We start from the raw sequence: 56,743 nt of genomic DNA, 5'->3' as shown, positions 1-56,743 counted from the left end.
GCCAGCTGGTCACCCTCGGTGTCCTGACCGCTCTAGGGGGATGTGAACCGCAGCTTAAGGTCCACATCGGCGCGGCCCTGAACGTTGGCATCAGCCGCGAGGAAATCACCGAAGCGCTCCTGCACGCCGCCGTGTTCTGCGGCTTCCCCCGGGCCCTGAACGCGACCTTCATCGCCCGCGAGGTCTTTGCCGAGCGGGACGACCCGCTCGCCAGCTGATCCTCTCCGTCGCGAGGGTGTCCTGTCGGACAACGGTTCCGCGTATCGGTCCCGCTTGCCGTACACGTTTTGAATAATGTTGTAAGGCTCTCGTAAGCGCCGATCCGGTGGATCACGCCAACAATGAAGCCGTGAGTACTTCAGTGGACGAAGCGCCGGCCGCGACGCCGTCGAGGCTGCCCGCCGGGCCGGCCGCGCTGATCGGGGTGCTGGCGTTGGCGGCGGCGCTGGCCGTGGGGCACCTGGCGGCCGCGTTCCTCGGCTTCGGCGCCTCGCCGTACCTCGCCGTGGGCAATGCCGCGGTCGACCTGGCGCCGTCCTGGCTCAAGGACTTCGCGATCAGCGCGTTCGGCACCATGGACAAGCCGGTCCTGCTGGCCGGCATGGCCGTGGTGATGGTGCTACTGGCGGCCGTCGCCGGGCTGATCTCGCGGAGGCGGCCGCTGCCCGGCCAGTGGTTCATCGCGGTGTTCGGGGTGCTCGGGATCGTCGCCGTGTACACCCGGCCGAATCTCGGGCAGCTCTCGGTGATCGCGCCGGTGCTGAGCCTGCTTACCGGGGTCATCGTGTTCCGTGTGCTGCACAACGCGGCGTTGAACGCGCTGCTCGACGCGCCGTTCGAGGAAGGCCCGCGGTCGGTCGGCCGTCGCCGGATCCTGTTCACCGGTGTCGCGGTCGGTGCGTTCGTGACCGGCGGGCTCGGCCAGTGGCTCGGTTCGCGGCGGGACGCCGAGGGCTCGCGGGCCGCCGTCGGTCGGCTCGTCCCCGCGGAGCCCGCGCCGCCGAGCCCCGCCGACGCGGACTTCGCCAAGCTCGGCACCCCGACGTTTCTCACCGCGAACGCCGATTTCTACCGCATCGACACCGCGCTGGTCGTGCCACAGGTCCGGGCCGAGGACTGGAACCTGCGCATCCACGGGATGGTCGAGAAGGAGATCACCTATACCTACGCCGATATCCGCAACCGCCCCCTCGTCGAACGCGTCGTGACGCTGTGCTGCGTCTCGAACCCGGTCGGCGGCCCGTACATCTCGACCGCGAAGTTCCTCGGCGTCGACCTGGCCGGCCTACTCGACGAAGCCGGCGTGCGGCCCGGGGCGCAGCAGCTGTATTCGACGAGCGTGGACGGATTCACCGCGGGGACCCCGATTTCCACCGTGCTGGACCCGGGCCGCGGCGCGATGCTGGCCATCGGCATGAACGGCGAGCCGTTGCCGGTCGAACACGGTTTCCCGGCGCGCCTGGTGGTGCCCGGCCTGTACGGCTACGTGTCGGCCACGAAGTGGGTGACCGATCTCGAAGTCACCACGTGGGACGCGAGGCAGGCGTACTGGATACAGCGTGGCTGGGCCCAGCAGGCACCGATCAAGACCGAGTCGCGGATCGACGCGCCGCAAGGCGCCGTGCCGGCGGGCAAGGTACGCCTGGCCGGGATCGCGTGGGCGCAGCACACCGGCATCGCCAAGGTCGAAGTGCAGCTGGACAACGGGCCGTGGCAGCAGGCCATGCTCTCGGCCGATGTCACCGAGGACGCGTGGCGGATGTGGTGGGCAGAATTCGACGCGGCTCCCGGCGGCCACAAGGCGAGCGTGCGCGCCACCGATCGCTCCGGCTACACCCAGACCGATCAGGTCGCCGACGTCGTTCCCGACGGTGCCACCGGCTGGCACACCATCACATTCACGGCACGCTGAATGGGCATTTCGTTCACTGCCAGGCGTTGCGGGTTACGGGCCGGTGCTCGCCGAGGCCGGGCGTCGAGCCCCCCGGATCATCGTGGAGACCAGGACCGTGTGGTTTCCGTCATCGTGCTGACCAGCCACTTTGTGCCTGCGTTCACAAGTGGCTACCGTAGTGCGTACCCCCGTTGCGCGGCCCGGGCATCGAACCGGAGTTGGCCGGCGCAGTCAAGTGGGTATTCACTGATTGACGGTGTCGAACGAGGAGGCCAGCGTGGTCGGACAGCGTGGCCGGCGAAACGGCTCCGCCGTTGGCCGCAAGCTTGCCACTCCCGACGCCGACAACGCGCCCACCGCCGAGATGCCCGCCGTCACCGAAGGCGACGAACAGCAGCGTGCCCGGGCGATCCCGGAGGCCGCGGTGGCCCGGCTCGCCGTCTACCTGCGGGTGCTCTCCGCCATGGCCGAGCAGGGCGGGACCACGGTGGCCAGCGAGGAACTCGCCGCCGCCGCCGGGGTCAATTCCGCGAAGCTGCGCAAGGACCTGTCCTACCTTGGTTCCTACGGGACGCGCGGGGTGGGCTACGAGGTCACGGTGCTCGTCGGCCACATCGAGCGCACCCTCGGCCTGACCCGCCAGCACAAGGTCGCGGTGGCCGGAATCGGGAACCTGGGTCATGCGTTGGCTAATTATGGCGGGTTTCCCGGGCGAGGGTTTCCCGTCGAAGCACTGTTCGACGTCGATCCCGACCTGGTCGGGGTTCCGGTCGGTGGGATCCCCGTCTCGCATGTCGACGACATACCGCAGGTGTGCCGGGAGCGGGGGATCTCGATAGGCGTGATCGCCACGCCGCCACCCGCGGCCCAGTCGGTGTGCGATCGGCTGGTGGCCGGCGGCGTGCAGTGCATCCTGAACTTCGCCCCCGTGGTCCTCCAGGTCCCGGACCACGTCGAGGCGCGCAAGGTGGACCTCGCGGTGGAACTACAGATCCTGTCGTTCTACGTGGCACGGCGTAACGGAATGGTGGTGCAGTGACCAGGATGCCAGAGCGGCTCGTCGACCCGGTCGCGGTCGCGGTCGCACGGAAACTCGCGGAGGAACTGCTGTGAGTGTCTTGGCCATCGGGCTTTCGCACCGTACCGCCGACTTCCACACGCTCGAGCGGGCCGCGGTGCCGGCGGCGGAGCTGGAGAAGGTGCTGCACGAGCTGCAACAGGCCGAGCACGTGCAGGAAGTCATGTTGCTTTCCTCGTGCAACCGCGTCGAGGTCTACGCCGTCGTCGAGACGTTCCACGGCGGCCTTGCCGACGTGTCGGAGGTGCTCGCCCGCCAGTCCGGCTGTCCGGCCACCGCGCTCTACGACAACCTGTACGTGCACTACGCGGGCGCCGCGGTCGAGCACATCTTCAACGTCGCCTCGGGGCTCGACTCGATGGTCGCCGGTGAGACGCAGATCCTCGGTCAGGTCCGTAACGCCTACGCCGCCGCACGCGACGCGGGCACGGTCGGCCGCACCCTGCACGAGTTGATCCAGACCACGCTGCGGGTCGGCAAGCGCGTGCACACCGAGACCGGGCTGGGCCAGCTCGGCGCGTCCGTGGTCGCCGAGGCCCTGGCCGCCGCCGGGGACGTGGCCGGACAGCACGCGCTGATCGTCGGCGCCGGGTCGATGGGGGCGCTGGCCGCGAGCCGGCTGCGCAAGGCCGGCGTCGGGCGGATCACCGTGGCCAACCGGACGCTGGCTCGCGCGGAACGGCTGGCCCGCAACATCGCCGAGCAGGGCGTGCCCGCCGCGGCGATGCCGATGGCCGGGCTGGCCGCCGCGGTGGCCGAGGCCGACCTGGTGATCTGCTGCACCGGCGCCAAGGGCGCCGTGCTGACCGCCGACCACGTGCTGCCGCGCGAGGACCGGCCGCTGGTGATCTGCGACCTCGGGCTCCCCCGCGACGTGGACCCCACGGTGACCGCCGTGCCGAAGGTCGGGCTGGTGGACCTGGAGACCGTGCAGCACCGCATAGAGACCTACGGGACCGGCGGCAGTAGCCGCCAGATCGCGCGGGCCACCGGCATCGTGCTCGACGAGGTGCGCGAGTACCTGGCCGGCCAGCGCAGTGCCGCGGTCACGCCGACCGTCACCGCGTTGCGCAAGCGGGCCGCCGAAGTCGTCGACGCCGAGCTGCTGCGGCTGGACAAGCGGCTTCCCGACATGGACACCGACGTGCGCGACGAGGTCGCGCGCACCGTGCGCCGGGTGGTCGACAAGTTGCTGCATGCGCCGACGGTGCGCGTGAAGCAGCTCGCCGCGGAAACCCAGGGGACCGACTACGCGAGCGCGCTGCGCGAGCTGTTCGAGCTCGACCCGGCTTCGCCGGTGGTGGTCTCCAGCCTCACCCCGAATCCCCAGACAGACGGTGAAACCCAGTGACGAGAACCATCAGGATCGGGACGAGGGCCAGCGCCCTTGCCCTGACACAGACCGGCACGGTCGCGGATGCCCTCCGCCGGGCCGGACAGCAGGTCGAGATCGTCAAGGTCACCACGCCCGGTGACCGGTCGAGTGCGCCGATCGCCGAGATCGGCGTCGGCGTGTTCACCTCGGCCCTGCGCGAGGCGTTGAAGGACGGCCGGGTCGACGTCGCCGTGCACTCCTACAAGGACCTGCCGACCGCCGCGGAACCGGGCATCGTGCTCGCCGCGGTGCCGCCGCGCGAGGACCCGCGGGACGCACTGATCGCCCGGGACGGGCTGACCCTTGCCGAGTTGCCGCCCGGATCGACCGTCGGCACCGGTTCGAACCGCCGGTCCGCGCAGCTGCGCGCGCTCGGCTTGGGCCTGCAGGTCGTGCCGATTCGCGGCAACGTCGACAGCCGCCTGCGCAAGGTGCACGAAGGCGAGCTGGACGCGATCGTGCTCGCCCGCGCCGGCCTGTCCCGGCTGGGGCTGGCGGATCAGATCACCGAGACGCTCGATCCGATCCAGATGCTGCCGTCGCCCGCGCAGGGTGCGCTGGCCGTGGAGTGCCGCGCCGACGACGTGGACATCGAGCACCTGCTCCAGTCCACTGTGAACGACGCGGGGACGCGCTCCGCGGTGACCGCGGAGCGGGCCATGCTCGCCGCGCTGGAAGCCGGCTGCAGCGCCCCCGTCGGCGCGCTGGCCGAAGTGGTGGAAGACCTCGAAGCCGATGGTTCGATCGTCGAACGCATCTCGTTGCGCGGTGTCGCCGCCGCGGGGGACGACGAGGCCTCGGACGTGCCGGTCCTGATCCGTGCCTCGGCGGTGGCGAACTCCGGGGACGCGGAACGGCTCGGCCGCGAACTGGCCGCGGAACTGCTCGACCTGGGCGCCGGTGCACTGTCCGGGCCCGGCGGCAAGCCACGCTGACGGCGCGGCTGCGACAACTGAAATCGGTAACCCGAGGCGCGCCCGAAAACCACGGGCGTGGTTCAGCTGCCCGCACCCGCGGGCACGAAATGAACACGCCAAGTGAACAAAAGAACACAACGGAACGCTGTTCCTACGGTAAGGATGCTGTTCAAACGCAAGATCGGTATCCATCGTGACGGACAACGACGCTGCACGTGGTCGGGGAGGCAGGCCGCCGCCGTGATCGACTGGCAGTCGACAACGGATGTCACGGTCTGGCTACCCGAACACGTCCGAACAACACTGTGAGATGGCCGTTCTGAACAACACCGACAAAGAGAAAGACGTAACTGCAATGACCCCCGCGCGGAAGACCGCTGGGCGCGTCGCGTTCGTGGGCTCCGGCCCCGGCGACGCCGGACTGCTGACCGTTCGTGCCCAGGAACTGCTGGCCAAGGCCGAGGTCGTGGTGACCGACCCGGACGTGCCCGCCGCGGTGCTCGCGCAAGCCAGCGCGGACGCCGAGGCCCGGCCGGCCGTCGGCGAGCCGGGCGAGGTGGCCAAGGATCTGGCCGGTGAGGCCAAGGCGGGCCGCCTGGTGCTCCGGCTGGTCAGCGGCGACCCCCTGACCAGCGCCGCGGCCGTGGCCGAGGTGCACGCCGTGGCCAAGACGAACGCCGTGTTCGAGATCGTGCCCGGCGTGACGCCCGGCACCGCGGTGCCCACCTACGCCGGGATCGCGCTCGGCGGTACCCATGTCGAGGCGGACGTCCGCGGCGAAGTGAACTGGGCCGGTCTCGCCGCGACACCGGGGCCGATCGTGCTGCACGCGACTTCGAGCCATCTGGCGGAGGCCGCCGGCGCGCTGGTCGAGCACGGGTTGTCCCCGCAGACCCCGGCCGCGGTCACCTCGAACGGCACCATCAACACCCAGCGCACGCTGGACAGCACCCTGGCCACCCTGGCGCAGGACGCCGGTGAGCTGGTCGGCCCGCTCGTGGTCACGGTCGGCGAAGCGGCCGGGCACCGGTCGAAGCTGTCGTGGTGGGAGTCGCGGGCGCTCTACGGCTGGAAGGTGCTCGTGCCGCGCACCAAGGAGCAGGCCGGCGAGATGGCCGAGCGGCTGCGCCAGCACGGCGCGACCTCGCACGAGGTGCCGACGATCTCGGTCGAGCCGCCGCGCAGCCCGGCGCAGATGGAGCGCTCGGTCAAGGGCCTGGTGGACGGCCGGTACCAGTGGATCGTGTTCACCTCGGCGAACGCGGTGCGCGCGGTGTGGGAGAAGTTCGAGGAGTTCGGCCTGGACGCGCGGGCCTTCTCGGGCGTGAAGATCGCGTGTGTCGGTGAGGCGACCGCGCAGCGGGTGCGCGCGTTCGGCATCAACCCCGAGATGGTGCCGAAGGGCGAGCAGTCGAGCGAGGGCCTGCTGGCCGAGTTCCCGCCGTACGACGACGTGCTCGACCCGGTCAACCGGGTCCTGCTGCCGCGCGCCGACATCGCCACCGAGACGCTGTCGGCCGGGTTGGTGGACCGCGGCTGGGAGGTCGACGACGTGACGGCCTACCGGACCGTCCGGGCGGCGCCGCCGCCCGCCGAGACCCGCGAGATGATCAAGACCGGCGGGTTCGACGCGGTGTGCTTCACCTCCTCCTCGACCGTCCGGAACCTGGTCGGCATCGCGGGCAAGCCGCATACCCGCACACTGGTCGCGTGCATCGGCCCGAAGACCGCGGAGACCGCGGTGGAGTTCGGCCTGCGCGTGGACGTCCAGCCGGAAAAGGCGGACATCCCGCACCTGGTCGACGCCCTGGCCGCGCACGCCGCCAAGCTGCGTGCCGAAGGCGCCCTGCCGCCGCCTCGCAAGGCCAAGCGCACCCGCCGCTCCTGACCCTTCCGCGAGTGGCGCTGCTGGTGCCACCGAGTTCGCATGAGTGACCCGTTCCTGCCGATTTTCGTCAGTAACGGGTCACTCATCGAAGTTCGGGCTTGACTGTTGGTGACATATGTGGGAGAAGGCTCGTGCTCGGGGAGCGCGAGGCGCACGGGAGTAGCCTCGATGGCGTGTTTCCCGAGCATCGTCCCCGCCGGTTGCGTACCACGACGGCGCTGCGGCGCCTGGTCAGTGAAACCACGCTGCGGCCGCGCCAGTTGATTTTGCCCATGTTCGTCGCGGAGGGCGCCGACGCGCCCCGGCCGATCTCGAGCATGCCGGGCGTCGTTCAGCACACTCGCGACAGTCTGCGCAAGGCCGCCGTGGATGCCGTGCGCGCCGGTGTCGGCGGCCTGATGATCTTCGGGGTGCCGCAGCGGCGCGACGCCGTCGGTTCCGGGGCCGTTGACGAGAACGGCATCCTGAACGTGGCGCTGCGCGACCTCAGGGCCGAACTGGGCGACGAGACCGTGCTGATGGCCGACACGTGTCTCGACGAGTTCACCGACCACGGGCACTGCGGCGTGCTGGACGCCAGCGGTGGTGTGGACAACGACGCGACGCTGAAGGTGTACGCCGACATGGCGGTCGCGCAGGCCGAAGCGGGCGCCCACCTGCTCGGCCCGAGCGGCATGATGGACGGTCAGGTCGGCGTGATCCGCCACGCGCTGGACGAGTCGGGCCACACCGACACCGGAATTCTGGCCTACTCGGTCAAATACGCGAGCGCGTTCTACGGACCCTTCCGGGAGGCGGTGGACTCGCAGCTCACCGGCGACCGCAAGACCTACCAGCAGGATCCGGGCAACGCCCGGGAAGCGCTGCGCGAGATCGAGCTGGACGTCGCCGAGGGCGCGGACGCGATCATGGTCAAGCCCGCACTCTCCTATTTGGACATACTGCGAGCGGCCGCGGAGGCGTCGCCGGTGCCGGTCGCGGCCTACAACATCTCGGGGGAGTACGCGATGGTCGAGGCGGCCGCGGCGAATGGCTGGCTGGATCGTCAGCGCACCATCCTGGAGGTGCTCACCTCGATGCGCCGCGCCGGTGCCGACATGATTCTCACCTACTGGGCGGTAGAAGCGTCATCGTGGCTGGATTAGGCGCCCCCGCCGACGGTCTCGACCGGGCTCTGCGAAGTATTCTCTGCTGATGACCGAATCAGACGGATCGGATGGCGAGCGTCGCGCCAAGGGCCTGCCCAAGGCGCCCGGCCTGCCGGAGGCGACGGCCACCGGAGTGACCCCGCCCATGCCGGTGCGGGTCTCGTTCTGGCTGTGGGTCGCCTCGGCGGTGGTCCTGGTGGTCTGTTACGTCGTGCCGGTCGTGTACCGCCAGCAGATCATCGACCAGAACATCAAGGCGACCCCGCAGTACTCGCCGGAACAGGTCGCCTCCGGCACCACGACCTTCCTCGTGCTGCTCCTGGTCGGTGCGGTCTCTTTCGCGGCCATGTACGTGCTGTTCGCCTACAAGGCCCGCCAGGGCACCCGATCGGCGCGCACCGTGCTGACCGTGTTCTTCGCGGTCGCCCTGGTGTTCCAGTACCTGTTCGGGCTCTTCCAGCTCGTCCTCGCCCTGCTGGCCATGCTCATCGCGCTCATCGCGCTCTTCCTGATGTACCTGCCCGCGGTCCGGCCCTACTTCCCCAAACCCGACGCCGCAACCGGCGGCGGGCGCCCCGGTCTGGGGTCCGGTTCGTTCCTGCCGGGCGGACGCAAGCGTTCGTGAGCGACGAGACCCGTTACCTGGAGCGCGGCGCGGCCTGGACCCCGCTGTGGTACGGGCCGGGCTTCGCGGTGCTGGGTGCGCTCGCCGAACTGGCCACGGGCGGGCCGGTGCACGTCGTGGCCTGGGTGCTGGTCGGCCTCGGCCTCGCCGCGATCACCGTGCCCTGGATCAATGCCCGCCGGCGCTTCCACACGGTCCGGGTCACCTCGACCGCGCTGTGGCAGGGGCGGGAGGAACTTCGGCTGGACCGCATCGCCGAGGTGACCGAGGTCGGCACGCCCGCCGGGGCGCGGGTGCTCGGTGGCGGCTGGAGCGTGCCGCGCAACTACGACGAGCTGCCCGTCCGGCTGGACGATGGCACCGTCGTGCTCGCGTGGGCGCGGGACGGCGAAGCGCTGCGCGCCGCCATCCGGAGTGTGAAAGGCTGGCCGGCGTGAACGACAAGGTCGGGCAGGAGGGTGCCCGGGTGTCCGGCGAGGTGCAGCCGCCGACGCGGCCGGCCGCGCTGCACCGGCCGTGGCGACTGGTGACCGCGGGCTGCGAGCTGGCCGTCGCCGCGGCCGCCGTGTGGTGCGCGGTGTGGATCTGGGGTTTTGGGGTGAGAACGCTCACTCTCACCCTGTCCGACGGCACCTCGCTGACCTCGACGCGGTTGGTCGGCAGTTGGGCGGCCGGCGCGATCGCACTCGGCATGGTCGCCGGGATCCTGCTGGTCGACGCGGTGCGCGAGGTGCTGCTGGGGACCGGCGTCCGGCGCAGGCGGCGCCGGAGGCGGCGGGGTGCCACGGGCGCCATCGAGGTTCAGCTGCCCCACCTCAGCGGGAGCTGACGACTGCTTCTGCGAGACTGGCAGTCGTGACGCACGGAGTCAATCAGTCCAGGGCATGGTTCGAACGGGCGGCGGCGGCGACTCCCGGCGGGGTGAACTCGCCGGTGCGGGCCTTCCAGTCGGTCGGCGGCACCCCGCGTTTCATGGTGCGCGGTGAAGGGCCATACCTGTGGGACGCGGACGGGAACTCCTACGTCGACCTCGTCTCCTCCTGGGGGCCGATGATCCTGGGCCACGCGCACCCGGAGGTGGTGGCGGCGGCGCGCGCGGCGGCGGGCGCGGGCCTGTCCTTCGGCACCCCCACCACCGGTGAGGTGGAACTCGCCGAGGAGATCATCGCCCGGGTCGAGCCGGTGCAGCAGGTCCGCCTGGTCAACTCCGGGACCGAGGCGACGATGAGCGCGATCCGGCTGGCCCGTGGCTTCACCGGGCGCAGCAAGGTCATCAAGTTCGCCGGGTGCTATCACGGTCACGTCGACGCGCTGCTGGCCCACGCCGGCTCCGGGGTCGCCACGCTCGGCCTCCCCACCTCGCCCGGCGTCACCGGCGCGCAGGCCGCCGACACCCTGGTGTTGCCCTACAACGACCTCGACGCGGTGCGGAAGGCCTTCGCGGAGAACCCGGATTCCATCGCCGCGATCATCACCGAGGCGGCGGCCGGGAACATGGGTGCCGTCGCCCCGCTCGACGGCTTCAACGCGGGCCTGCGTGAGCTGGCGCACGAGCACGGTGCCCTGTTGATCATGGACGAGGTGATGACCGGGTTCCGGGTGTCGCGTGCGGGCTGGTTCGGCCTCGAATCGGTGCCCGGAGACCTCTACACCTTCGGCAAGGTGATGTCCGGCGGCTTGCCGGCCGCGGCGTTCGGCGGCCGTGCCGACGTGATGGCCCGGCTGGCGCCGACCGGTCCGGTGTACCAGGCGGGGACGCTGTCCGGGAACCCGGTCGCGGTCGCGACCGGTCTCGCCACGCTTCGAGCGGCGGACGACGAGGTGTACCGCGCGCTCGACGCGAATTCTCAGCGCCTGGGCGCGTTGTTCACCGATGCGCTGAGCGCCGCGGGAGTCGCGCATCACATCGCCTACGCCGGAAATCTGCTGAGCGTGTTCTTCAGCGAAGGTCCCGTGCGCAATTACGACGACGCGAAAAACTCGGAGACCTGGCGTTTTCCGTCGTTCTTCCATGCGTTGCTCGATCGCGGCGTGTACGGGCCACCGAGCGCGTACGAGGCGTGGTTCGTCAACTCGGCGATGGACGAGGCCGCCTTCGAGATCATCGAGGCCGCGTTGCCCGCCGCGGCGCAAGCGGCGGCGGAGGCCGTCAAGTGAGCACCCCGGTGTCACACACGAAAACCCGCGGAGGAGCAGAGTGACGACGATTGTCCATCTGCTGCGCCACGGCGAGGTACACAACCCGGACGGCATCCTGTACGGGCGCTTGTCCGGGTTCCGGTTGTCCGAGCGCGGGCAACGGCAGGCGCTTGTCGTGGCCGAGGCGCTGGCCGGGCACGACATCGCGTCGATCGTGTCGTCGCCGCTTGAGCGGGCGCTTCAGACCGCGGCGCCGATCGCCGCCGCGCACCGCCTCGACGTGCGGACCGACGAACGGCTCATCGAGGCCGACAACGTTTTCCAGGGAAAGCGGGTCGCGGTTGGCGACGGCGCGCTTCGGCGGCCGGAGCACTGGCACCACCTGCGCAACCCGTTCCTGCCGTCGTGGGGCGAGCCGTACCTGCACATCGCCCGCCGGATGCTGGGTGCGGTGTACCGGGCGCGGGCCGCGGCCCAGGGGCGTGAGGCAGTATGCGTTTCCCACCAGCTGCCGATCTGGACGGTGCGGCGGTTTCTGGAGGGCCGGCGGATGTGGCACGACCCGCGTAAGCGGCAGTGCTCGCTGGCGTCGCTCACCAGCCTGGTGTTCGACGAGGAGCGGCTGGTCGACATCGTCTACTCCGAGCCGGCCGGCGTCACCGATCCGAAGGTGACCGGCGCATGAAGCGATTGATCTTGCTGGTCATGGCCGTGCTCGCGCTGGCCGGGTGCTCGACCGGCAAGGACGCGGTGTCGCAGGGCAGCAGCTTCCAGTTCGTCGCCCCGGGCGGGCAGACGGACATCTTCTACGACGGCGACCGCCAGCCGGTCCCGAACCTGTCCGGCGAAGACCTGATGGACGAGGGCAAGCGGATCTCGGTCTCCGACTACGCGGGCAAGGTCGTGGTGGTCAACCTGTGGGGCCAGTGGTGCGCGCCCTGCCGGACCGAGGCGCCGGAGCTGGAAAAGCTCTACCAGCAGGAGCAGGCGTCCGGCGTGCAGGTACTCGGCTATGACGTGCGGGACGACAACCGCTCGGCGCCGCAGGACTTCGTCCGCGACCGCGGCGTGACCTATCCGTCGATCTACGATCCGGCGGGGCGGGAATTGCTGAAACTGCGCGGCTATCCGCTCAATGCGGTTCCCTCGACCATCGTGCTCGACAAGCAACAGCGGGTCGCCGCGGTCTATCTGCGCTCGATTCTCGCGTCCGATTTGCTCCCATTGGTCGACCGGCTCGTCAAGGAGTAACTCGCGCCGCGCCCCCGGCGAAGCTCACACAAAGTCCACTGCTTACTCTCAATACCGTGAATTCCGTGACCGAGCTGGCGACCTCCGGGCCGTTGCTGCTCGCTGCCGGAGTCGCGCTCGCGGCCGGTGCGATTTCGTTCGCCTCGCCGTGCGTGGTCCCGCTCGTTCCGGGCTATCTCGCCTATCTCGCCGCGCTGGTGGGCGCCGACGCGCCCGCGGTGAGCGTAGACGAGAAACGCAAGAAGGGCCGCTTCGCCGTCGTCGGCGCGGCCGCGCTGTTCGTGCTCGGGTTCACCGTGGTGTTCGTGGCGACGCTGGGCAGCCTGGTCTGGCTTGCCGACGCCGTCCTCGGCAACCACGAACTGCTGCAGCGGATCGGCGGTGTGGTCACCATCGCGATGGGCCTGGTGTTCCTCGGCCTGATTCCCTGGCTCCAGCGCGACATCCGCACCCACCACGTGCCGCGAGCCGGGCTGCTCGGCGCGCCGCTGCTGGGCGCGGTGTTCGGGCTCGGCTGGACCCCCTGCATCGGCCCGACGCTGTCCGGCGTGCTCGCGCTGGCCACCGCCACCGGTAGCGCCGGTGCTCGCGGCTTCCTGCTGGTCCTCGTCTACTGTCTCGGTCTCGGCCTGCCGTTCCTGCTCATCGCCTTCGGCGCGCGGTGGGCGGTGCGTGCCACGGAATGGTTGCGGCGCAACGGCCGGCGGGTGCAGATCGTCGGCGGCGGCCTCCTGCTCGTGGTGGGTGTGTTGTTGGTCACCGGCCTCTGGGGTGACCTGGTCAGCTGGATTCGCAACTCCTTTGTCACGGACACGGTGCTGCCGCTGTGACTTCGACCAAGACGCCACCGAAGCCGGCCTACCGCGACTCGACTCCCCGTCGGGTCGTCGCGTTCGGGCGCAATACCTGGCGCGGGCTGACCTCGATGCGCACCGCGCTGATGCTGCTGTTCCTGCTCGCGCTCGCCGCGATGCCCGGAGCGCTGCTGCCGCAACGTTCGCTCAACGCGCCGAAGACCGCCGACTACATCGCCGCCCACGGTTGGTGGGGCACGCTGCTCGACCGGCTCCAGTTCTTCGACGTCTACTCCAGCATCTGGTTCTCGGCGATCTACCTGCTGCTGATGGTGTCGCTGGTCGGCTGCCTCACTCCGCGCACGCGGGATTACGTCCGCTCGATGCGGGCCAAGCCGGTGCTCACCCCGCGCAACCTTTCCCGGATGCCGCATTTCCTTCAGGCCCCTCGTACGGCGAGCGTCGACGAAGTGATCGAGGCCGCGCGCGCCCGGCTCAAGGGCTGGCGGATCGCCGAGCGCGAGGAGGACGGCGGCGCGCGCACGATCAGCGCGGAGCGCGGCTATCTCCGCGAGACCGGCAACCTCCTGTTCCACTTCGGCATGCTGGGTCTGATCGTCGCCTTCGCACTGGGCAAGATGTACAGCTACGAGGGCCAGGTCATCGTGCAGGCCAACGGTTCGGAGTTCTGCAACGGCGGGATCTACGCCTACGACTCGTTCAATCCGGGGCTGCGCGTCGACGGCACCGAGCTGGAGCCGTTCTGCGTCAAGGTCAACGACTTCTCGGCGCAGTACACTCCGGAAAACCAGCCGGTGGCGTACCTGGCCCCCATCGAATACCAGTCCGGCGCGGATTTGCAGAACAATGTGTGGAAGCCGTATCTGCTCGAGGTGAATTCACCACTGCGCACCGCGGGAGACCGCGTTTACCTCCTCGGCAACGGCTACTCACCGACTTTCACGGTCACCTATCCGAACGGCGAGGAGCGCACCCAGACCATCCAGTGGGCCACGACCGACCCGGCGACCCACCTGGCCGAGGGCGCCACGAAGTTCGACCCGCCGGGTGTCACCGATGCGGTTGAACGCCGCACCAAGCAGCTTGCGATCACCGGGCTGCTCGCACCGACCCCGCTCGTGCAGGGCGGCGTGCTCACCTCCGTCGCGCCGCAACTCGACAATCCCATGGTCGCGGTGGACGTGTTGCGCGGTGACCTGGGGTTGGACGCCGGCCGGAGCCAGTCGATCTTCAGCGTGGACCAGTCCATGGTCGACGACGGCAGGCTCAAGCGGGTCGCTCGGCAGAACCTGGCCGTGGACGAGTCGATCACCCTCGACGACGGCACCAAGATCCGTTTCGACGGCGTCGGCAAGTGGGTTTCCCTGCAGGTCTCGCACGATCCGACCCAGGTCTACGTGCTCGGCTTCGCGATCGCCATGTTCGTCGGGCTCGGTGCGTCGTTGCTGATCAAGCGGCGTCGTATGTGGATTCGGGTGAGCCCTGCGGATTCCGGTGAAGGCGGTACGGTGGTGCAGGTCGGCGGGCTGGCACGCACCGACCAGGCGGGTTACGGCGAGGAATTCAACCGCATAGCGGATGAGCTCATTTCGGGCGAGAAGAGGAAGAAGTAGCCAATGCCGGTGAACGAGACGTTGTCCCAGTACAGCGACTGGTCCTTCACAACCGCTACGGCGATCTATCTGCTGGCGCTGGTGTTCTTCCTGATCGAGCAGTCCTTCGGGGTGAAGGGCCGGCGGGCCGCCGAACGGTCCGCGACGCGCGTACGTGAGCTGGTCGGAGCCGGTGGGCCGTCGACGGCGAGCGAGCCGGTGGAGCCGCCGCCGGCGGCGCCGTCCCGGGAGGCCGGCCGCGCCGAGCGCATCGGCCGGATGGGTGTCGCGCTCACCGTGCTGGGCTTGCTGTTGCACGTCTGCGCGCTGGTGCTGCGTGGGCTGGCCGTGGACCGCTGGCCCTGGGGCAACATGTACGAGTACATCATGGCGGTGACCCTCATCGCCGTGGCGAGCTGGCTGTTTGTGCTGCGCAAGTTCCCGGTGCGCCACCTGTCCGGCTTCATGCTGTTGCCGGTCGTGATCCTGATGTTCGTCAACGGCACGTTGCTCTACACCGTGGCCGCTCCGGTGCAGCCCGCCCTGCAGTCGTACTGGCTGGTGATCCACGTTTCGGCGGCGATCATCGCCTCCGGCGTGTTCATGGTGCCGGGCGTGGCCAGCATCTGCTACCTGTTCCGGTCCGCGCACGAGCGTGACCCGCGCAAGTTCGCCAAGTTCGCGCCGAAGCTCCCCGCGGCCGACGTGCTGGACCGGGTCGCCTACCGGGCGACCGTGCTGGCGTTCCCGCTGTTCACCTTCGGTGTGCTGTGCGGCGCCGTCTGGGCCGAGTCCGCATGGGGCCGGTTCTGGGGCTGGGACCCGAAGGAGACGACCGCGTTCGTCGCATGGGTGGTCTACGCCGCGTACCTGCATTCGCGGGCCACGGCGGGCTGGCGCGGGACTCGCGCGGCGCTGATCAACATCATCGGGTTCGCCGTGATGGTGTTCAACCTGTTCTTCGTCAACCTGGTCACCACGGGCTTCCATTCCTACGCCGGGCTCGGCTGATGACGGATCCCCAAAGACCCGACCCCTACTTTTCCGAGGAAAACACCGACTCCACTCCCCATCCGGCGCCATCGCAGCGCCCCCAGCCCGGCGCCCACTACGACCCTGGCGCGCTGCCGCCGCTGCGGCCGGACTCGCCGTACCCGCCGCTGCCCCAGCCGTCCCGTGCCCGTCACGTCACCAGCCCCGTCCAGCAGCCCAAGCGCGCGCCCGGCTCCGGCTGGCGCCGCGTGGTCTATCTGGGTACCGGGAAACTGATCAACCCGGGGGAGAGCCCGGTCGAGCGGTACCAGCGCGAACTGACTCTTCGGGTCAACCAGCCGCTGCGAGGCTGCTTCAAGATCGGGATGCTGAGCCTCAAGGGCGGTGTGGGCAAGACCACCGTGACCACCATGCTCGGCTCGACCTTCGCTTCGCTGCGCGGGGACCGGGTGATCGCGGTCGACGCGAACCCCGACCGCGGCACGCTGTCGCAGAAGATCCCGATCGAGACCACCGCGACGGTCCGGCATCTGCTGCGTGACGCCGACAAGATGACCAGGTACAGCGACGTGCGCGCGTACACCTCCCAGGGGGCGAGCCGGCTGGAAATCCTGGCGAGCGAGCAGGACCCGGCGGTGTCCGAGGCGTTCTCCGAGAACGACTACCTGCGCACCCTGAACCTGCTCGAGCACCACTACAACATCGTGCTCACCGACTGCGGTACCGGCCTGATGCACTCGGCGATGAAGGGGGTGCTCGACTCGGCCGATGCGCTGGTCATCGTGTCGTCCTCGTCGGTGGACGGTGCACGGAGCGCCTCCGCGACGATCGACTGGCTGGAGGCCCACGGCTACGGTGAGCTGGTCAAACGGTCGGTCGCGGTGATCAACTCGGTGCGGCCGCAGGCGGGTACGGTGGATCTGGACAAGCTGGCCGCGCACTTCGCGGCGCGCACCAGGGCGGTGTGCCGCCTCCCGTTCGATCCGCACCTGGAGGAAGGCGCCGAGATCGAACTCGAACGCCTCACCGACGACACGCGGTTGGCTCTGCTCGAACTGAGCGCCACCATGGCCGACGCGTTCCCACTGAAGACCCGCTAGGCCGTGTTTTCAAGTGCGCGCGATCGGATTTGTGCAGCCAGGCCATGGCCAGGCATGACCCTTGCCTTCCCCGGTCGGCGGCCTACCTCCCCAAATCCGAGGCCTCCGGCGCGCGCCCGTGGTTACCTTGGGCGGAAACGCAGACTTTGCGACGCGCTGTAGCCCAGAGCTAACCGGCCGAGGCGGGCGGACTTACTTGGTGCCCTCGTCGTCCTCGCGGCGCTGCTGCTCGCCGAGCCGGCGCAGGAAGTCTGGGTCGTCGTCGGGGGCGACGGGTGAGCGGTGCGAAGAAACACCGACCCGCTCCGGTCCGAAGGCTCGCCACAACAGGACAGCGATGGTGAGCGCTCCGATCGCTGCGAGCAGGTAGATCATGCTCGCTCCTTCCGCGTGCCGCGAACTGACTCCCCCCGAGGGTAGCCTGTTCAGGCAAATTAGGGGGCAGCCACCTCGACTCCGTGAGGTCGGCGAGCAATTGCGGTCAGGGCCACCCGCTGGCGAAGCGTTATGAGTGACCCGTTCGTGCCGATTTCCGGCAGTAACGGGTCACTCATGACAGACTCGACCAGCGAGGTGGCCCGACCTGGTGTAGGTGTTTCAGGCGGTGGGCGTGCTCGCGTCCGTGGTCAGTTCGGCGAGCAGCTGGTTGACTTCGGACTCGCGGAACCGCCGGTGCCCGCCCGGGGTCCGGATCGAGCCGATCCGGCCGGCGGTCGCCCAGCGTGTCACGGTCTTCGGGTCCACCCGGAACAGCGCGGCGACTTCACCGGGGGTGAGCAACCGTCCCCCTGCCACGGTAGAGGTCATTTTCCGCCTCCTTAACGACTTCCCTGCTAAGCGGAATGCTTCCAGTTGGCCAACAGCGCAATCGTTGCATCTCACCCGCTGGGTACTCGAACGGTTGTGGAAGAGTAAAGGGGTAGTAAGGGACAAAACACCCAAACGACGGGGCTTGGTGGCCCGAACTCCCGCCTGGCCGACCCGGCTGCGTCGTCTGTGGGTGCGCCCCGCGCACCCGCCTGAGGACTTCTCCCAGACCCCCAGGGTGAGGCGGGGGCCGCCGTGGCTGGGAGCGTAACCTCATGTGATGTGAGTACCCCGCATCTGGCCCGTGACCTCAGTCTTTACCTGCTCGCGCGGCTCGGGCTCATCGTCGTGATCGCGGCCGTGCTCGTGCTGGTCAAGGTGCCGCTGCTGGTCGCGGTCGCGGTTGCCGTCGTGGTCGGCCTGCCGATCGGACTGCTCACGTTGCGCAAGCTCAACGCCCGAGTCACGGCCGGACTGGCCGCCCGTAACGAGCGCCGCGCCCGCGAGCGCGCGAAACTGCGGGCCCAGTTGCGGGGCGATGAATGAGGGCCTGGGTACGGGAGGCCATCCGGCTCATCGAGGCCGACGCCAACCGGAGCGCGGACACCCATCTGCATGTCTTCCCGTTGCCCCCGGAGTGGGGCGTGGATCTTTACCTCAAGGACGAGTCGGTGCATCCGACCGGCTCGCTCAAGCATCGCCTGGCTCGCTCGTTGCTGCTGTACGGCCTGGTCAACGGGCAGATCGGGCCGGACACCGTGCTCGTCGAGGCGTCCAGTGGCTCGACCGCGGTGTCCGAGGCGTACTTCGCGCGCATGCTCGGCCTGGAGTTCGTCGCGGTCATGCCGCGCAAGACCAGCCGCGAGAAGGTCGCGCTGATCGAGTTCTACGGCGGTAAATGTCACTTTGTCGACAGGCCGCCCGACATGTACAGCGAGGCCGAGCGGCTGGCGGCCGAAGTGGGTGGGCACTACCTCGACCAGTTCACCTATGCCGAGCGGGCCACCGACTGGCGCGGCAACAACAACATCGCGGACTCGGTGTTCACGCAGATGCGGGAGGAGCGGCACCCGCTGCCGGCGTGGATCGTGGTGGGCGCGGGCACCGGTGGGACGAGCGCGACATTCGGCCGGTACGTCCGGTACCGGCGGTACCCCACCAAGATCGCCGTCGTCGACCCGGAGAACTCCGCGTTCTACGGCGCCTGGCAAACCGGCGCCATGGATTACACGACCGGAATGCCTTCGCGCATCGAGGGCATCGGCCGGCCCCGGGTCGAGCCGTCGTTCGTGCCTACCGTGATCGACGACATGCTCCAGATCCCCGACGCGGGGTCGATGGCGGCGATCCGGCTGTTGCGGACACGCACCGGGCACTGGGCCGGCGGCTCCACCGGCACCAGCCTCTACGGCGTCTTCCAGCTGATCGCCCGGATGATCGCCGCGGGAGAGACGGGCAGCGTGGTCACGCTGCTCTGCGACGGCGGCGAGCGGTACGCCAACACCTACTACAACGACGAGTGGCTCGCCCAGCACGGGATGGACCCCGCGCCGCACCTGGCCGTGATGGAGCACTTCCTGCTGACCGGCGAGTGGGTTTCCCCCACGCCGTGATGGTCACGACAACGCGAGGGCGAGTGCGGTCAGCACCGAATAGGCCAGCATGACCATCCCGGTGTCACGCAACACCGGGATGAGACGCCCTCCGGTGCCGCCCCCGGTGATCACGCGCACCGGCGTGACCAGCATGGCCGCGCTGACCAGCGCGATCAGCACCAGCGGATGGGCGGGGGCGAGCAGGATCGTGATCACGTAGGGCACCGTCACCAGTGCCAGGTACATCCGTCGGGTGCCGGCGTCGCCGAGCCGGACGGCGAGCGTGTTCTTGCCCGCCTCGCGGTCGGTCGGGATGTCACGCAGGTTGTTGGCGGTCAGCACGCCCGAGGAGAAGCAGCCGACCCCGACGGCGGCGCCGAGCGCCGGCCAGCTGACCGTGCCGGCCTGGACGTAGACGGTGCCGAGCACCGCGGTGAGCCCGAAGAAAACGAAGACCGCGATCTCGCCGAATCCCGCGTAGCCATAAGGTTTCTTACCGCCGGTGTAGAACCACGCGCCGAGGACGCACACCGCGCCGATCGTCAGCAGCCACCATCGCCCGGTGGCCGCGACCAGAACCAGGCCGAGCACCCCGGCAAGGCCAAGACAGCCGAGCGCGGCCAGCAGCACGACCTTCGGCGCGGCCGCCCCGGAACCAACCAGCCGCAGCGGGCCGACCCGCTCGGCGTCCGTGCCGCGGATGCCGTCGGAGTAGTCGTTGGCGAAGTTCACGCCGATGATCAGCGACAACGCCACCAACAGGGCGAGCAGCGACGCCCACCACGAAAACGCCCCAAGTTGGATGGTGGCGCCGACGCCCGCCAGCACCGGGGCGATCGCGTTCGGCAGCGTGCGCGGGCGGGCACCTTCGATCCATTCCGTCACCGTGGCCATGCGGCCAATTCTGCGTGAACGCCGCCGTCAGCGGTGCCCCGGGTGGAACCAGGTGAGCGTGCCGCTGTCGGGATGCCGTGGGCCCGGGTGGGGGTTGGCCAGTGCGGGCGGGGCGAGCGCGAAGATCCCGGTGAGAACACCGGTCAGGACCGCCAGCAGGGCACGTTTCCGGAACCTCATGCGGCAGAAGAAACACTGTCGGCCGTCTTGTGTCAATGCGTCATTAAAAGTCCGTGACACCTCGGCCGGGCTCGGGGCCATGGTGGTCGGGGGCGCAAGCGGCATGTGTGGTCCCCTTCACAGCAGGGTCGCCGCCCTGAACAGATCTTCACGGTCGAACTCCGTGCGATCCTGGGAGGGGATCATGGCACGCTGGCGCTGTGGGACGTGACCAGCGGTCAGCAGATCGGCTCTGGCTGGGACGAACGTCACGGGAAAATCCGCGACACCACGGCGGACCGGTTGATCTTTCCGGGGCCGCGCAGCGGCAGCGCCTCGACGAACTCCAGCCGTTTCGGCACGGCCGCCGCGCCCAACCGGGCCCCGACCGCCGCGCGGAGCCCGCTGGGGTCGGCCGCGCCGGCCGGTTCGACCACGACCGCGGCGGCCACGATCTGGCCCCACTCCGCGTCCGGCAGGGCGACCACGCATGCTTCCCGGACCCCGGTGCAGCCGGTGAGAACGCCTTCGACCGCGGCGGCCGACACCTTGACGCCACCGGTGTTGATCACATGGTCGAGCCGGCCGAGTACGGCCAACTTGCCGTCGGAGAGCACCCCTTCGTCGCTGGTGCGGAACCAGCCGTCCACGAACGATTCGGCGGTGAGTTCGGGCCGCAATCGGTAGCCGTGCGCCAGCACTGGCCCAGACAAGAGGATCCGCCCGTCCGGCTCGACTTCGGCCCGTACGCCATCGAGCGGCACGCCGTCGTAGACGCAGCCGCTCGCGGTTTCGCTCATGCCGTAGGCGGGCACGATCCGCACTCCGGCGTCGGCGGCCCGCTCGCGCAGGGCGGCCGAGGTGGCGGCGGCCCCGAGGATGATCGCGTCGAACGTCCGGGCCGCCTCGAGTCCCGCGCCGCCCGCGTCGAGCAGCCGGACGAGCTGGGTGGGCACCATGGCCGTGTAGCGGGGACCTCCGCCCCGCGGCATCCCCGACACGGCCTCGGCGAACTGGTCGGCGCGGAAGGGCCCCGGGGGCAGAACGGTGCAGGAGGTCCCGGCGAGCAGCGACCGGACGACGACCTGGAGACCGCCGATGTACTGCGCGGGCGTGGCGAGCAGCCAGTGGCCTGGACCGCCGAGCCGGTCGTGTGTCGCGGTCGCCGAGGAGGTGAGCGCGCCCGCCGAAAGCAACACCCCCTTCGGCTCGCCGGTGGAGCCCGACGTCGCGATGATCACGGCGGTGCCGGGCTCGACGGGCTCGCCGGGGGCCATCGCGTCCCGCAGCCTGCCGGCCGACGGGTCGCGGGCATCGAGTGGGAGCACCGGTGGCCCGCCCGCGAGTGCTTCGGCGAGTGTCCCCTTCAACTCCTCTATGGTCTCCGGGCCGTCGAGCCATACTTCACGCACGATCGCTCCGACGCAGCTAGTAGTAGTACGGGAAGGACGACCAGTCCGGGGGCCGCTTCTCGAGGAAGGAGTCCCGGCCCTCGACGGCCTCGTCCTGCATGTAGGCCAACCGGGTGGTTTCGCCGGCGAACAGCTGCTGGCCGACCAGGCCGTCGTCGATCAGGTTGAACGCGTATTTGAGCATCCGCTGCGCGGTGGGCGACTTGCCGACGATCTCCCAGCCCCACTGCAGTGCCTCGGTTTCGAGTGAGGCGTGCGGCACGACGGCGTTCACCGCGCCCATCTGGTGCATCTGCTCGGCGGTGTAGGCGCGGCCCAGGAAGAAGATCTCCCTGGCGAACTTCTGGCCCACCTGCCTGGCCAGATACGCCGAACCGAAGCCGCCGTCGAACGAGCCGACGTCGGCGTCCGTCTGTTTGAACCTGGCGTGCTCGGCCGAAGCGAGGGTGAGATCGCACACGGCGTGCAGCGAGTGCCCGCCGCCGGCCGCCCAGCCGGACACGACCGCGATCACCACCTTCGGCATGAACCGGATCAGCCGCTGCACCTCCAGGATGTGCAGGCGGCCGGCCCGCGCGGGGTCCACCGTGTCGGAGGTCTCGCCGCTGGCGTACTGATAGCCGGAGCGTCCGCGAATACGCTGGTCACCACCGGAGCAGAAGGCCCAGCCGCCGTCCTTCGGTGACGGGCCGTTCCCGGTGAGCAGGACGCAGCCCACGTCCGCGCTCATCCGGGCATGATCGAGCGCGCGATACAGCTCGTCGACCGTGTGCGGCCGGAAGGCGTTGCGGACGTCCGGCCGGTCGAACGCGACACGCACGACTCGCTTGCCCCCACGGGCTTCGGCAGAGCGGTGATAGGTGATGTCGGTGAACCCGAAACCCTCGACCTCGGTCCACACGGCGGGGTCGAACAACTCGGAAACGCGGCTGTCATGCACCTTTGCGAGAATAGGTGGTGAAGCGACGCTGCGGCGCGCAGCGCGTCGATTGACGGTGGCGGTGGGTGGGCTGGAGATGGCCCAGGCGCGGCTGAGTACGGCGAAACCGGTGGGGGTCAGGCGTTCAGGAGGGATTCGCGTGACGAGGGACATGGGCTCGGCTCCGACCACGCGACCCGGCGGGACGCTCCCTCCCGGAGGTGTGTGGTGAACCCGTCCACCGCGCAGGCGCGGGTCATCGTCGACGAGTTGGTCCGCAACACCGTTTCCCACGTCGTTCTGTGCCCAGGCTCACGTAATGCTCCGTTGTCGCTTGCCTTGCACGACGCGGCGGCCGCCGGACGGCTGCAGCTCTACGTTCGCATCGACGAGCGGGGCGCGGCCTTCCTGGCGCTCGGGATCGCCGCGCGCACCGGCCGCCCGGTCGCGGTGGCGTGCACCTCGGGCACGGCGGCGGCGAACTTCCATCCGGCGGTGCTCGAAGCCGACCGGGCCGGAGTGCCGCTGATCGTGCTCACCGCGGACCGTCCGCCCGAACTGCGCGCGGCCGGCGCGAACCAGGTCGTCGACCAGCAGCGGTTGTACGGCAACGCGGTGCGGTACTTCGACGAGTTGGCCGTCGCCGAGGCCCGGGCCGGGCAGAACGCCTACTGGCGCAGCCAGATCTGCCGTGCCTGGAACGCGGCGTACGGCGAGTGGCGGTGTGGACCGGTCCACCTCAACATCCCGTTCCGGGAGCCGCTCGTTCCCGACGGCGACCACGACTGGTACGAGTCGCTGGACGGCCGGGCGGGTGGCGCGCGGTGGACCGAGCTGCCCGACTTCGGCGCGCTGCCCTCGTTCGTGGTGCCGTCGGCCCGGTGTGGTCTGGTCATCGCCTGCGACAGCGGAGTCCGCGCGGCCGGCGAGTGGGCCGAGCAGCACGGGTGGCCGGTGGTGTCCGAAACGGGCGGGCTCGGGTTGTCCGGCTCTGCCGCGATCGCGAGCGGCGCCTGGCTGCTGGGCGCGGAGAAGTTCATCGCCGAGCACAAACCCGAGCAGGTGCTGTGCATCGGCCGGCCGACGGTGTTCCGCCAGGTGCAGGCGTTGCTTTCGGATGCCGACGTCGAGGTGCTGCTGGTACGCCCGGACTCGGACTGGCCCGCGCCCGCGCACAACGTCCGGCAGGTCGGGCAGTGGTTCGACGAGCCGTCGAAGCCCGCCGACCCGGACTGGCTGGCGAGCTGGCAGCGCGCCGACCGGGCGGCGCTGACCGCGGTGAACACGGCGCTGGAGGACGAGCCGTGGCCGAGCGGACTGCGGCTGGCCGCGGAACTGGTCGACGCGTTGCCTCTGGATTCGCTGCTCGTGGTGGGCTCGTCCAATCCGACGCGGGACGTCGCGCTGGGTGGGGGAGTGCGGCCCGACGTGCTGGTACACCGGAATCGCGGCGTCGCCGGCATCGACGGCACGCTGTCCACCGCGATCGGCGCGGCCAGCGTGCACCGTGGTCATTCCTACGCGCTGGTGGGCGATCTGACGTTCCTGCACGACGTGAACGGCCTGTTCGCCGGCCCCGCCGACGCTCGTCCCGATCTCACCATCGTGGTGCTCAACGACGACGGTGGCGGCATTTTCTCGTTGCTGGAACAGGGAGCGCCCGAACACAGCGATGCGTTCGAGCGCGTCTTCGGGACGCCGCACGGCGCGGATCTCGGCGCGTTGTGCCGTGGTTTCCGGGTTCCGCACGAGCTCGTCGGAACCCGCGAGGAGTTCCGGGCGGCGCTGCGTCCGGCGCCCGGGCTGCGAGTGGTGGAGGTGCGCGTGGACCGGTCACGTCACCGCGCTCTGCATGCCCGGGTCCGTGCGGCCGTTTCAACCGCACTCACCTGAGCCTTACGGGCGGCGCCCAGACGAGTGAAAGTCCCGCTCTGGCAACGAAACCTTCTTTCGACCGTACTCGGAGAAGATTCCGCCACATACGGTCTGGTCCTATGCGCCTGCGAATTCGAGCCGCCCTCGGGGTTGTCTCCGTGGGCCTGTTGATCACACTGTCCGCGTCCACGCTCACGTCCACGCCCGCGGCCAGCGCCGCCCCGGTTGCGGGGGCTCCGGGTGTCGGTGATCCGTACTACCCGTTCGCGGGTAACGGGGGTTACGAAGTATCGCACTACGACATCCGCCTGACCTACCAGCCGGCCACGGACCAGCTGTCCGGGACCACCACGATCCTGGCCACCACGACCGAGGAACTGTCCAGCTTCGACCTCGACTTCGGGCTGCACACCAACTCGGTTCTGGTGAACAACGTCCCGGCTGCCTTCCACGTCGATCCCGCCGAGAACGGCGAGCTGGTCGTCACGCCCGACGCTCCGCTCGCGGCGCACCAGCCGATCACGGTGGTGGTGAACTACGCCGACACGCCGTCGAAGGTCGTCATCGACGGCGTCACCGCATGGATCAAGACCCCGGACGGCGCGCTGGCCGTGAACGAGCCACAGATCTCGCAGTGGTGGTTCCCGTCCAACGACCACCCGACCGACAAGGCCACCTACGACATCGCGGTCCAGGTGCCGGACAACGTCGCCGCCCTGTCCACCGGCACCCTGGTCCGGACCACCAAGACCCGGGCGGGCTGGACGTGGTGGAACTGGCGCAGCACCCAGCCGGCGAACACCTACGCCATGACGCTGGAAGTGGGCGCCTTCCAGGTGAACCGGGCTACCACGCCGGATGGCAAGCCCTTCGTCACGGCTTATGACCCCGCCGCCGGGGACTCGCTGGACGCCGCGAAGGCGAGCGTCGAGCGGACGCCGGAGATCGACGCGTTCCTGGCTTCGCAGTTCGGACCCTACCCGTTCGAGGCCGAAGGTGGCGTCGTCACCCGCCCCGTCCTCGGCTTTGCGCTGGAGGCCCAGACCAGGCCGGTCTACGACAGCAGGTTCTTCGCGGCGGGCAGCAACACCACCGTGATCGCGCACGAGAACGCGCACCAGTGGTTCGGCGACGCGGTGTCGCTGGGCAGGTGGAGCGACATCTGGCTCAACGAGGCCTTCGCCACCTACGGCGAGTACCTGTGGTCGGAGCACGAAGGCGAGGGCACCGCGGCTGAGCTCGCCCAGTTCGGGTACGACTCGCACCCGGCCGAAGACCCGTTCTGGCAGGTGCTGCCGGGCGACCCCGGCGTGGCCGAGCAGTTCGACTCCGCCGTGTACGACCGGGGAGTGCTGGGCCTCCAGGCGCTTCGCACCACCGTCGGCGACGATGCGTTCTTCACGATCCTCAGGACCTGGGTGGCCGAGCACAAAGGCGGTTCCGCCCGGATCAACGACTTCATCGCGCTGTCCGAGCGGATCTCCGGCAAGCCGCTGCAGGAGCTGTTCACCACCTGGCTGTTCACCCTCGGCAAGCCCGCGGCGGGACCGAACGGGCCGGGTGCGGCGGCCATCCGGCCGGCCAACGCCGGCGTGGCGCCCAAGTCGTACGCGCAGATCGAGGCCACGCATCAGTTGCTGGCCACGGCGCACCAGCGCTGAACAGCCTGTTGTTTCAGAACGTGTGCGGGTACCAGGCCGTGACTTCCCGTGTCGGCTGCCGGTCGATCACGGTGGCGGCCTGCCTCCCCGCCCACGTGCAGCGTCGTTGTCCGCGACTATGGGTGCCGATCTTGCGTTTTGAATGCCGTTCACCGCTAAAGATATGCTCGCCTGGTGACGACGAGACACGAGCGACGGCTGCGGATCGGGCGCCGCGTCGTGCTCGTCGTTGCCGTGTTGATCAGCGTGTTGTGCGTCGGGCTTCTGCTTGCGGCCATCCGCAACGACAGCGCCATCACCGGTCACCTCGGCGTGGCGAACGCCGAGGTCGACTCGGTGTCCTTCGACCGGACGATCATCCGGTACGAAACCCCGGACGGGATCGTGCACATTCCCGCCAACGGCGTCCTCTACCCGAGGGGCCTGGCCGCCGGTGACCTGGTGCGCATCGAGTACGACACCACGAACCCGGAGCTGGCCCGGGTGGCCGGCCGGACCGCGACCCTCACGCTGTTGCCGCTGGGCACGACCATGCTGGGCACCTGGCTGGTGGCGGGCGGCCTGCTGTGGTGGATCCGGCAGCGGACCCGAACCGGTGTCGCGGCGACTTCGGCGTCTTCGGGCGCTTAGCCCCGGGGAGCCGGTGGCTGCTGCCGGCCGAACTGGCCGCCCGCGGCGGGAGGCTGGATCTGCGGCACGGACTGCGGTGGCTGAGCCTGCGGAGGCTGCGGCGCGGCACCCTGCTGCGTCGCCATCACCTGCTCGGCCTCGGCCTTGGTCAGCTTGTTCGTCGCACCGCAGAACGTGCACACGGTGAAGTACCGGGATCTGATCGGGAACAGCGGGATGAAGAACAGCGTGAACTTGGTGACCGCCCGGCGCAACGCATGCGCGGTCGGGTTCTGGCACTGGCCACACAGGTAGGTCGCGGTGGCCAGTTGCTTGACCTGCTGCCGCCAGCCGTAAATGATCACTTTTACCTCCGGGATCTGCGTTCCGACGGACGGACCTTACGCGCACCGCCGCCCTCAACAGAGGCGTTTCGCGCAACTCCCCTGGCCGGCCCTTCACCCACCGCCACCCTCAACGGACGCGCTTCGCGCGGCTCCCCTAACTTTCTGGGTATGTCCCGCGCCAGTCTTGAGAAGGACCCCCGCGAGGTCGCCGCCATGTTCGACGGCGTCGCGTCCGGCTACGACCGGGCGAACTCGTTCATGACGTTCGGGCTCGACCGGCGCTGGCGCACGATCACCGCCCGCGCGCTCGACGCTCGTCCCGGCGAGAAGGTTCTCGACCTCGCGGCCGGGACCAGGGTCTCGACCCGCGAGTACGCCAGGAACGGGGCCTGGTGCCTGGCCGCCGACTTCTCCCTCGGCATGCTTCGCAGCGGCCGGCACCGTGACGTGCCGGCGGTCGCCGCGGACGCGATGCACCTGCCTTTCGCCGATGGCAGCTTCGACGCGGCGACGATCAGTTTCGGCATCCGCAACTTCGTGGACACCAAGGCGGCGCTGGTCGAGATCTCGCGAGTCGTGCGGCCCGGCGGACGCCTGGTGATCTGCGAGCTCTCGACGCCGGGCTTCGGCCCGATCCGGTTCCTGTACCGGAAGTTCTTCCGCCGGGCGATGACCCTGCTGGGCAAGGTGACCTCGTCGAACCCGGCGGCGTATGAGTACCTGTCCGAGTCCGTGGCCGCCTGGCCGAACCAGCATGCTTTCGCCGAAATCATCGCGGCGGCCGGCTGGCAACGCGTGGAATGGCTCAACCTCACCTTCGGTGTGGTCGCCATCCACCGCGCGGTCAAGCCGTCCTCGGCCGGTCCTGATCTAAACTCGACCTCATGACGACAGGCGCTGACGCCCAGGTGATCATCGTCGGCGCCGGTCCCGCCGGATCGACGGCGGCCACCTACCTCGCCCGCGCCGGGATCGACGTGCTGGTGCTGGAGAAGACGCAGTTCCCGCGCGAAAAGGTCTGCGGTGACGGGCTCACCCCGCGCGGGGTGAAGCAGCTGATCGATCTCGGGATCGACACCAGCGAGGAGGCGGGCTGGGTGCACAGCCGGGGCCTGCGCATCCTCACCGGTGACCTGACCCTCGAACTCGACTGGCCGGAGCTGACCAGTTACCCGCCCTACGGGGTCTCGCGCACCCGCCGGGACTTCGACGACCTGTTGGCCAAGACGGCGGTCAAGGCGGGCGCGCGGCTGCAGGAGCGCACCACGGTCACCGCCGCGCTGACCGACGAGCGCAGCGGCCGCGTCGTCGGCGTCGAGGCGAGGACCGGCCCGGACAAGGACCCGGTGACCTATCGTGCGCCGCTGGTGCTGGCCTGCGACGGGGTGTCCGCGCGGCTCGCGCTGTCGGTCGGCATCGAGAAGATCGAAAAGCGGCCGATGGGGGTGGCGGTCCGCCGCTACTACCGCAGCCCGCGCCACGACGACGCGTTCATCGAGGGACACCTGGAGTTGTGGGACCGCAGCGATCCGCGCGATCCCAAGCTGCTGCCCGGTTATGGCTGGGCGTTCCCGCTCGGCGACGGCACGGTGAACGTCGGGCTGGGCATGTTGTCCACGTCGAAGGCGTTCCGCAACACCGATTACCGTGCCCTGCTGCGGCAGTGGCTGGACTCGACGCCGGAGGAGTGGGGCTTCCGCGAGGAGAACGCGGTCGGCCGGGTCGGCGGTGCCGGCCTGCCGATGGGGTTCAACCGGACTCCGCACTACCGCGACGGCCTGCTGCTGCTCGGCGACGCGGGCGGCATGGTGAGCCCGTTCAACGGTGAGGGAATCTCGGCGGCGATGGAGTCGGCCCAGCTCGCCGCGGAGTTCGTGGTCCAGGCGCTGGCCCGCCGGGCGGGAGCGTCCAGGGAGCGCGCGCTGCACGGCTACCCGGCGGCGCTGAAGCAGTTGATGGGGGGCTACTACCGCCTGGGCAACCTCTTCGCGAAGGCGATCGGGAACCCGGCGGTCATGCGCGCGGCGACCCGGTACGGCCTGCGCGTGAATCCGCTGATTCCGCTGATCTACAAGGGACTTTCGGGTTGCTATGACGCCCGGGGCGGCGATCGCGTCGACCGGCTCATCGCGCTGGCGGCCCGTCTTACCCCCAGTGCGTGAAGTTTTGCGCCCTATCACGGGGGTCTTCCCCGGGCGCGAGCGGGTCCCATCGCCTCACTCCCCGAGATCGTGACCGTGTGAAACATCACAGCTACCTGTCGCGGTCCTCGGTCGCGGTCCCTTTTGCCCTGGTCGGGGGCGGTTGGTAACCCGAATGGCAGCACGCAGAGTGCACCTTCCGTTATGTCGAGCCCCCGAGACAACGGTGTGACCCTCGTCCTACACTGCAGATATGCCTTGTGAACCGCTTCACAACCTTAGGGAAGCTTGTGAAGCTTTTCACAAGCTCCGGCCGGTCGGGAAAGACACAGTGTTGTGGAAGGGGCGGTGCTGATGTCGTTGGCCCAATACCTACCGCTGGTGCTGCTGTTCGTGCTCGCCGCGGCATTCGCTCTGCTCTCGGTGTTGCTCGGCCCACTGGTCGGGCCGCGGCGGTTCAACAAGGCGAAGCTGCAGGCGTACGAGTGCGGCATCGAACCCTCGCCGCAACCGCTGATCGGCGGCGGGCGGATGCCGGTGGCCTACTACATCACCGCGATGCTGTTCATCCTGTTCGACATCGAGATGGTCTTCCTCTACCCGTTCGCCGTGAACGCCGACGCGCTCGGCGTGTTCGGCCTGGTGGAGATCGTGCTGTTCATCGCCACGGTCGGGTTCGCCTACGCCTACGTGTGGCGCCGTGGCGGACTGGACTGGAACTGACGATGACCACGACGAAGTGAGGCGAAGCCATGGGTCTGGAAGAAAAGCTCCCGAACGGCATCCTGCTGGCGAAGCTGGAAGGCGTGGTCAACTGGGCGCGCAAGAACTCCTTGTGGCCGGCCACGTTCGGGCTCGCCTGCTGTGCCATCGAGATGATGACCATCGGCGGTTCCCGCTACGACATCGCCCGTTTCGGCATGGAGCGGTTCAGCGCCACTCCGCGCCAGGCCGACCTGATGATCGTCGCCGGCCGGGTGACCCAGAAGATGGCGCCGGTGCTGCGGCAGATCTACGACCAGATGGCCGAGCCCAAGTGGGTCCTCGCGATGGGCGTGTGCGCCTCGTCCGGCGGCATGTTCAACAACTACGCGGTGGTGCAGGGTGTCGACCACATCGTCCCGGTCGACATGTACCTGCCGGGCTGCCCGCCGAGGCCGGAAATGCTGCTCGACGCGATCCTCAAGCTGCACGCCAAGATCCAGGACGAGCCGCTGGGGCCGCGCCGCGCCGCGCTGAAGGCCGGTCACCGCACCGAGCTGATCCCGTCGTCGATCAAGTACGCGAAGAAGTGATGCGGAATGTCTGAAGAGAAACCGGTCACCGGCGGCGAGTCCAGCAGCGCCGAGCGGGCGGAGACCGGCCTGGAACCGCGTGGTGTACGGCCTGCTCAGCCCATCGTCGCCGGCCGGGCGCGCAAGGGCATGTTCGGGGTTTCCGACAGCGGGGACACCTCCGGCTACGGCGGCCTCCGGCTGCCCGCCTACACGGCGCCGCCGGCCGAACGGCCCTACGGCGGCTGGTTCGACGAATTCGCCGACCAGTTCTTCGCCGCATTGGCCGAGCACGACATCCCGGCCGAGACGGTGCAGCAGGTCACCGTGGACCGCGGCGAGATCACCCTCTACCTCGAGCGGAAGCACCTCGTCGAGGTGTGCCGGATCCTGCGCGACGACGCGGGATTGCGGTTCGAACTGTGCAGTTCGGTGTCCGGAGTGGACTACGGCCCGGACGTGCCGCAGCGGTTGCACTCGGTGTACCACCTGACTTCGATGACCTACCGCCGCCGGATCCGCCTCGAGGTCACGCTGGATATCGAGGACCCGCACCTACCGTCCATTGTGGAAGTCTATCCGACCGCCGACTGGCAGGAGCGGGAAGCCTATGACATGTTCGGCATCGTCTACGACGGCCACCCGGCGCTCACCCGCATCCTGATGCCCGACGACTGGGACGGCTTCCCGCAGCGCAAGGACTATCCACTCGGCGGGATCCCGGTGGAATACAAGGGCGCGGAGATCCCGCCCCCGGACCAGCGGAGGTCTTACTCGTGACTAGCTCGGTGTCAAGTCGCGGCAATCAAGGTGAGCACCACGCGCGCGCCTTCGTCCCGCGTCTTGTGGGTGCTCCGCCCCCACACCCCCGACTGGGGGCAAGCCCCCAGACCCCCTTATCGGGGCGGCGGGGCGCCCTGGCCGAGGACGTGACTCGATCGCGAATGGAGCGCCCCGTCGACACGATCGCGGTCGCGCGCAAACCCGCGGAGGAACAGTGAGTAGCGGCACGGACACCAGGCTCGGCATGAACGGCGACGGGGCCGGCGAGCACGGGGATTCGGACGCCACGACCCCAACGGGGCCGGAGGGCACGCCGTACGCCGAATCGCGCGAGACCACCGAGGGCCGGATCTACCACGTCAGCGGCGGCGACTGGGACGACGTCCTGGGCGACGCCGAGCACGACGAGCGCATGGTCATCAACATGGGCCCGCAGCACCCGTCCACGCACGGCGTGCTCCGGCTCGTGCTGGAGCTGGAAGGCGAGACGGTCACGCAGCTCCGGTCGGTGATCGGCTACCTGCACACCGGCATCGAGAAGAACATCGAGTACCGCACGTGGACCCAGGGCGTCACGTTCGTGACGCGGATGGACTACCTGTCGCCGTTGTTCAACGAGATGGGCTACTGCCTGGCAGTCGAGAAGCTGCTGGGCATCGAGGTCCCGCGCCGGGCGCAGCTGATCCGGGTGCTGCTGATGGAGATCAACCGGATCGGTTCCCACCTGGTCTACATCGCCACCGGCGGCATGGAGCTGGGCGCCACCACGGCCATGACCATCGGCTTCCGGGAACGCGAGGAGGTGCTGCACCTGCTGGAGTTCCTGACCGGCCTGCGGATGAACCACGCGTTCATCCGGCCCGGCGGGATCGCGCAGGATCTGCCCACCGACGCCCACGAGAAGATCAGCGAGTTCATCAAGGTGATGGACAAGCGGCTTCCCTTGTACGACAAGCTGTTCACCGGCCAGCCGATCTGGCGCAACCGGCTCAAGGGCGTGGGCTACCTGCCGGTGGACGCCTGCCTCGCGCTGGGCGTGACCGGTCCGGTCCTCCGCTCCGCCGGGCTGGCCTGGGACCTGCGCAAGATCGAGCCGTACTCGCTCTACGACGAGTTCTCCTTCGACGTGCCGACTTCGACCGAGGCGGACTGCTGGGCGCGGTACCTGTGCCGGGTCGAGGAGATGCACCAGTCGCTGCGGATCATCCGGCAGGTGCTGGACAAGCTCGAGCCGGGGCCGGTCATGGTGGAGGACAAGAAGGTCGCCTGGCCCGCTCAGCTGTCGATCTCCAGCGATGGCATGGGCAACTCGCTGGAACACGTGCGCAAGATCATGGGCCAGTCGATGGAGTCGCTGATCCACCACTTCAAGCTGGTCACCGAGGGCTTCAAGGTGCCGGCGGGGCAGGTGTACGTGCCGGTCGAGTCGCCGCGCGGCGAACTCGGCTACCACGTCGTGTCCGACGGTGGCACCCGGCCGATGCGGGTGCACGTCCGGGAACCCAGTTTCATCAACCTCCAGTCGATGCCGGCGATGTCCGAGGGCGGCCTGGTCGCCGACGTGATCGCCGCCGTCGCCTCGATCGACCCTGTGATGGGGGGAGTGGACCGGTGAAGCCGGAATCGTCGATCTTCGGACCCGATGTCGTGGAAAAGGCGCAGGCCTTGATCGCGCGGTACCCGCAATCGCGGTCGGCGCTGCTGCCGATGCTGCATCTGGTGCAGTCGGTGCAGGGTTACGTCAGCCAGGAGGGCATCGGCTTCTGTGCCCGCCAGCTCGATTTGTCCGAGGCCGAGGTCAGTGCCGTGGCGACGTTCTACACGATGTACAAGCGGCGGCCGTGCGGCGAGCACCTGGTGAGCGTGTGCACGAACACGTTGTGCGCTGCGCTGGGCGGGGACGCGGTCTATGCCCGGCTCTCCGAGCATCTCGGTGTCGGGCACGAGGAAACCGCGGGTGAGCCAGGGCAGCCCGGCTCGATCACGCTGGAACACGCCGAATGCCTCGCCGCCTGCGACCTCGCGCCGGTGCTTCAGGTGAACTACGAGTTCTACGACAAGCAGACCCCGGAGTCGGCGGTCGAGCTGGTGGATTCCTTGCGGCGCGGGGAAAAGCCGGCGCCGAGCCGGGGTGCGCCGCTGACCGACTTCAAGGGCGCCGAGCTGCAGCTGGCCGGATTCTTCCCGGACGACGAGGAAACCTTCACCGCACAGGTGGACGGCCCGTCGCAGGCGGTGGAGACCTTGCGCGGTGCCGCGCTCGCGCAGGAACGCGGGTGGACCGCCCCGGTCATGCAGGACGCCCCGCTGCCGGAGGTGGGGGCGAAATGAACGGCGCTCAGCCAACGACGAATGTCACGGCCTGGCTACCCGCACACGTTCCAACAAAGACGGAGAAGTGATGGCTGACCCGTTGACCCCGGTCCTGACCAAACGCTGGCTCTCGCCGAACTCGTGGCGGCTGTCCACCTACGAGCGGCTGGAGGGCTACACGGCGCTGCGCAAGGCCTTGCGCGGCACGCCGGAACAGCTCGTCCAGCTGGTCAAGGACTCCGGGTTGCGCGGCCGGGGCGGTGCGGGCTTCCCGGCCGGCCTGAAGTGGTCGTTCATGCCGCCCAACGAGGACAAGCCGCACTACCTGGTGATCAACGCCGACGAGGGCGAGCCCGGGACGTGCAAGGACATCCCGCTGATGATGGCGGACCCGCACTCGCTGATCGAAGGCTGTGTCATCGCCTCCTACGCGATGAGGTCGCACCACTGCTTCATCTACGTGCGCGGCGAGGCGCTGCACTGCTTCCGCCGGCTGAACTCGGCGGTGCGCGAGGCCTACGCGGCGGGCTATCTGGGCAAGAACATCCTCGGCACGGGTTATGACCTGGACATCACCGTGCACGCGGGCGCGGGCGCCTACATCTGCGGTGAAGAGACCGCGTTGCTGGACTCCCTGGAGGGGCGGCGCGGCCAGCCGCGGCTGAAGCCGCCGTTCCCGGCCGCCGCCGGCCTGTACGCGAAGCCGACCACGGTGAACAACGTCGAGACCATCGCCAGCGTCCCGTTCATCGTCAACGCCGGGTCCGACTGGTTCCGTGCGATGGGGCGGGAGAAGTCGCCCGGCCCGAAGATCTACTCGATCTCCGGGCACGTCGAGCGGCCGGGCCAGTACGAGGCGCCGCTCGGCACCACCCTGCGCGAGCTGCTGGAGCTGTGCGGTGGCATGAAGGACGGCATCCCGCTCAAGTTCTGGACGCCGGGCGGGTCGTCCACGCCGCTGTTCACCGTGGAGCACCTGGACGTGCCGCTGGACTTCGAGGGCGCGGCCGAGGCCGGGTCGATGCTCGGCACGACCGCGGTGCAGGTGTTCAACGAGACGGTGTCGGTGCCGTGGGCCGTGATGAAGTGGACGAAGTTCTACAAGCACGAGTCCTGCGGGAAGTGCACGCCGTGCCGGGAAGGCACCTACTGGCTCGACCAGATCCTGGCCAGGATGGTCGACGGCCGCGGCACCGAAGAGGACATCGACACCCTGCTGGACCTGTGCGACAACATCTTCGGCCGCTCGTTCTGCGCGCTCGCCGATGGTGCGGTCAGCCCGATCGTCAGCGGCATCAAGTACTTCCGGGACGAGTTCCTGGCCCTGTGCGAGACGAACAAGGCAGGCGGCGAACGGAAGTCCGAACTGGTGGGAGCTCACACATGACGATGGCGCCGGAAGAGCCCAAGATCGAGGTCCCCGAGGGGTACGTCAAGCTCACCATCGACGGCGAGGAGGTCATCGCGCCCAAGGGTGAGCTGCTGATCCGTACCGCGGAGCGGCTCGGCACGGTGATCCCGCGGTTCTGCGATCACCCGTTGCTGGACCCGGCCGGCGCCTGCCGCCAGTGCCTCGTCGAGGTGGAGATGGGCGGGCGGCCGATGCCCAAGCCGCAAGCCTCCTGCACCATGACCGTGGCCGACGGGATGGTCGTGCGGACCCAGGTGACCTCGAAGGTCGCGGACAAGGCGCAGCAGGGCGTGATGGAACTGCTGCTGATCAATCATCCGCTGGACTGCCCGATCTGCGACAAGGGCGGGGAATGCCCGCTGCAGAACCAGGCGATGGCGCACGGCCGCGCGGACTCCCGGTTCCACGACACGAAGCGAACCTTCCCCAAGCCGTTGCCGATCTCGACGGAGATCCTGCTGGACCGCGAGCGTTGCGTGCTCTGCCAGCGGTGCACCCGGTTCTCCGACCAGATCGCCGGCGACCCGTTCATCGACCTGCTGGAACGCGGAGCCGAGCAGCAGATCGGGACGGCGGAGACGGCGGACGTGCTGGATCTGGCTTCGCGGACCTCGTCCGGCAAGCCGTTCCATTCCTACTTTTCCGGCAACACCATCCAGATCTGCCCGGTGGGCGCGCTGACCAGCGCCCAGTACCGGTTCCGGTCGCGGCCGTTCGACCTGGTGTCGTCGCCGAGCGTGTGCGAGCACTGCGCGTCCGGTTGCGCGCAGCGGACGGACTTCCGGCGCGGCACGGTGATGCGCAAGCTCGCCGCCAACGACCCCGAGGTCAACGAGGAATGGCTGTGCGACAAGGGCCGCTTCGCGTTCCGGTACGCGCAGGCCGCGGACCGGCTGCGCCGCCCGATGGTGCGGAACGAGGCGGGCGAACTGCGGGAAGCCTCGTGGACCGAGGCGCTGCGCGTTGCCGCGGCGGGACTGCTGAAGGCCCGTGACGGCAAGGGCGCGGGCGTGCTGACCGGTGGCCGGCTGACCGTCGAGGACGCCTACGCGTACGCGAAGTTCGCGCGGATTGCGTTGCGCACCAACGACATCGACTTCCGTGCCCGCGCACATTCCGCCGAGGAGCTGGCCTTCCTCAGCGCACGGGTGGCCGGCACGACCCCGGAGAACGGGGTGACCTACGCGGCGCTGGAGCACGCACCGACGGTGCTGTGCGTGGCCTTCGAACCGGAGGAGGAGTCGCCGATCGTCTTCCTCCGGCTGCGCAAGGCGGCGCGCAAGCGCGGCGCCAAGGTCGTCCACTTGGGACAGTGGAGCACCCCGTCGGTGCGCAAGACCTCCGGCGAGCTGCTGGCCTGCGCGCCGGGCGCCGAATCCGCCGCGCTCGACGGGCTGGCGAAGCACGCACCGGACCTCGAGCAAGCGCTTTCTCAGCCGGGTGCGGTCGTGCTGGTCGGCGAGCGCGCGGCCGAGGTGCCCGGCCTGTTCACCGCGGTGCACACGTTGTCCGAGCGAACCGGCGCGACCGTCGCCTGGATCCCCCGGCGGGCGGGGGAGCGCGGGGCGCTGGAGGCCGGCGCCGCACCGACGCTGCTGCCCGGCGGCCACCTGGTCACGGACCCGGCGGCACGCGCGGTCGCCGAGGCCAAGTGGCAGGTCCGGTTGCCCGCCGAGCCCGGCCGTGACACCACCGGCATCCTCACCGCCGCCGCGGACGGCAGGCTGGCCGGCCTGGTCATCGGTGGCGTCGACCCCGACGACCTGCCCGATCCGGACCTGGCCCGGCGGGCGCTGGCGAACGCGGACTTCGTGGTCAGTCTCGAACTGCGCCCCAGCGGCGTGACCGAGCACGCCGACGTCGTCCTCCCCATCGCCCCCAGCGTGGAGAAGTCGGGCAGCTACCTGGACTGGGAGGGCCGCGCGCGCCCGTTCGACACGACCATCGAGAACACCGGCGCCCTCTCCGACTGCCGGGTCCTCGACACGCTGGCCGTGGAAATGGACGTGGACCTGTTCACCCAGACCCCCGCCGCCTCCGCCGCGGACCTGGCTTCCCTCACCGCCACGCTGCGGGATTCGGACGCCGTCAAGGCAGCCTTCCCCGGTTCCGACGCCGGCCGGGCGGCCTCGCCCGGGCTGCGCGCGGGTGAGGCCCGGCTGGCGACCTGGCAGCAGCTGCTGGACGAGGGGTCGCTACAGGCCGACGAGCCGCACCTGGCCGGCACCGCCCGGCCGGTGGTGGCCCGGATGTCGGCCAGGACGGCCGAGAACGTGGGCGGCACCGTGACGGTGTCGACCGAGCGCGGGGCGATCACGCTGCCGGTCGAGGTGGCCGACCTGCCCGACGACGTGGTGTGGCTACCCGCCAACTCCGCCGGGTCCCAGGTGCGGCGAACGCTCGGCACCGGGCACGGCGGCGTGGTGTCGATCAAGGGAGGTGTGCAATGACCCCCTTGCTCATGCAGCAGCCGCTGCTCGCGCAGCAGCCGCTGAGCAGGGCGGAACTGCTGGCCGGGGACCCGTGGTGGCTGACCCTGATCAAGGCGGTCGTGATCCTGCTGATCGGGCCGATCATGACGATCCTGCTGATCGTCTGGGAGCGCAAGGCGCTCGGCCGCATGCAGAACCGCCCCGGCCCCAACCGGGTCGGCCCCGGCGGCTACCTGCAGTCCATCGCGGACGCGATCAAGCTGCCGTTCAAGGAGCAGGTCATCCCCGACGGCGCCGACCGGAAGGTCTACTTCCTGGCCCCGGTGCTCGCCGTGGTGCCCGCGCTGATCGCGCTGTCGGCCATCCCGTTCGGCCCGGAGGTGTCGATCTTCGGCCACCGCACCGTGCTGCAACTGGTGGACCTGCCGGTCGGGGTGCTGGTGATCCTGGCCTGCTCGTCGGTCGGGGTGTACGGGATCGTGCTGGCCGGCTGGTCGTCCGGCTCGCCGTACCCGCTGTTCGGTGGCCTTCGCTCGGCCGCGCAGGTGATCTCCTACGAGATCGCGATGGGCCTGTCGCTGGTCGCGGTCGTGTTGACCGCGCACTCGATGTCCACCGGCGACATCGTCAACGCGCAGCAGCACGGCTGGTATTTCTACCTGCTGTTGCCGAGTTTCGTGATCTACCTGATCTCCATGGTCGGGGAGACCAACCGGGCGCCGTTCGACCTGCCGGAGGCCGAGTCCGAACTGGTGGGTGGCTTCCACACCGAGTACTCGTCGATGAAGTTCGCGATGTTCTTCCTCGCCGAGTACGTGAACATGGTGGTCGTCTCGGCGTTCGCGACCACGCTGTTCCTCGGCGGCTACCTGTTCCCGTTCGTGGGCGCCGACTCGCCGCTCAACCAGGGTTGGCTTCCGGTCATCTGGTTCTTCGCCAAGGTTTTCGCGCTGCTGTTCTGCTTCATCTGGCTTCGCGGCACGCTGCCCCGGTTCCGGTACGACCAGTTCATGCAGCTGGGCTGGAAGGTCCTGGTGCCGGTCAACCTGGTGTGGATCGTCGCCGTGGTCGCGATGCGCTCGATCGAGAGCACCCCGATCCGGATCGTGGTGATCGTCGCGATCGTCGTGCTCGTGGCCGTGCCGGTCGCGCTGACCGTGGATTCCCGGCAGCAGTACCAGGACGACTCGGTGCCGATCACCGGCGGCGGGTATCCGCTGCCTCCGCTGGACCTGAAGGTCCCGGCGGTGCCGGAACGGGGAGCGGGCAGGAAGAAGCGCCGCCGCGTCGCGCAGGCGAGCAGGCGCGCGGAGGTTTCGGCTGGGAGTGATGGCTGATGTTCGACGCGATCAAGGGTTTCGGGGTCACCTTCGCCACGATGTTCAAGAAGGTGGCGACCGAGGAGTATCCCGAGGCCGGTGCCCCCGCCGCGCCCCGCTACCACGGGCGGCACCAGCTCAACCGCCACCCGGACGGGCTGGAGAAGTGCGTCGGCTGCGAGCTGTGCGCCTGGGCCTGCCCGGCGGACGCGATCTACGTCGAGGGCGGCGACAACACCGAGGAAGCCCGCTACTCGCCGGGTGAGCGCTACGGCAAGGACTACCAGATCAACTACCTGCGGTGCATCGGCTGCGGCCTGTGCATCGAGGCGTGCCCGACCCGGTCGCTGACGATGATCAATTTCTACGAGATCGCCGACGACGACCGGCAGCGGTTGATCTACACCAAGGAGGACCTGCTCGCGCCGCTGCTGCCGGGGATGGAGCAGCCACCGCACCCGATGCGCCTGGGCGAGAACGAGCAGGACTACTACGTCAACGGGCCCGAGTTGGCCCGCGGGCGCGGCGTCCCCAAGGGGGAAACCGTGGAAACCTCGCATGAGGAGCACATCCAATGACCGCAGTCGTTCTGGCGCAGGGCGTCGAGGCGCACGTCTCCACCGGGGAGGCGATCGCGTTCTGGATCCTGGGCCCGATCGCGCTCTTCGGCGCGCTGGGGCTGGTCTTCGCCCGCAACGCCGTGCATTCCGCGCTGTTCCTCGCGATGACGATGTTCTCCCTCGGTGTGCTGTACATGGTGCAGCAGGCGCCGTTCCTGGGCTTCACCCAGATCATCGTCTACACCGGCGCGATCATGATGCTGTTCCTGTTCGTGCTCATGCTGGTCGGCCGGGAGAGCTCGGACTCGGTGGTGGAAGTGCTGCGGGGACAACGGCTTTGGGCCGGTGTCCTCGGCGTCGGCGTTGCGGGGATGCTGGCCTCGGCGCTGACTCGCGCGCTGTCCAAGGCCACCCCGGCGCCGCCGCCGAACGGCACCCCGGCCACGCTCGGCCGGTCGATCTTCACCGACTATCTCTTCCCGTTCGAACTCACCTCGGCGCTGCTGATCACCGCCGCGCTCGGCGCGATGGTGCTGGCCTTCACCGAGCGGCGCGGCCGCCGGCGGTCGCAGCGGGAACTCGTCGAGGCCCGCTTCCGCGGCGAGTACGAGCGCATCTCGCCCAAGCCCGGCCCCGGCGTGTTCGCCACCTCTCACTCGGTGACCACGCCGGCGCTGCTTCCGGACGGGTCGGTGGCGGAAGAATCGCTGTCCGCGATCATCGAGTCGACGCCCACCGCCCGGCTCGAGGCGGAGCGGAAACGGATCGAAGGAACCGAGCCGGAGCCGGACGCGCACGCGCTGGTCGCACCCGAGGCCGGCGAGGTCCCGGCCGGCCACGGCGATCGAGGTGACCGGTGATCAGGCCCCGTCGGACCCGCGGAAAAACCGTGGAGGAGAAATGACTCCCACCTACTACCTGCTGCTCTCGGGACTGCTGTTCACCATCGGCGCGGTCGGCGTGCTGATCCGGCGCAACGCCATCGTGGTGTTCATGTGCATCGAGCTGATGCTCAACGCGGTGAACCTCACGCTGGTCACCTTCGCGCGGATCAACGGCGGGATCGACGGCCAGGTGATGGCGTTCTTCGTGATGGTCGTCGCCGCCGCGGAAGTGGTGGTGGGACTGGCGATCATCATGTCGATCTTCCGGACCCGGCGGACCGCCTCGGTCGACGACACGAACCTGCTCAAGTACTGAGGAATGGCGCGGCACGCGCGGCAGGAAGCCCCACCCGCCAGCCCACCACCGCCCTCAACGGACACGCTCCGCGTGAGAAGAAAGGACCTAAGTGATCGCATCATCGTGGTTGCTGGTCGCGTTCCCGGCCGTGGGTGCGCTGATCTTGCTGGTCGGTGGGAAGCGCACCAACTCGTGGGGACACCTGCTCGGCTGCGCGACCGTCATTCTGTCCTTTGTGTACGGCCTGGTGCTGTTCCTCGGCAGTAACGGCAGCTCGTCCGACACCAGCTTCTTCTCGTGGATTCCCGTCGACACCCTCGGAGTCGACTTCGGGTTCCGGATCGACGCCCTGTCGCTGGTGTTCGTGCTGCTGATCACCGGCGTTGGTTCGCTGATCCACATCTACTCGATCGGCTACATGGCCGAAGACGCCGACCGGCGCCGCTTCTTCGGGTACCTCAACCTGTTCGTCGCCTCGATGCTGGTGTTGGTGCTCGGCGACAACTTCGTGACCCTCTACCTCGGCTGGGAGGGCGTCGGCCTGGCGTCCTACCTGCTGATCGGGTGGTACCAGGACCGGCCGTCCGCGGCGACCGCGGCGAAGAAGGCGTTCCTGATGAACCGGGTCGGTGACGTCGGCCTGGCCATCGCGATCTTCCTGATGTTCAAGTATCTGGGCACGGTCAGCTACGCGGGCGTGTTCGCCAACATCGGCCACGCCCCGCCCGGCGTGATCACCGCGATCGCGCTGCTGCTCCTGCTCGGTGCCTGCGGTAAGTCCGGCCAGTTCCCGCTGCAGGCCTGGCTTCCCGACGCGATGGAGGGCCCGACCCCGGTGTCCGCGCTCATCCACGCGGCAACCATGGTGACCGCCGGGGTGTACCTGGTGGCCAGGGCCAACCCGATCTTCAACGAGACCGCCACCGGGCGGCTGCTGGTGACCCTGGTCGGCGCGGTGACCCTGCTGATCGGATGCATCATCGGCTGCGCCTACGACGACATCAAGAAGGTGCTCGCCTATTCGACGGTGAGCCAGATCGGGTACATGATGCTCGCCGTCGGCCTCGGCCCGTTCGGCTACGCGCTGGGCATCATGCACCTGCTGACGCACGGCTTCTTCAAGGCCGGACTGTTCCTCGGCGCCGGCTCGGTCATGCACGGCATGCACGACGAGGTCGACATGCGCAAGTTCGGTGGCCTGTACAAGCGGATGCCGATCACCTTCGCCACCTTCGGGCTCGGTTACCTCGCGCTGATCGGCTTCCCGTTCCTGTCCGGCTACTACTCCAAGGACGCGATCATCGAGGCGGCGTTCGGGCAGCCCGGCTGGCAGGGGTGGGTGTTCGGCCTGTCCGCGATGCTCGGCGCCGCCCTGACCGCGTTCTACATGACCCGGCTGATGCTGATGACCTTCTTCGGCAAGGAACGCTGGAAGGACCTGCGCACCAGCGATGGCAAGGAGTTCCACCCGCACGAGTCGCCCCGCGTGATGACCGTGCCGATGATCATCCTGGCGGTCGGCTCGGTCGGCGCGGGCGCGTTCTTCTCGCTCGGCGACCGGCTCATCAACTGGCTGGCGCCGTCGCTGGGTGAGGTGGCCGAATCCGAACACTCGGCGCTGCCGCCGTCACTGATTCCGTGGCTGACCGTCGCCCTGGCCGCGCTCGGCGTGCTGATCGCCTGGCTCGTGGTGGGCCGGCGCGAGACCCCGGTCGAGCGGCCGGCGCGGGTGTCCGCGGTGGTCCGGGCCGCCCGCAAGGACCTCTACGGCAACGCGCTGAACGAGACGCTGGTGGCCAGGCCCGGCCTGTGGCTCACCCGGTTCTCGGTGTACCTGGACAGCCGCGGCGTCGATGGTGCGGTCAACGGGCTCGCCGCGGCACTCGGCGGCGGCTCGGGCCGGTTGCGGAGACTGCAGACCGGGTTCGTCCGCTCCTATGCGCTGTCCATGCTCGCCGGCTCGTTCGTGCTGGTCGCGGCTTTGCTGATGGTGAGGTTCTCATGAGTTGGCTGATCGCCCTCATCCTGGTGCCACTGGTCGGCGCGCTCGCGCTGGCCCCGCTGAAGCGGGACGACCGGATGGCGACCCGGGTCGCGCTCGCGTTCGCGGTCGTGGAACTGCTGCTGATCATCCCACTGTGGGCGGCCTATTCGCCCAGCGGCGCACGTATCCAAGAGGCGACGTCGATGGACTGGATCCCGTCCTTCGGCATCCACATCTCCTTCGGCGTGGACGGCATCGCGCTCGTCATGATCGCGGTGATCGCGTTCCTGGTGCCGATCGTGATGGGTGCCCTCGGCACCGCCGACAAGCTGCCGGAAGGCCGCACCGCGGCCGGGTTCTTCGCGCTGATCCTGGTGCAGGAGGCGCTGACCATCGGCGTGTTCGCGGCGACCGACGTGTTCCTGTTCTACGTGCTGTTCGAGATCATGCTGATCCCGATGTACTTCCTCATCGGCAGCTACGGCGGGCCGAACCGGCAGTACGCGGCGGTCAAGTTCTTCCTGTACTCGTTCCTCGGCGGCCTGATCATGCTGGCGTCGGCCATCGGCGCCTACGCGCTGGTTCCCGGCAAGGGCACGTTCGACTGGGCCACTCTGGTGAGTGTGGTGCGGGACGCGCCGCTGTCCACCCAGGTCTGGCTGTTCCTCGGGTTCTTCCTCGCGTTCGCGATCAAGGCGCCGCTGGTGCCGTTCCACACCTGGCTGCCGGACGCCGCGGGGGAGGCGCCGATCGGCGTGGCGGTGCTGCTGGTCGGCGTGCTGGACAAGGTCGGCACGTTCGGGTTCCTGCGGTACTGCCTGCCCATGTTCCCGGAGGCGAGCAAGACGCTGGCTCCGCTGGTGCTCGTGCTGGCCGTGATCGGCGTGCTCTATGGCTCCATCCTCGCGGCCGGGCAGCAGGACATGAAACGGTTCGTCGCCTACGTGTCGATCGCCCACTTCGGGTTCATCGCGCTGGGTATCTTCGCCTTCACCAGCCAGTCTCAGGTCGGCTCGGTGACGTACATGCTCAACCACAGCCTGGCCACCGGCATGCTGATCGTGGTGCTGGGCCTGGTGATCGCGCGTGGCGGGTCCACCCGGATCTCCGACTACGGCGGCATGGCGAAGGTGACCCCGTTGCTGGCCGGCATGCTGCTGGTCGCGGGTCTGTCCACATTGTCCTTGCCGGGCACGAACTCGTTCGTCAGCGAGTTCCTGGTGCTGCTGGGCTCGTTCGACACGCAGCCGGTGTACGCGACCCTCGCCACCGTCGGCATGGTCCTGGCCGCGGCGTACGTGCTGTGGCTGTACCAGCGGGTGATGACCGGACCGGTGCGGGGCAACGCCCTGGTCGGCGCCGGCGGCGGCCCCGGGACCGCGATCTCGCCGGAACTCGGGGCGAAGAAGGCGATCCGCGACCTGAACGGCCGGGAGCTGGCGATCCTGGTGCCGATGGTCGTGCTGATCATCGGACTCGGGTTCTATCCGAAACCGGTGCTGGACACGGTAACCCCCACGGTTCACGCGACTCTGTCGGCCGTCCACGGAGAGGCGCCCGCGAAATGACAGTGCGGCACCCAAGGCGACCACTGAACGCGCCTCCACCGAAGGTGTACGCCATCGCGGCGGCAGGGCGCCCATCAGCGGAAACGAACTTCGACGCGAGTAGTAGCGACCTGGCGACGCGATTGCGTGAGCGCGTAAGGCTGCAAGAAGACGGAGGCCACTGAATGAATCTCGCGCAGCTGATCTCAACTCCGCAGATCGATTACCCGGCGATCCTCCCGGTACTGATCGTGCTCTCCGCGGCGTGCGTGAGCGTGCTGTTCGAAGCCTTCCTGCCGCGGCCCCAGCGCTGGGGAGCGCAGGTCGGGCTGAGCCTGATCGCGATCGTGGTCTCCGGTGTCGCGCTGGGTCTGTACGTGCGCAGCTCGCCCAAGGTCGGGCTGACCACGTTGAGCGGCGCGATCTCGATCGACAAGCCGGCGCTGTTCCTCTGGGGCACGCTGTTGGCGCTCGGGTTCGCCGCCGTGCTGCTCATCGCCGACCGGTCGGTGGAACGCGGTGGCGCCTTCGTCGCGGAGGCTTCGATCCGGCCGGGCACGGTGCAGGACCAGGCGCAGGCGCGGACCGCCGTGATGCAGACCGAGGTCTTCCCGCTCACGCTGTTCGCGCTCGGCGGCATGATGACCTTCTGCGCGGCGAACGACCTGCTCACCATGTTCATCGCGCTCGAGGTGCTCAGCCTGCCGCTGTACCTGATGTGTGGCCTGGCGCGCCGGCGGCGGCTGCTGTCGCAGGAGTCGGCGGTCAAGTACTTCCTCCTCGGCGCGTTCTCGTCGGCGTTCTTCCTGTACGGGCTGGCGCTGCTCTACGGGTACGCGAACTCGGTGAAGCTGGCCGACATCGCGAACGCCGCGGCTGGTTCGGACCGGTCGGACACGCTGCTGTTCGCCGGGCTCGGCCTGCTCGTCGTCGGGTTGCTGTTCAAGGGCTCGGTGGGGCCGTTCCACACCTGGACGCCGGACGTCTACCAGGGTGCGCCCACGCCGGTCACCGCGTTCATGGCGGCGTGCACGAAGGTCGCCGCGTTCGGCGGGATTCTGCGCGTGCTGACCGTCGGCTTCGAGTCCACGAGCTGGCAGTGGCGCGGGGTGCTCTGGGCGGTGGCCATCGTGTCGATGGCGATCGGCGCCGTGCTCGGCATCACACAGACCGACGTCAAGCGCATGATCGCGTACTCGTCGATCGCGCACGCCGGGTTCCTGCTCGTGGGCACGATCGCGATGACCGGCCCCGGCCTGTCCGGGACGATGTTCTACCTGCTGGCCTACGGTTTCACCACGTTGGCCGCGTTCGGCGTGGTGTCGCTGGTGCGCGACTCGTCGGGCGAGGCGACGCACCTTTCGGCGTGGGCCGGGCTGGCGAAGCGCTCACCGGTGGTGGCCGCGGTGTTCACCTTCCTGCTGCTCGCTCTCGCCGGTATCCCACTGACCAGCGGTTTCGTCGGCAAGTTCGTGGTGTTCTCGGCCGCGCTGCAGGACGGCATGGCGCCGCTGGTGGTGATCGCGCTGGTGTTCAGCGCGGTCGCGGCGTTCTTCTACCTCAGGGTGATCGTGCTGATGTACTTCTCGCAGCCGTCCCCGGAAGGCCCGACCGTGAGCGTTCCCGGCATGCTCACCACCACCGCCATCACCCTGGGCGTGGTGGTCACCCTGGTGCTCGGCGTGGTCCCATCGATCGCGCTGAACTGGGCCAACGCAGGCGGTTTCGCGTTCTGACCCCTTGGTGCGGCGCGAGTCCCACCCTCCCGTCGGGTGAGTCCCACACTCCGGTAGCGCGAGTTCCACAGTCCCGTAGCGCGAGTTCCACACTCCGGTAGACCGGAACGTGGGACTCACGCGACGGGAAGGTGGGACTCGCGCGAGGCGGTGTCCCGTAGAACTTGTCACGATCGTCACCCGTGTGCCTGACAAGTAGTTCGAGGATCGTCTGCCCCTTGCTATTACGCTGATGACGACCGGTGTCAGGAGCGCGGAGGGCGAGGACGTTGTCGGTTCAGAGTGACGTGATCGAGGGTCTTCGCGCCAGCGTCGGGCTACGGATCGCGGACGAGCAGCTGCTGCGCACACTGGCTTCGGGACTTGGCGACGTGGAGAAGCTTCTCCGCGAGACCGCTCGCAGCGAGGTCAAGGAGGTCCACGAGGCCGCCGCGCACCTGTTCGAGGCCGGAGGCAAGCGGTTTCGTCCGCTGTTCACCCTCTTGTCGGCCCAGTTCGGCACGGGCAACCACGGCGGCGTCGTGACCGCTGCGACCGCGGTCGAGTTGGTGCACCTGGCCACGCTCTACCACGACGACGTGATGGACGAGGCCACGATGCGCCGCGGCGCGCCGACCGTGAACGCGCGCTGGGGCAACAGCATCGCGATCCTGACCGGCGACTTCCTGTTCGCGAACGCCTCGCGGCTGGTCTCCGATCTGGGCACGGACGCGGCCCGGATCATCGCGGAGACCTTCGCCGAGCTCGTCACCGGGCAGATCCGGGAGACCGCGGGCCCGGTCGACGGCGAGGACCCGCTCGAGCACTACCTGAGCGTGATCGCGCAGAAGACCGGCTCGCTGATCGCCACCGCCGGCCGCTTCGGCGGCATGGTTTCCGGCGCCGAGCCCGAGCACGTCGAGGCGTTGCGCCGGTTCGGCCAGATCGTCGGGACCGCGTTCCAGATCTCCGACGACATCATCGACATCGCCTCGCCGTCCCACGAATCCGGCAAGACACCGGGCACGGACCTGCGTGAAGGCGTGCGCACGCTGCCGATGCTCTACGCGCTGGCCGATCCCGACACCGACCCGCGGCTGGTCGAACTGCTGGCCGGGCCGATCTCCGACGACGGGCTGCTTGAAGAAGCGTTGGTGCTGCTCAGAGAGTCGAGCGGGCTGGATCGTGCCATGGGGACGCTGTCCGACTACGCTCGGCGGGCGAGTACGGAGCTGGCCACGTTGCCGGCGTCGCCGGCGCGAGATGCGTGCGAGTCGGTCGCACAGTATCTCGTCGCCCGCACCCGTTAAGTTTGGCCGCGACGCGACGCGAAGCGTCCGGCTTCAGGGGTGGTTGCTGTGGTGCTCCTGAGGGCGCCAACGCGGCCGGAAAGGAAGGACAGCGGGGATGTCCATCTTCGGACAGGTGTGGCTGTGGAGTATCGCGGCGTTCCTGGTCGGGACGCTGTTGACCTGGCTGCTGTTGGTCCGGCCGGTCCGCGCGAGAAACCGTGAGCTCGAGCGGAGACTCCGGGCCGCGCTGGCCGACCGCGCACCGGAACCGGCCGATGCGCCGCCGGCCAGGTTCTTCGAGCCGGAACCCGAGCCCGAGCCCTACCCGCCGCTGGACGAACCGGAGTTCTTCGACGGGCGGCCCGGGCCCCAACCGGAGTCGCTGGAGCGGTACCCGCGGGATCCCGAGTCGCTCGAGCACTTCCTGCCCGAATCGGAGCCGGCCGACGAGCGCGCCGGGTCCGCCTGGTTCCAGGAAGCCTCCGACGGTCCTGCCGAGCAGGACCGGAACGGGAACGGGTCGGCCGAACCGCCCGCGCAGGAGTTCCTGGCGGTCAGTTCGGTGCTGGAGCCCGACCGGGAGCTCGAAACCGAGCTGACCTCGGTCTTCAAGGTCGTGGACGAGAAGCCCGTCGAGGAAAACGGGTCCGAGCTGACCTCGGTCTTCAAGGCGGTGGACGACCAGCCCGACGAGGAACGGGGATCCGAGCGCGGGACGCTGTTCGACCCCGAGGGTCCCGCACCGGCCGGGTTGCCCGGCGCGAGTGTGCCGGACGCGCACCGGGAGCCGCCCGCTTATGCCTTCGGCGGCGATGACGCGCCGGGCGCCGGCGATGAGTCGGCGGCCGAGGCCACGCAGGTGCTGCCCCGGCGCCAGCCGCGGCAGGCCGACCACGACGGCGCCCCACAGGTGGCGCCGCCGTCGATGCGGCCGATCGAACGTCGCGAGCCCGTGCAACCCGACGAGGGCGGCCGCAGCGGCTCCCTCTTCGAACCGGCGGTGCGCCCGGGTGCCCAGGCCACGACGGAGGATCCGCCGCCCGCGCGCGCCCGTCAGCGGGATTCCGTGCTGCCGGCGGGACCGTTCGGCCCCGGCTCTGCCACGCCGCGCCCCGGCGGGGGCCGGCCCTCGGACGACTTCGCGGTCAAGGCGAGCGTCGCCGCGCTGCGCTACTGCACCGAGGATTCGCCGCACTTCCCGCGAATGATCGCCGAGGTCTGGTTCCGCACCGCGGCCGACGCCGAAAAAGTCGGCTTCCGCCCCATCGCCTAGGCTAAGCCGCTTTAAAGCGGCTAAGCCGCTTGCTGTGAGGCACGCAGCTTGCGCCGCTACCCGCACCGCCACGCAAGCCGGTTCGATACTAGGAAACCGTCCAGGTGTCCTTGCCGGTGAGGAGGGCCTGCAGGTCGGCCGGTTTGGCGGCGCGGGCCTGCTCGACCTGGGTCCGGGCCTGGTCGTCGTAGGTCGGACGCTCGACATTGCGGAAGATGCCGGTGGGGGTGTGGTTCAGGTGCTGGTCGCCGAGGCGCGACAGCGCGAACGCGTAGGCGCTGTCGGCGATCGTGGGGTCGTGGACCACCAGGTTCTCCTCGCCGACCTCCGACACCTTGGCGATCTCGAAACCGCCCCAGCGGCCTGCCGTCACGCCGTATTCCTGCTCCGGTCCGAACCGGATCGGCTCGCCGGCCTTGAGCGGGATGATCCGCCGCGTGGCCTCGTCCTTGTCCTTCAACACGTCGAAGGCGCCGTCGTTGAAGATCGGGCAGTTCTGGTAGATCTCCACCAGCGCCGAGCCGCGGTGCCGGGCGGCCGCGGTGAGCACCTCGGCCAGGCCCGCCCGGTCGCTGTCCAGGGCGCGGCCGACGAAGGTCGCTTCGGCGCCCAGCGCCAGTGAGATCGGGTTGAACGGGGTGTCCAGCGAGCCCATCGGAGTGGACTTCGTGACCATGCCCTGGTCCGAGGTGGGCGAGTACTGGCCCTTCGTCAGGCCGTAGATCCGGTTGTTGAACAGCAGGATCTTGAGGTTCACGTTGCGGCGCAAGGCGTGGATCAGGTGGTTACCGCCGATGGACAGGGCGTCCCCGTCACCGGTGACCACCCACACCGAGAGGTCCGGACGAGTGGTGGCCAGACCGGTCGCGATGGCCGGCGCGCGGCCGTGGATCGAGTGCATCCCGTAGGTGTTGAGGTAGTACGGGAACCGCGACGAGCAGCCGATGCCGGAGACGAAGACGATGTTCTCTCGCTTGAGCCCCAGCGTGGGCAGGAACGACTGCACGGTGTTGAGCACGACGTAGTCGCCGCAGCCCGGGCACCAGCGGACCTCCTGGTCCGACTTGTAGTCCTTGGCCTTCTGCGGCTCGTCGGTGGTGGGCACGAGGTCCAGCCCGCCTGCCGTCGGCAGGCCAAGGTCAATGGCGGTCATGAGAGGACTACCCCCTTGATGATGTCTGTGAAGACATGCTGGAGTTCTTCTGCCTTGAAGGGCAGGCCGGCCACCTTCGTGTGCGAGTGGACGTCCACGCCGTACTTGCCGCGCAGCAACAGCGCGAGCTGGCCCAGGTTCATCTCCGGCACGACCACCTTGTCGTAGCTGTGCAGAATCTCGCCGAGGTTGCGGGGCATCGGGTTGAGGTAGCGCAGGTGCGCCTGCGCGATCGGCAGCCCGTCGTTGCGCACCCGCCGGCAGGCGGCGCCGATGGGCCCGTAGCTCGAACCCCAGCCGAGCGCCAGCACACGTGCCTGGCCTCCGGAAGGATCGTCCACCGCGAGATCGGGCACCTTGACGCTGTCGATCTTGGCCTGCCGCAGCCGCACCATGTGGTCGTGGTTGTCCGGGTCGTAGGAGATGTTGCCCTTGCCGTCGGCCTTCTCCAGCCCGCCGATCCGGTGCTGCAGGCCGGGCGTACCCGGGATGGCCCATTCACGCGCCAGCGTCTCGGGGTCGCGCACGTACGGCCAGAACTCGCCGGAACCGTCGGTGGCATTGGGGTTGCCGGCGAACTCGACGGACAGGTCGGGCAGGTCCGCGACGTTCGGGACCAGCCACGGCTCGGAACCGTTCGCGATCGCGCCGTCGGACAGCAGCAGCACCGGCGTGCGATAGGCCAGCGCGATCCGGGTGGCCTCCAGCGCGATCTCGAAGCAGTCGGCGGGCGACTGCGGCGCCACGATCGGCACCGGAGACTCGCCGTTGCGGCCGAACATCGCCTGCAGCAGGTCCGCCTGCTCGGTCTTGGTCGGCAGCCCGGTGGACGGGCCGCCGCGCTGCACGTCGATCACCACCAGTGGCAGTTCGGTCATCACGCCGAGCCCGATGGTCTCGCTCTTGAGCGCGATGCCCGGCCCGGAGGTCGACGTCACCCCCAGAGCCCCGCCGTAGGAGGCGCCAAGCGCCGCACCGATGCCGGCGATCTCGTCCTCGGCCTGGAAGGTGATCACGCCGAAGTTCTTGTGCTTGGACAGCTCGTGCAGGATGTCCGACGCCGGGGTGATCGGGTAGGTGCCGAGCAGGATCGGCAGCCCGGACTGCTGTCCGGCGGCCACGATTCCGTAGGCAAGCGCGGTGTTGCCGGTGATCTGCCGGTAGGTGCCCTTGGCCAGCTTCGCCGGCGCCACCTCGAAGGTGGTCGCGAACGACTCGGTGGTCTCGCCGTAGTTCCAGCCCGCGCGGAAGGCGAGGATGTTCGCCTCGGCGATCTCGGCCTTGCGCGCGAACTTCTCGCGCAGGAACCGTTCGGTCCCCTCGGTCGGCCGGTGGTACATCCACGACAGCAGCCCGAGCGCGAACATGTTCTTGCACCGCTCGGCGTCCTTCTTGCCGAGCCCGGTGTCGGCCAGCGCACCCTGGGTGAGCGTGGACATCGCCACCTCGTGCACCTGGTAGGCCGCCAGCGTGCCGTCCTCCAGCGGATTGGCCTGGTACCCGACCTTGGTCAGGTTGCGCTTGGAGAACTCGTCGGTGTTGACGATCACCGTCCCACCACGTGGGAGGTCGTCGAGGTTGGCCTTCAGCGCGGCCGGGTTCATCACGACCAGCACATCCGGCCGGTCACCCGGGGTCAGGATGTCGTAGTCGGCGAAATGCACCTGGAACGAGGAGACGCCGGGAATGGTGCCCTGGGGCGCGCGGATCTCGGCCGGGAAGTTCGGCAGGGTGGCCAGGTCGTTTCCGAATGCGGCGGCCTCGGAGGTGAACCTGTCACCGGTCAGTTGCATACCGTCACCGGAATCTCCGGCGAAGCGGATCACGACGCGATCCAGCCTGGAGATCTCCGTGGGACGGGCAGCAGAAAGCGAGCCGTTGCCGTTGGCGGTTGTGCCCATGGGTCAGGGAATACCTCTCTCCCGGAGCCGATACCTCTACATTACTTCGTGTTTCGGTTCGCCGTGCGGCCGTGTGATCCGCCTTACCTGTGACAGATCGTAACGACTACCGTGTGTTTCTGATCAGCGCCCTCGTCTCCGCCGCGCGGGGTGTGATCACAGCGGTCCGGCGAAGCCCGCGGCGGACGATTTCCCGCTCCACTGCGTGCTCTCTTCCGGTCTGAACCGCACCGACCGGCGTGCCGCGAACACGACTCGGCGAGGCGCGACCCGCGGCCGGTCGCGGCGGTTCATCGCGACCCTGGGTAACCGTACGGGGGTCCCGGGCAGGTGTCCGTAATGTGAGAGCACGATCAGCCACCCCCGGCTGCCGGCGGGCGGTCCAGCAAGCGGGACAGCACCACCGTGGACACCGTGCGGTCCACGATGTCCAGTCCGCGCAACCGCTCGAGCGCGGTCTCGAGTTGATGGATGTCGGCGGCGCGAAGGTGCACGATCGCGTCGGCCGCGCCGGTCACCGTGTAGGCGGCGACCACCTCGGGCAGCGGTTCGACCCGGGCCCGGATCCGTGACGGCGACACGTTGCCCCGGCAGTGCACCTCGACGAACGCCTCGGTGCCCCAGCCGAGCGCCTCGGGGTCGACGACCGCGGTGAACCCGCGGAGTACGCCCCTGTCGAGCAGCCGGTCGACCCGGCGCTTCACGGCCGGAGCCGACAGCCCGACGACCTTCCCCACCTCGGCGTAGCTGGACCGCGCGTTCGCCACCAGGCACGAAACGATTCGCTGATCTAACGGGTTCATATGCAATATTTAGCAGCTATCTACGCAAAGAACAGCGATTGATTGTCCCTGAATCGAACTTTACCTTTGGATCATGACGATCCAGGTGCAGACGGAACTCCCGCGCGACGGCATGCCCGCATCCGGCGTAGCCGGCGCGGCCAGGACCCCGACCACCCGCCGCTACCTCATGTGCTCGCCGCGGTACTTCGCGGTCGACCACGCGATCAACCCGTGGATGGACCCGGCGCGGCCGGTCGACGTCCAGCGGGCGGTGGAGGAGTGGACCCGACTTCGCGACACCTACCGGCAGCTGGGACACACCGTGGAGGAGATCAAACCCGTCCCCGGCCTGCCCGACATGGTCTTCGCCGCGAACGGGGCGACCGTGATCGGCGGCCGGGTGCTGGGCGCGCGGTTCCGGGCGGCACAGCGGGTCGCCGAGGCCGAGCACTACCGTCAGTGGTTCGTCGAGCACGGCTATCGCGACGTGGTGATGCCCGCGAAGGTCAACGAGGGCGAAGGGGACCTCATCTGGACGGGAGACCTGCTGCTGGCCGGCACCGGCTTCGGCGACCCCCTGCACGTTGTGGGTGACGACGGGGCAGAGTTGGAACCGTTGCCGGACAAGCCGTTCCGAACCGACCCCACGGCACACGCCGAGGCGCAGGAGGCGCTCGGCGTACCGGTGCTGTCGCTGCGGCTGGTCGATCCCCGGTACTACCACCTGGACACCGCCCTGATGGTGCTCAGCGCAGCGACCGAGACTTCGCCCGCGCAGATCGCCTACTACCCGGAGGCGTTTTCCCCAGGATCGCGCCGCGCGCTGGCCCGGCTGTTCCCGGACGCGGTCCTCGCCGAGCCGGAGGACGCGGAATGCCTCGGTCTCAACGGCGTTTCCGACGGTTACAACGTGGTGCTTCCCGCCGAGGCGACGGGGCTGGCCGAACGACTGGCGGCACGCGGCTACCGGCCGGTCCCGGTGGAGGTCTCCGAACTCCGCAAGTCCGGTGGCGGCCCGAAATGCTGCACCCTGGAGCTTCGCGGCTAAAACCTCGCGAGTCCCCCTTTCCCGTCGGGTGAGTCCCACGTTCCGGTCCACCGGAACGTGGGACTCGCGCTACCGGAACGCGGAACTCGCACGACGGGAGTGTCGGACACGCACGACGGGAGTGCGGGACTCGCGCGACGGGAGTGTGGGACTCGCGCGACGGGAAGGTGGGACTCGCGCGACGGGAGTGTGGGACTCGCGCCTGGCGCTTTGTGTCAAAGCGGCAGGCGCGCGCGACGCTCAGTAAGAGTGAGCTTCCGGAAGGATGTCCTTCGCGAAGGTTTCGATCGTCTCGAGCTTCGGGCCGCCTGGCATGCCGCCGATGGCCACGTGCACGCCGAGCCCGGCCAGCCTGCGCAGCTCGGCCTTGAACTCGTCGATCCTCTCCCCGTTCGGACCGATGTCCATGAACAGGTACACGGTCTTGGTGATGTCGTCGTAGTCCCGGCCCTCGGCCTCGCAGTGCCCCCGCAACACGTCGAGCTTGTGCTCCAGCCCAGGGCCGGCGAAGAGGTTGCACGCCTGGCCGTATTTCGCCACCAGCCGCAGGGTCTTCTTCTCCCCACCGCCGCCGATCATGATCGGCGGGTGCGGTTTGGACAGCGCCTGCGGGACGTTCAGCAGCCGTTCCGCCTGAATGTGCCTGGAGTGGAACGGCTCATCCTTCTCCGACCACATTTCGAGCAGGTATTGCAGCGTTTCCTCGAGAATTTCGAAACGCTGCCCGGTGGGCGGGAATGGGAAGCCGAGCCCACGCGACTCCTCCTCGTTCCAGCCCGCGCCGATGCCGAGGATCGCGCGTCCGCCGGAGAGCACGTCCAGGGTCGTGATCGCCTTCGCGAGCAGGCCGGGTTGCCGGTAGTGCGCGCCGGTGACCAGGGTCAGCAGCTTGGCCCGCTCGGTGTGCGCGGCCAGGAAGCCCAGCGTGGTGTACGCCTCCAGCATGTCGTTCTCGGCCGGCCCCACGGTGCTGATCTGGAAGAAGTGGTCCATCACCGCGAGGTATTCGAAACCAGCTTGATCGGCCGCCCGCGCCGCCTCGGCGAGGTCCGAGCCGAGCCGAGCCGGCCCGCCGGGCCAGGTGAAGTCGGGAATCTGTAATCCTAGCCTCATGTATCGGAGCCTATACCCGGAGTTACTCCAGGTAGGGCGTATTTTTCCGGGTGCCGAAACGATTGCCCGCCCGTTGTTCACCCGTATTGTCCCGGTTTTCTCCGGTGTGCTCGGCCTGGCACCACCGCGCGGGTGACCGGCCGGTGACGGCAACGGCTTGTTCCGGGCTACTCGCGTGCGGTGATGGGGTGGAATTTCCACCCATGCAACAAATGTGAAGGAACTTAACATCTACTTCGCTCGTTTAATTGGCCGGAAGTAGTGGGAAAGGGAGCACCGTGCACAAGCACCACAACATGGTGAAGACCGCGCTGCTGCTCGGCCTACTGAGCGCCATCATCATTGGGATCAGCTCACTGTTCGGCCGCAACGCGCTGTTCATCGGGCTGGCCGTCGCGCTGGGCATGAACGCCTACGCGTACTTCAGGTCCGACACCCTCGCCTTGCGCGCGATGCGGGCGCGTCCGGTCTCCGAGGCCGAGCAGCCCATGATGTACCGCATCGTGCGCGAACTGGCCACCGCATCCCGGCAGCCGATGCCACGCCTGTACATCAGCCCCACCGCCGCGCCCAACGCGTTCGCGACCGGACGTAACCCCCGCCACGCCGCGGTGTGCTGCACCACCGGCATCCTCCAACTGCTGAACGAACGGGAACTCCGCGCCGTCCTGGGGCACGAGCTTTCCCACGTCTACAACCGCGACATCCTGATCTCCTGTGTCGCCGGGGCGCTGGCCAGCGTGATCAGCCTGCTCGCCAACCTCGCCGTGTTCGCGCAGTTCGCGGGCGGCGGTGACCGCGAGGACACCAACCCGTTGGCCTCGCTGCTACTCATCCTCGTCGGCCCGATCGCGGCCAGCGTCATCCAGCTGGCCGTCAGCCGGTCGCGCGAGTACCAGGCCGACGAGTCGGGCGCCCGGATCACCGGGGACCCGCTCGCCCTGGCGTCGGCGCTGCGCAAGCTCGAGTACGGCACGAGAGCGGCCCCGCTGGTGCCCGAACCTCAGCTGGTCTCGCAGGCCCACCTGATGATCGCCAACCCGTTCCGGCCCGGCGAAAACCTCACGCGCCTGTTCTCCACTCATCCGCCGATCCCGGAGCGCATCCGGCGCCTGGAGGAGATGGCTCGCCGCGGCCTGTGACCCCCGATCAGGCGGTGGCGCCGGCCGCGCGCGCGACGTTCACCACGTAGTCGCCGTACCCGGAGCTGGACAGCTTGCGGCCCAGGGCCAGGCACTGGTCCGGGTCGATGAAGCCCATGCGCAGCGAGACCTCCTCGAGGCAGGCGATGCGCACGCCGGTGCGGTGCTCGAGCACCTGCACGAACTGGCCGGCCTCGAGCAGCGAATCGTGCGTGCCGGTGTCCAGCCAGGCGAAGCCGCGGCCCAGGTCGACCAGCTTCGCCCGGCCCTGGCGCAGGTAGGTCAGGTTGACGTCGGTGATCTCCAGTTCGCCTCGCGCGGACGGGGTGAGCCCGCGGGCGATCTCGACCACCTGGTTGTCATAGAAGTACAGTCCCGTGATCGCCTGGTTCGACCTGGGCCGGGCGGGCTTCTCCTCGATGGAGACCAACCGGCCGTCCCCGTCGGTCTCACCGACGCCGTACCGCTGCGGGTCCTTGACCGGGTAGCCGAACAGCACGCATCCGTCCAATGAGGACGATTCCTGACGCATGCGGTCGGAGAATCCTTGCCCGTAAAAGATGTTGTCGCCCAGCACGAGCGCGACAGCGTCGTCACCGATGAAGTCAGCGCCGATCAGGAACGCCTCGGCGAGGCCGTTCGGGCTGGGCTGCTCGGCGTAGCTCAGCCGCAACCCGAACTGGTCGCCGGAACCGAGCAGGCGCTGGAAGTTGGGCAGGTCGGTGGGGGTGGAGATGATCAGGATCTCCCGGATTCCGGCGAGCATCAGCACCGAGATCGGGTAGTAGATCATCGGCTTGTCGTACACCGGCAGTAGCTGCTTGGACACGGCCTGCGTGATCGGGTGCAGGCGAGTTCCGCTTCCACCTGCCAGCACGATGCCTTTCATGGCGCCCACCCTATCGGTCTGCCTCATCGCCTCGTGTGTCATTTACATACATGCTGTCTGTATGTACTCTCCCCTGTATGAGGCGAAGCGAAGAACTGGGACGTGAGCAGCGGGTCACCTTGCCGCAGGGGGAGATCCGGTATTTCGAACGAGGATCGGGCCGCCCCGTCGTGTTCGTGCACGGGGTCCTGGTCAACGCCGAGCTGTGGCGCGCCGTCGTGCCCGGCGTCGCCGAGGCCGGGTTCCGTTGCATCGCACCGGACTGGCCGATGGGCGCACACGAGCTGCCGATGCGCCCGGACGCCGACCTCACCCCGACCGGCCACGCCGATCTGATCGCGAGGTTTCTGGAGGCGCTGGACTTGCGGGACGTGATCATCGTCGCCAACGACA

At 69.0% G+C, this 56,743-nt stretch carries 55 protein-coding genes (2 of these 55 running past the window's edge); 43 read left to right on the top strand and 12 right to left on the bottom strand.

Translation table 11 applies throughout. The features are described 5' to 3' along the window. From A3CU_RS0103805 to A3CU_RS0103725, 17 genes are all read left to right on the top strand, one after another. A protein-coding gene (locus tag A3CU_RS0103805) for a carboxymuconolactone decarboxylase family protein (RefSeq protein WP_027941140.1) crosses the window boundary here: on the top strand, positions 1-218 show its 3' portion. Its footprint begins 211 nt before the window's first position; the window shows 218 of its 429 coding nt (coding positions 212-429); the start codon falls outside the window, past its left edge; its stop codon occupies positions 216-218. Positions 219-349: 131 nt separating this feature from the next. Next, entirely contained in the window at positions 350-1,912 is a 1,563-nt protein-coding gene (locus A3CU_RS0103800; RefSeq protein WP_043840614.1) for a molybdopterin-dependent oxidoreductase, read from the top strand. 259 nt (positions 1,913-2,171) lie between these two features. Beyond that, positions 2,172-2,933, top strand: a complete 762-nt coding sequence (locus tag A3CU_RS0103795) for a redox-sensing transcriptional repressor Rex (RefSeq protein ID WP_027941138.1) — start codon at positions 2,172-2,174, stop codon at positions 2,931-2,933. Positions 2,934-3,003: 70 nt separating this feature from the next. Then, complete coding sequence (locus tag A3CU_RS0103790) at positions 3,004-4,323, top strand: glutamyl-tRNA reductase (RefSeq protein ID WP_027941137.1); 1,320 nt, start codon at positions 3,004-3,006, stop codon at positions 4,321-4,323. Beyond that, positions 4,320-5,282 carry a hydroxymethylbilane synthase gene (hemC, locus tag A3CU_RS0103785; protein WP_027941136.1) on the top strand — a complete coding sequence of 321 codons (963 nt, stop codon included), beginning with the start codon at positions 4,320-4,322 and terminating at the stop codon, positions 5,280-5,282. The genes A3CU_RS0103790 and hemC overlap by 4 nt, the downstream gene beginning before the upstream one ends. Positions 5,283-5,619: 337 nt before the next feature. After that, a complete protein-coding gene (locus tag A3CU_RS0103780; RefSeq protein ID WP_027941135.1) occupies positions 5,620-7,152 on the top strand; it encodes a bifunctional uroporphyrinogen-III C-methyltransferase/uroporphyrinogen-III synthase in 1,533 nt (510 codons plus the stop codon). 173 nt (positions 7,153-7,325) lie between these two features. Further along, positions 7,326-8,297, top strand: a complete 972-nt coding sequence (gene hemB / locus A3CU_RS0103775) for a porphobilinogen synthase (RefSeq protein ID WP_084143074.1) — start codon at positions 7,326-7,328, stop codon at positions 8,295-8,297. A 49-nt stretch (positions 8,298-8,346) separates the two neighbouring features. Continuing rightward, positions 8,347-8,925, top strand: a complete 579-nt coding sequence (locus tag A3CU_RS0103770) for a hypothetical protein (RefSeq protein ID WP_027941133.1) — start codon at positions 8,347-8,349, stop codon at positions 8,923-8,925. Continuing rightward, complete coding sequence (locus tag A3CU_RS0103765; RefSeq protein WP_027941132.1) at positions 8,922-9,362, top strand: DUF3093 family protein; 441 nt, start codon at positions 8,922-8,924, stop codon at positions 9,360-9,362. The genes A3CU_RS0103770 and A3CU_RS0103765 overlap by 4 nt, the downstream gene beginning before the upstream one ends. Then, the gene (locus A3CU_RS0103760; protein WP_245616864.1) at positions 9,359-9,754 is read left to right on the top strand and encodes a hypothetical protein; all 396 of its coding nucleotides are present in this window, start codon (positions 9,359-9,361) and stop codon (positions 9,752-9,754) included. Before A3CU_RS0103765 ends, A3CU_RS0103760 begins: the two co-directional genes overlap by 4 nt. Positions 9,755-9,780: 26 nt before the next feature. After that, positions 9,781-11,082 (top strand): glutamate-1-semialdehyde 2,1-aminomutase, encoded by a 1,302-nt coding sequence (hemL, locus tag A3CU_RS0103755; protein ID WP_027941130.1) that lies wholly within the window; start codon positions 9,781-9,783, stop codon positions 11,080-11,082. A 40-nt stretch (positions 11,083-11,122) separates the two neighbouring features. Next, entirely contained in the window at positions 11,123-11,749 is a 627-nt protein-coding gene (locus A3CU_RS0103750) for a histidine phosphatase family protein (RefSeq protein ID WP_027941129.1), read from the top strand. After that, a complete protein-coding gene (locus A3CU_RS0103745; RefSeq protein ID WP_027941128.1) occupies positions 11,746-12,315 on the top strand; it encodes a TlpA family protein disulfide reductase in 570 nt (189 codons plus the stop codon). The genes A3CU_RS0103750 and A3CU_RS0103745 overlap by 4 nt, the downstream gene beginning before the upstream one ends. 56 nt (positions 12,316-12,371) lie before the next feature. Beyond that, entirely contained in the window at positions 12,372-13,145 is a 774-nt protein-coding gene (locus tag A3CU_RS0103740; protein WP_027941127.1) for a cytochrome c biogenesis CcdA family protein, read from the top strand. Then, complete coding sequence (gene resB / locus A3CU_RS0103735) at positions 13,142-14,743, top strand: cytochrome c biogenesis protein ResB (RefSeq protein ID WP_027941126.1); 1,602 nt, start codon at positions 13,142-13,144, stop codon at positions 14,741-14,743. The genes A3CU_RS0103740 and resB overlap by 4 nt, the downstream gene beginning before the upstream one ends. A 3-nt stretch (positions 14,744-14,746) precedes the next feature. Continuing rightward, positions 14,747-15,733, top strand: a complete 987-nt coding sequence (gene ccsB / locus A3CU_RS0103730; RefSeq protein ID WP_027941125.1) for a c-type cytochrome biogenesis protein CcsB — start codon at positions 14,747-14,749, stop codon at positions 15,731-15,733. Continuing rightward, positions 15,733-16,815 carry a MinD/ParA family ATP-binding protein gene (locus tag A3CU_RS0103725; RefSeq protein ID WP_027941124.1) on the top strand — a complete coding sequence of 361 codons (1,083 nt, stop codon included), beginning with the start codon at positions 15,733-15,735 and terminating at the stop codon, positions 16,813-16,815. The genes ccsB and A3CU_RS0103725 overlap by 1 nt, the downstream gene beginning before the upstream one ends. Before the next feature lie 192 nt (positions 16,816-17,007). Here the strand turns inward: A3CU_RS0103725 and A3CU_RS0103720 are convergent, their stop codons facing one another. Together A3CU_RS0103720 and A3CU_RS0103715 are read right to left on the bottom strand one after the other, a co-directional pair. Then, positions 17,008-17,190, bottom strand: coding sequence for a hypothetical protein (locus A3CU_RS0103720; protein ID WP_027941123.1), 183 nt, complete (start codon positions 17,188-17,190; stop codon positions 17,008-17,010). A gap of 222 nt (positions 17,191-17,412) precedes the next feature. Continuing rightward, on the bottom strand, positions 17,413-17,622 hold the full coding sequence (locus A3CU_RS0103715) for a BldC family transcriptional regulator (protein WP_027941122.1): 210 nt from the start codon (positions 17,620-17,622) through the stop codon (positions 17,413-17,415). A gap of 282 nt (positions 17,623-17,904) precedes the next feature. On the opposite strand from A3CU_RS0103715, the gene A3CU_RS0103710 reads away from it, so the two are divergent. Together A3CU_RS0103710 and cds1 are read left to right on the top strand one after the other, a co-directional pair. Then, the gene (locus A3CU_RS0103710; RefSeq protein ID WP_027941121.1) at positions 17,905-18,168 is read left to right on the top strand and encodes a DUF4229 domain-containing protein; all 264 of its coding nucleotides are present in this window, start codon (positions 17,905-17,907) and stop codon (positions 18,166-18,168) included. Further along, the gene (gene cds1 / locus A3CU_RS0103705) at positions 18,165-19,235 is read left to right on the top strand and encodes an L-cysteine desulfhydrase Cds1 (protein WP_027941120.1); all 1,071 of its coding nucleotides are present in this window, start codon (positions 18,165-18,167) and stop codon (positions 19,233-19,235) included. The genes A3CU_RS0103710 and cds1 overlap by 4 nt, the downstream gene beginning before the upstream one ends. 3 nt (positions 19,236-19,238) lie before the next feature. On the opposite strand, the gene A3CU_RS0103700 is transcribed toward cds1, so the two are convergent. From A3CU_RS0103700 to A3CU_RS0103680, 4 genes are all read right to left on the bottom strand, one after another. Next, positions 19,239-20,111, bottom strand: a complete 873-nt coding sequence (locus tag A3CU_RS0103700) for a 1,4-dihydroxy-2-naphthoate polyprenyltransferase (RefSeq protein WP_027941119.1) — start codon at positions 20,109-20,111, stop codon at positions 19,239-19,241. A gap of 27 nt (positions 20,112-20,138) precedes the next feature. Beyond that, complete coding sequence (locus A3CU_RS52175; RefSeq protein WP_156960213.1) at positions 20,139-20,291, bottom strand: hypothetical protein; 153 nt, start codon at positions 20,289-20,291, stop codon at positions 20,139-20,141. A 248-nt stretch (positions 20,292-20,539) separates the two neighbouring features. Beyond that, positions 20,540-21,682 carry an o-succinylbenzoate--CoA ligase gene (gene menE / locus A3CU_RS0103685; protein WP_027941118.1) on the bottom strand — a complete coding sequence of 381 codons (1,143 nt, stop codon included), beginning with the start codon at positions 21,680-21,682 and terminating at the stop codon, positions 20,540-20,542. A gap of 16 nt (positions 21,683-21,698) precedes the next feature. Next, positions 21,699-22,622, bottom strand: a complete 924-nt coding sequence (locus tag A3CU_RS0103680; RefSeq protein WP_027941117.1) for a 1,4-dihydroxy-2-naphthoyl-CoA synthase — start codon at positions 22,620-22,622, stop codon at positions 21,699-21,701. A gap of 207 nt (positions 22,623-22,829) precedes the next feature. Between A3CU_RS0103680 and menD the strand changes: the two genes are divergently transcribed. From menD to A3CU_RS0103665, 3 genes are all read left to right on the top strand, one after another. Next, positions 22,830-24,494, top strand: coding sequence for a 2-succinyl-5-enolpyruvyl-6-hydroxy-3-cyclohexene-1-carboxylic-acid synthase (gene menD / locus A3CU_RS0103675; protein ID WP_027941116.1), 1,665 nt, complete (start codon positions 22,830-22,832; stop codon positions 24,492-24,494). 101 nt (positions 24,495-24,595) lie between these two features. After that, positions 24,596-26,137 (top strand): M1 family metallopeptidase, encoded by a 1,542-nt coding sequence (locus A3CU_RS0103670; protein WP_027941115.1) that lies wholly within the window; start codon positions 24,596-24,598, stop codon positions 26,135-26,137. A gap of 174 nt (positions 26,138-26,311) precedes the next feature. Then, the gene (locus A3CU_RS0103665; protein ID WP_027941114.1) at positions 26,312-26,767 is read left to right on the top strand and encodes a DUF3592 domain-containing protein; all 456 of its coding nucleotides are present in this window, start codon (positions 26,312-26,314) and stop codon (positions 26,765-26,767) included. On the opposite strand, the gene A3CU_RS0103660 is transcribed toward A3CU_RS0103665, so the two are convergent. After that, positions 26,764-27,111 (bottom strand): zinc-ribbon domain-containing protein, encoded by a 348-nt coding sequence (locus A3CU_RS0103660; RefSeq protein ID WP_027941113.1) that lies wholly within the window; start codon positions 27,109-27,111, stop codon positions 26,764-26,766. The genes A3CU_RS0103665 and A3CU_RS0103660 overlap by 4 nt on opposite strands. A gap of 150 nt (positions 27,112-27,261) precedes the next feature. Between A3CU_RS0103660 and A3CU_RS0103655 the strand changes: the two genes are divergently transcribed. From A3CU_RS0103655 to A3CU_RS0103570, 18 genes are all read left to right on the top strand, one after another. After that, positions 27,262-27,981, top strand: a complete 720-nt coding sequence (locus A3CU_RS0103655) for a demethylmenaquinone methyltransferase (protein ID WP_027941112.1) — start codon at positions 27,262-27,264, stop codon at positions 27,979-27,981. Next, positions 27,978-29,255, top strand: a complete 1,278-nt coding sequence (locus A3CU_RS0103650) for a geranylgeranyl reductase family protein (protein ID WP_027941111.1) — start codon at positions 27,978-27,980, stop codon at positions 29,253-29,255. The genes A3CU_RS0103655 and A3CU_RS0103650 overlap by 4 nt, the downstream gene beginning before the upstream one ends. A gap of 333 nt (positions 29,256-29,588) precedes the next feature. Continuing rightward, positions 29,589-29,957 carry an NADH-quinone oxidoreductase subunit A gene (locus A3CU_RS0103645; RefSeq protein ID WP_052371449.1) on the top strand — a complete coding sequence of 123 codons (369 nt, stop codon included), beginning with the start codon at positions 29,589-29,591 and terminating at the stop codon, positions 29,955-29,957. Between the two features lie 29 nt (positions 29,958-29,986). Beyond that, complete coding sequence (locus A3CU_RS0103640) at positions 29,987-30,529, top strand: NuoB/complex I 20 kDa subunit family protein (protein WP_027941109.1); 543 nt, start codon at positions 29,987-29,989, stop codon at positions 30,527-30,529. A 6-nt stretch (positions 30,530-30,535) separates the two neighbouring features. Next, positions 30,536-31,288 (top strand): NADH-quinone oxidoreductase subunit C, encoded by a 753-nt coding sequence (locus A3CU_RS0103635; protein WP_027941108.1) that lies wholly within the window; start codon positions 30,536-30,538, stop codon positions 31,286-31,288. 247 nt (positions 31,289-31,535) lie between these two features. Beyond that, positions 31,536-32,906, top strand: a complete 1,371-nt coding sequence (locus A3CU_RS0103630; RefSeq protein WP_027941107.1) for an NADH-quinone oxidoreductase subunit D — start codon at positions 31,536-31,538, stop codon at positions 32,904-32,906. Then, on the top strand, positions 32,903-33,622 hold the full coding sequence (gene nuoE / locus A3CU_RS43345; protein ID WP_043840579.1) for an NADH-quinone oxidoreductase subunit NuoE: 720 nt from the start codon (positions 32,903-32,905) through the stop codon (positions 33,620-33,622). Before A3CU_RS0103630 ends, nuoE begins: the two co-directional genes overlap by 4 nt. Before the next feature lie 70 nt (positions 33,623-33,692). After that, positions 33,693-34,991 carry an NADH-quinone oxidoreductase subunit NuoF gene (gene nuoF, locus A3CU_RS0103620; protein ID WP_027941106.1) on the top strand — a complete coding sequence of 433 codons (1,299 nt, stop codon included), beginning with the start codon at positions 33,693-33,695 and terminating at the stop codon, positions 34,989-34,991. Continuing rightward, positions 34,988-37,465: an NADH-quinone oxidoreductase subunit G gene (locus A3CU_RS0103615; protein WP_027941105.1), complete on the top strand. Its 2,478-nt coding sequence runs from the start codon at positions 34,988-34,990 to the stop codon at positions 37,463-37,465. Before nuoF ends, A3CU_RS0103615 begins: the two co-directional genes overlap by 4 nt. Further along, complete coding sequence (nuoH, locus tag A3CU_RS0103610; protein WP_027941104.1) at positions 37,462-38,784, top strand: NADH-quinone oxidoreductase subunit NuoH; 1,323 nt, start codon at positions 37,462-37,464, stop codon at positions 38,782-38,784. The genes A3CU_RS0103615 and nuoH overlap by 4 nt, the downstream gene beginning before the upstream one ends. After that, on the top strand, positions 38,784-39,344 hold the full coding sequence (gene nuoI / locus A3CU_RS0103605; protein WP_027941103.1) for an NADH-quinone oxidoreductase subunit NuoI: 561 nt from the start codon (positions 38,784-38,786) through the stop codon (positions 39,342-39,344). The genes nuoH and nuoI overlap by 1 nt, the downstream gene beginning before the upstream one ends. Then, complete coding sequence (locus A3CU_RS43340) at positions 39,341-40,186, top strand: NADH-quinone oxidoreductase subunit J (protein ID WP_043840577.1); 846 nt, start codon at positions 39,341-39,343, stop codon at positions 40,184-40,186. The genes nuoI and A3CU_RS43340 overlap by 4 nt, the downstream gene beginning before the upstream one ends. Positions 40,187-40,226: 40 nt before the next feature. Further along, complete coding sequence (gene nuoK / locus A3CU_RS0103595; RefSeq protein ID WP_027941102.1) at positions 40,227-40,526, top strand: NADH-quinone oxidoreductase subunit NuoK; 300 nt, start codon at positions 40,227-40,229, stop codon at positions 40,524-40,526. A gap of 91 nt (positions 40,527-40,617) precedes the next feature. Continuing rightward, entirely contained in the window at positions 40,618-42,513 is a 1,896-nt protein-coding gene (gene nuoL / locus A3CU_RS0103590) for an NADH-quinone oxidoreductase subunit L (RefSeq protein WP_027941101.1), read from the top strand. Then, the gene (locus A3CU_RS0103585; protein ID WP_027941100.1) at positions 42,510-44,060 is read left to right on the top strand and encodes an NADH-quinone oxidoreductase subunit M; all 1,551 of its coding nucleotides are present in this window, start codon (positions 42,510-42,512) and stop codon (positions 44,058-44,060) included. The genes nuoL and A3CU_RS0103585 overlap by 4 nt, the downstream gene beginning before the upstream one ends. A 164-nt stretch (positions 44,061-44,224) precedes the next feature. Then, on the top strand, positions 44,225-45,775 hold the full coding sequence (gene nuoN, locus A3CU_RS0103580; RefSeq protein ID WP_027941099.1) for an NADH-quinone oxidoreductase subunit NuoN: 1,551 nt from the start codon (positions 44,225-44,227) through the stop codon (positions 45,773-45,775). A gap of 269 nt (positions 45,776-46,044) precedes the next feature. Next, entirely contained in the window at positions 46,045-47,064 is a 1,020-nt protein-coding gene (locus A3CU_RS0103575; RefSeq protein ID WP_027941098.1) for a polyprenyl synthetase family protein, read from the top strand. Between the two features lie 97 nt (positions 47,065-47,161). After that, complete coding sequence (locus A3CU_RS0103570) at positions 47,162-48,319, top strand: sunset domain-containing protein (protein ID WP_027941097.1); 1,158 nt, start codon at positions 47,162-47,164, stop codon at positions 48,317-48,319. Between the two features lie 88 nt (positions 48,320-48,407). Here the strand turns inward: A3CU_RS0103570 and A3CU_RS0103565 are convergent, their stop codons facing one another. From A3CU_RS0103565 to A3CU_RS0103555, 3 genes are all read right to left on the bottom strand, one after another. Further along, complete coding sequence (locus A3CU_RS0103565) at positions 48,408-49,472, bottom strand: 2-oxoacid:ferredoxin oxidoreductase subunit beta (protein WP_027941096.1); 1,065 nt, start codon at positions 49,470-49,472, stop codon at positions 48,408-48,410. Continuing rightward, entirely contained in the window at positions 49,469-51,373 is a 1,905-nt protein-coding gene (locus tag A3CU_RS0103560; protein WP_027941095.1) for a 2-oxoacid:acceptor oxidoreductase subunit alpha, read from the bottom strand. The genes A3CU_RS0103565 and A3CU_RS0103560 overlap by 4 nt, the downstream gene beginning before the upstream one ends. A gap of 353 nt (positions 51,374-51,726) precedes the next feature. Beyond that, positions 51,727-52,176 (bottom strand): Lrp/AsnC family transcriptional regulator, encoded by a 450-nt coding sequence (locus tag A3CU_RS0103555; RefSeq protein ID WP_027941094.1) that lies wholly within the window; start codon positions 52,174-52,176, stop codon positions 51,727-51,729. 169 nt (positions 52,177-52,345) lie between these two features. Between A3CU_RS0103555 and A3CU_RS0103550 the strand changes: the two genes are divergently transcribed. Beyond that, entirely contained in the window at positions 52,346-53,206 is an 861-nt protein-coding gene (locus A3CU_RS0103550) for a dimethylarginine dimethylaminohydrolase family protein (protein ID WP_027941093.1), read from the top strand. A gap of 240 nt (positions 53,207-53,446) precedes the next feature. On the opposite strand, the gene A3CU_RS0103545 is transcribed toward A3CU_RS0103550, so the two are convergent. Further along, a complete protein-coding gene (locus A3CU_RS0103545) occupies positions 53,447-54,319 on the bottom strand; it encodes an LLM class F420-dependent oxidoreductase (RefSeq protein ID WP_027941092.1) in 873 nt (290 codons plus the stop codon). Positions 54,320-54,597: 278 nt separating this feature from the next. Here A3CU_RS0103545 and htpX point away from each other — a divergent pair, with 278 nt between their 5' ends. Continuing rightward, complete coding sequence (gene htpX, locus A3CU_RS0103540) at positions 54,598-55,461, top strand: zinc metalloprotease HtpX (protein ID WP_027941091.1); 864 nt, start codon at positions 54,598-54,600, stop codon at positions 55,459-55,461. A gap of 7 nt (positions 55,462-55,468) precedes the next feature. On the opposite strand, the gene rfbA is transcribed toward htpX, so the two are convergent. Further along, the gene (gene rfbA, locus A3CU_RS0103535) at positions 55,469-56,350 is read right to left on the bottom strand and encodes a glucose-1-phosphate thymidylyltransferase RfbA (protein WP_027941090.1); all 882 of its coding nucleotides are present in this window, start codon (positions 56,348-56,350) and stop codon (positions 55,469-55,471) included. A gap of 77 nt (positions 56,351-56,427) precedes the next feature. On the opposite strand from rfbA, the gene A3CU_RS0103530 reads away from it, so the two are divergent. Further along, on the top strand, positions 56,428-56,743 hold the 5' portion of the coding sequence (locus A3CU_RS0103530; RefSeq protein ID WP_027941089.1) for an alpha/beta fold hydrolase. 551 nt of this gene lie beyond the right edge of the window; 316 of the gene's 867 nt are visible here — the first part of the coding sequence; it begins with the start codon at positions 56,428-56,430; its stop codon lies beyond the right edge, outside the window.

It is taken from the genome of Amycolatopsis taiwanensis DSM 45107 (assembly GCF_000519205.1).
GTDB lineage: Bacteria > Actinomycetota > Actinomycetes > Mycobacteriales > Pseudonocardiaceae > Amycolatopsis_E > Amycolatopsis_E taiwanensis.
Note: the sequence above shows the minus strand (reverse complement) of the source record. Positions and strands in the feature narration are given on the sequence as shown.

Excerpts from the sequence above, each read along its gene's own strand:
- nuoF (WP_027941106.1), top strand. The coding sequence starts at position 33,693 with ATGGCTGACCCGTTGACCCCGGTCCTGACCAAACGCTGGCTCTCGCCG.
- rfbA (WP_027941090.1), bottom strand. The coding sequence starts at position 56,350 with ATGAAAGGCATCGTGCTGGCAGGTGGAAGCGGAACTCGCCTGCACCCG.
- A3CU_RS0103715 (WP_027941122.1), bottom strand. The coding sequence starts at position 17,622 with ATGACCTCTACCGTGGCAGGGGGACGGTTGCTCACCCCCGGTGAAGTC.
- A3CU_RS0103640 (WP_027941109.1), top strand. The coding sequence starts at position 29,987 with ATGGGTCTGGAAGAAAAGCTCCCGAACGGCATCCTGCTGGCGAAGCTG.
- A3CU_RS0103560 (WP_027941095.1), bottom strand. The coding sequence starts at position 51,373 with ATGGGCACAACCGCCAACGGCAACGGCTCGCTTTCTGCTGCCCGTCCC.
- nuoN (WP_027941099.1), top strand. The coding sequence starts at position 44,225 with ATGAATCTCGCGCAGCTGATCTCAACTCCGCAGATCGATTACCCGGCG.
- A3CU_RS0103630 (WP_027941107.1), top strand. The coding sequence starts at position 31,536 with ATGAACGGCGACGGGGCCGGCGAGCACGGGGATTCGGACGCCACGACC.
- ccsB (WP_027941125.1), top strand. The coding sequence starts at position 14,747 with ATGCCGGTGAACGAGACGTTGTCCCAGTACAGCGACTGGTCCTTCACA.
- A3CU_RS0103570 (WP_027941097.1), top strand. The coding sequence starts at position 47,162 with ATGTCCATCTTCGGACAGGTGTGGCTGTGGAGTATCGCGGCGTTCCTG.
- A3CU_RS0103720 (WP_027941123.1), bottom strand. The coding sequence starts at position 17,190 with ATGATCTACCTGCTCGCAGCGATCGGAGCGCTCACCATCGCTGTCCTG.
- A3CU_RS43340 (WP_043840577.1), top strand. The coding sequence starts at position 39,341 with ATGACCGCAGTCGTTCTGGCGCAGGGCGTCGAGGCGCACGTCTCCACC.
- A3CU_RS0103655 (WP_027941112.1), top strand. The coding sequence starts at position 27,262 with ATGTCCCGCGCCAGTCTTGAGAAGGACCCCCGCGAGGTCGCCGCCATG.
- A3CU_RS0103565 (WP_027941096.1), bottom strand. The coding sequence starts at position 49,472 with ATGACCGCCATTGACCTTGGCCTGCCGACGGCAGGCGGGCTGGACCTC.
- A3CU_RS0103700 (WP_027941119.1), bottom strand. The coding sequence starts at position 20,111 with ATGGCCACGGTGACGGAATGGATCGAAGGTGCCCGCCCGCGCACGCTG.
- A3CU_RS0103650 (WP_027941111.1), top strand. The coding sequence starts at position 27,978 with ATGACGACAGGCGCTGACGCCCAGGTGATCATCGTCGGCGCCGGTCCC.
- A3CU_RS0103745 (WP_027941128.1), top strand. The coding sequence starts at position 11,746 with ATGAAGCGATTGATCTTGCTGGTCATGGCCGTGCTCGCGCTGGCCGGG.
- A3CU_RS0103780 (WP_027941135.1), top strand. The coding sequence starts at position 5,620 with ATGACCCCCGCGCGGAAGACCGCTGGGCGCGTCGCGTTCGTGGGCTCC.
- nuoH (WP_027941104.1), top strand. The coding sequence starts at position 37,462 with ATGACCCCCTTGCTCATGCAGCAGCCGCTGCTCGCGCAGCAGCCGCTG.
- A3CU_RS0103725 (WP_027941124.1), top strand. The coding sequence starts at position 15,733 with ATGACGGATCCCCAAAGACCCGACCCCTACTTTTCCGAGGAAAACACC.
- A3CU_RS52175 (WP_156960213.1), bottom strand. The coding sequence starts at position 20,291 with ATGAGGTTCCGGAAACGTGCCCTGCTGGCGGTCCTGACCGGTGTTCTC.
- cds1 (WP_027941120.1), top strand. The coding sequence starts at position 18,165 with ATGAGGGCCTGGGTACGGGAGGCCATCCGGCTCATCGAGGCCGACGCC.
- A3CU_RS0103770 (WP_027941133.1), top strand. The coding sequence starts at position 8,347 with ATGACCGAATCAGACGGATCGGATGGCGAGCGTCGCGCCAAGGGCCTG.
- A3CU_RS0103555 (WP_027941094.1), bottom strand. The coding sequence starts at position 52,176 with ATGAACCCGTTAGATCAGCGAATCGTTTCGTGCCTGGTGGCGAACGCG.
- nuoI (WP_027941103.1), top strand. The coding sequence starts at position 38,784 with ATGTTCGACGCGATCAAGGGTTTCGGGGTCACCTTCGCCACGATGTTC.
- A3CU_RS0103545 (WP_027941092.1), bottom strand. The coding sequence starts at position 54,319 with ATGAGGCTAGGATTACAGATTCCCGACTTCACCTGGCCCGGCGGGCCG.
- A3CU_RS0103635 (WP_027941108.1), top strand. The coding sequence starts at position 30,536 with ATGTCTGAAGAGAAACCGGTCACCGGCGGCGAGTCCAGCAGCGCCGAG.
- A3CU_RS0103615 (WP_027941105.1), top strand. The coding sequence starts at position 34,988 with ATGACGATGGCGCCGGAAGAGCCCAAGATCGAGGTCCCCGAGGGGTAC.
- A3CU_RS0103550 (WP_027941093.1), top strand. The coding sequence starts at position 52,346 with ATGTGCTCGCCGCGGTACTTCGCGGTCGACCACGCGATCAACCCGTGG.
- A3CU_RS0103645 (WP_052371449.1), top strand. The coding sequence starts at position 29,589 with ATGTCGTTGGCCCAATACCTACCGCTGGTGCTGCTGTTCGTGCTCGCC.
- nuoK (WP_027941102.1), top strand. The coding sequence starts at position 40,227 with ATGACTCCCACCTACTACCTGCTGCTCTCGGGACTGCTGTTCACCATC.
- A3CU_RS0103585 (WP_027941100.1), top strand. The coding sequence starts at position 42,510 with ATGAGTTGGCTGATCGCCCTCATCCTGGTGCCACTGGTCGGCGCGCTC.
- A3CU_RS0103670 (WP_027941115.1), top strand. The coding sequence starts at position 24,596 with ATGCGCCTGCGAATTCGAGCCGCCCTCGGGGTTGTCTCCGTGGGCCTG.